The 57,671-nt window shown below is 46.0% G+C and carries 53 protein-coding genes, 1 tRNA gene and 3 pseudogenes (2 of these 57 cut by a window edge); 31 read left to right on the top strand and 26 right to left on the bottom strand.

The window, feature by feature from the left end; genetic code table 11:
• The 10 genes from argS to AC08OG_RS00525 form a co-directional block, all read left to right on the top strand.
• Positions 1-556, top strand: partial view of an arginine--tRNA ligase gene (gene argS / locus AC08OG_RS00570; RefSeq protein WP_482929860.1) — the 3' portion only. 1,208 nt of this gene lie to the left of the window's left edge; 556 of the gene's 1,764 nt are visible here — the last part of the coding sequence; its start codon lies off the left edge, out of view; its stop codon occupies positions 554-556.
• Between the two features lie 11 nt (positions 557-567).
• Entirely contained in the window at positions 568-1,164 is a 597-nt protein-coding gene (locus AC08OG_RS00565) for an SPOR domain-containing protein (protein ID WP_292748697.1), read from the top strand.
• 94 nt (positions 1,165-1,258) lie between these two features.
• Positions 1,259-2,533 (top strand): formylmethanofuran dehydrogenase subunit B, encoded by a 1,275-nt coding sequence (locus tag AC08OG_RS00560; protein ID WP_482929859.1) that lies wholly within the window; start codon positions 1,259-1,261, stop codon positions 2,531-2,533.
• A 12-nt stretch (positions 2,534-2,545) separates the two neighbouring features.
• Positions 2,546-4,213 carry a formylmethanofuran dehydrogenase subunit A gene (locus tag AC08OG_RS00555; protein ID WP_292402518.1) on the top strand — a complete coding sequence of 556 codons (1,668 nt, stop codon included), beginning with the start codon at positions 2,546-2,548 and terminating at the stop codon, positions 4,211-4,213.
• The gene (gene fhcD, locus AC08OG_RS00550; protein WP_292358588.1) at positions 4,210-5,112 is read left to right on the top strand and encodes a formylmethanofuran--tetrahydromethanopterin N-formyltransferase; all 903 of its coding nucleotides are present in this window, start codon (positions 4,210-4,212) and stop codon (positions 5,110-5,112) included. Before AC08OG_RS00555 ends, fhcD begins: the two co-directional genes overlap by 4 nt.
• Complete coding sequence (locus tag AC08OG_RS00545; protein WP_482929858.1) at positions 5,109-5,924, top strand: formylmethanofuran dehydrogenase subunit C; 816 nt, start codon at positions 5,109-5,111, stop codon at positions 5,922-5,924. The genes fhcD and AC08OG_RS00545 overlap by 4 nt, the downstream gene beginning before the upstream one ends.
• A gap of 159 nt (positions 5,925-6,083) precedes the next feature.
• The gene (locus AC08OG_RS00540; RefSeq protein WP_292358584.1) at positions 6,084-7,094 is read left to right on the top strand and encodes a class 1 fructose-bisphosphatase; all 1,011 of its coding nucleotides are present in this window, start codon (positions 6,084-6,086) and stop codon (positions 7,092-7,094) included.
• 79 nt (positions 7,095-7,173) lie between these two features.
• Positions 7,174-7,911 (top strand): dienelactone hydrolase family protein, encoded by a 738-nt coding sequence (locus AC08OG_RS00535; RefSeq protein WP_292358581.1) that lies wholly within the window; start codon positions 7,174-7,176, stop codon positions 7,909-7,911.
• Positions 7,912-7,958: 47 nt separating this feature from the next.
• Complete coding sequence (locus tag AC08OG_RS00530) at positions 7,959-8,768, top strand: HD-GYP domain-containing protein (RefSeq protein ID WP_292358580.1); 810 nt, start codon at positions 7,959-7,961, stop codon at positions 8,766-8,768.
• Between the two features lie 32 nt (positions 8,769-8,800).
• The gene (locus AC08OG_RS00525) at positions 8,801-9,196 is read left to right on the top strand and encodes an MAPEG family protein (RefSeq protein WP_292358578.1); all 396 of its coding nucleotides are present in this window, start codon (positions 8,801-8,803) and stop codon (positions 9,194-9,196) included.
• Positions 9,197-9,226: 30 nt separating this feature from the next.
• On the opposite strand, the gene AC08OG_RS00520 is transcribed toward AC08OG_RS00525, so the two are convergent.
• On the bottom strand, positions 9,227-9,484 hold the full coding sequence (locus AC08OG_RS00520; RefSeq protein WP_292358576.1) for a TIGR03643 family protein: 258 nt from the start codon (positions 9,482-9,484) through the stop codon (positions 9,227-9,229).
• Between the two features lie 48 nt (positions 9,485-9,532).
• Here AC08OG_RS00520 and AC08OG_RS00515 point away from each other — a divergent pair, with 48 nt between their 5' ends.
• The gene (locus AC08OG_RS00515; protein ID WP_292358574.1) at positions 9,533-10,063 is read left to right on the top strand and encodes a lipocalin family protein; all 531 of its coding nucleotides are present in this window, start codon (positions 9,533-9,535) and stop codon (positions 10,061-10,063) included.
• On the opposite strand, the gene AC08OG_RS00510 is transcribed toward AC08OG_RS00515, so the two are convergent.
• A complete protein-coding gene (locus AC08OG_RS00510) occupies positions 10,039-13,203 on the bottom strand; it encodes an efflux RND transporter permease subunit (RefSeq protein ID WP_292358572.1) in 3,165 nt (1,054 codons plus the stop codon). The genes AC08OG_RS00515 and AC08OG_RS00510 overlap by 25 nt on opposite strands.
• A 6-nt stretch (positions 13,204-13,209) precedes the next feature.
• Complete coding sequence (locus AC08OG_RS00505; RefSeq protein ID WP_292358570.1) at positions 13,210-14,289, bottom strand: efflux RND transporter periplasmic adaptor subunit; 1,080 nt, start codon at positions 14,287-14,289, stop codon at positions 13,210-13,212.
• A gap of 162 nt (positions 14,290-14,451) precedes the next feature.
• On the opposite strand from AC08OG_RS00505, the gene AC08OG_RS00500 reads away from it, so the two are divergent.
• The 5 genes from AC08OG_RS00500 to AC08OG_RS00480 all read left to right on the top strand — a co-directional run bounded on the left by AC08OG_RS00500 (position 14,452) and on the right by AC08OG_RS00480 (position 17,680).
• Positions 14,452-15,528 carry an AI-2E family transporter gene (locus tag AC08OG_RS00500; protein WP_292358568.1) on the top strand — a complete coding sequence of 359 codons (1,077 nt, stop codon included), beginning with the start codon at positions 14,452-14,454 and terminating at the stop codon, positions 15,526-15,528.
• Between the two features lie 117 nt (positions 15,529-15,645).
• A complete protein-coding gene (locus AC08OG_RS00495) occupies positions 15,646-16,071 on the top strand; it encodes an MgtC/SapB family protein (RefSeq protein ID WP_292358566.1) in 426 nt (141 codons plus the stop codon).
• A 223-nt stretch (positions 16,072-16,294) separates the two neighbouring features.
• Complete coding sequence (locus AC08OG_RS00490) at positions 16,295-16,720, top strand: plastocyanin/azurin family copper-binding protein (protein ID WP_292358565.1); 426 nt, start codon at positions 16,295-16,297, stop codon at positions 16,718-16,720.
• 159 nt (positions 16,721-16,879) lie between these two features.
• The gene (locus AC08OG_RS00485) at positions 16,880-17,260 is read left to right on the top strand and encodes a DUF6746 family protein (protein ID WP_292358564.1); all 381 of its coding nucleotides are present in this window, start codon (positions 16,880-16,882) and stop codon (positions 17,258-17,260) included.
• Between the two features lie 78 nt (positions 17,261-17,338).
• Positions 17,339-17,680 (top strand): hypothetical protein, encoded by a 342-nt coding sequence (locus tag AC08OG_RS00480; protein WP_292358563.1) that lies wholly within the window; start codon positions 17,339-17,341, stop codon positions 17,678-17,680.
• 180 nt (positions 17,681-17,860) lie between these two features.
• Here AC08OG_RS00480 and AC08OG_RS00475 read toward each other — a convergent pair whose 3' ends face one another.
• Positions 17,861-20,029: a TonB-dependent receptor family protein gene (locus tag AC08OG_RS00475; protein ID WP_292358561.1), complete on the bottom strand. Its 2,169-nt coding sequence runs from the start codon at positions 20,027-20,029 to the stop codon at positions 17,861-17,863.
• Positions 20,030-20,616: 587 nt separating this feature from the next.
• On the opposite strand from AC08OG_RS00475, the gene AC08OG_RS00470 reads away from it, so the two are divergent.
• Together AC08OG_RS00470 and AC08OG_RS00465 are read left to right on the top strand one after the other, a co-directional pair.
• Positions 20,617-21,354 carry a plastocyanin/azurin family copper-binding protein gene (locus tag AC08OG_RS00470; protein ID WP_482929857.1) on the top strand — a complete coding sequence of 246 codons (738 nt, stop codon included), beginning with the start codon at positions 20,617-20,619 and terminating at the stop codon, positions 21,352-21,354.
• Between the two features lie 323 nt (positions 21,355-21,677).
• Positions 21,678-21,754 (top strand) — tRNA-Asp (locus AC08OG_RS00465).
• A 437-nt stretch (positions 21,755-22,191) separates the two neighbouring features.
• On the opposite strand, the gene AC08OG_RS00460 is transcribed toward AC08OG_RS00465, so the two are convergent.
• From AC08OG_RS00460 to AC08OG_RS00390, 15 genes and pseudogenes are all read right to left on the bottom strand, one after another.
• Complete coding sequence (locus AC08OG_RS00460; RefSeq protein WP_292358556.1) at positions 22,192-22,956, bottom strand: HAD family hydrolase; 765 nt, start codon at positions 22,954-22,956, stop codon at positions 22,192-22,194.
• On the bottom strand, positions 22,956-23,132 hold the full coding sequence (locus tag AC08OG_RS00455) for a DUF3012 domain-containing protein (RefSeq protein ID WP_292358554.1): 177 nt from the start codon (positions 23,130-23,132) through the stop codon (positions 22,956-22,958). The genes AC08OG_RS00460 and AC08OG_RS00455 overlap by 1 nt, the downstream gene beginning before the upstream one ends.
• Positions 23,133-23,151: 19 nt before the next feature.
• The gene (locus AC08OG_RS00450; protein WP_292358553.1) at positions 23,152-24,435 is read right to left on the bottom strand and encodes a dihydroorotase; all 1,284 of its coding nucleotides are present in this window, start codon (positions 24,433-24,435) and stop codon (positions 23,152-23,154) included.
• Positions 24,432-25,405 (bottom strand): annotated as a pseudogene (locus AC08OG_RS00445) (aspartate carbamoyltransferase catalytic subunit). Before AC08OG_RS00445 ends, AC08OG_RS00450 begins: the two are co-directional and overlap by 4 nt.
• Complete coding sequence (gene pyrR, locus AC08OG_RS00440) at positions 25,395-25,925, bottom strand: bifunctional pyr operon transcriptional regulator/uracil phosphoribosyltransferase PyrR (RefSeq protein ID WP_292358550.1); 531 nt, start codon at positions 25,923-25,925, stop codon at positions 25,395-25,397. Before pyrR ends, AC08OG_RS00445 begins: the two are co-directional and overlap by 11 nt.
• A complete protein-coding gene (gene ruvX, locus AC08OG_RS00435) occupies positions 25,922-26,341 on the bottom strand; it encodes a Holliday junction resolvase RuvX (RefSeq protein WP_292358548.1) in 420 nt (139 codons plus the stop codon). Before ruvX ends, pyrR begins: the two co-directional genes overlap by 4 nt.
• Positions 26,338-26,895, bottom strand: coding sequence for a YqgE/AlgH family protein (locus tag AC08OG_RS00430; protein WP_292358546.1), 558 nt, complete (start codon positions 26,893-26,895; stop codon positions 26,338-26,340). The genes ruvX and AC08OG_RS00430 overlap by 4 nt, the downstream gene beginning before the upstream one ends.
• A 3-nt stretch (positions 26,896-26,898) precedes the next feature.
• Positions 26,899-28,271, bottom strand: a pseudogene (gene trkA, locus AC08OG_RS00425) (Trk system potassium transporter TrkA).
• 9 nt (positions 28,272-28,280) lie between these two features.
• Positions 28,281-29,555: a sigma-54-dependent transcriptional regulator gene (locus AC08OG_RS00420; RefSeq protein WP_292358542.1), complete on the bottom strand. Its 1,275-nt coding sequence runs from the start codon at positions 29,553-29,555 to the stop codon at positions 28,281-28,283.
• 2 nt (positions 29,556-29,557) lie between these two features.
• Entirely contained in the window at positions 29,558-31,717 is a 2,160-nt protein-coding gene (locus tag AC08OG_RS00415; RefSeq protein WP_292358540.1) for an ATP-binding protein, read from the bottom strand.
• The gene (locus tag AC08OG_RS00410) at positions 31,702-32,283 is read right to left on the bottom strand and encodes a DUF4390 domain-containing protein (protein ID WP_292358538.1); all 582 of its coding nucleotides are present in this window, start codon (positions 32,281-32,283) and stop codon (positions 31,702-31,704) included. Before AC08OG_RS00410 ends, AC08OG_RS00415 begins: the two co-directional genes overlap by 16 nt.
• Positions 32,261-33,568, bottom strand: a complete 1,308-nt coding sequence (gene rsmB / locus AC08OG_RS00405; RefSeq protein ID WP_292358537.1) for a 16S rRNA (cytosine(967)-C(5))-methyltransferase RsmB — start codon at positions 33,566-33,568, stop codon at positions 32,261-32,263. The genes AC08OG_RS00410 and rsmB overlap by 23 nt, the downstream gene beginning before the upstream one ends.
• Positions 33,561-34,493, bottom strand: coding sequence for a methionyl-tRNA formyltransferase (gene fmt, locus AC08OG_RS00400; RefSeq protein ID WP_292358536.1), 933 nt, complete (start codon positions 34,491-34,493; stop codon positions 33,561-33,563). Before fmt ends, rsmB begins: the two co-directional genes overlap by 8 nt.
• A gap of 8 nt (positions 34,494-34,501) precedes the next feature.
• Positions 34,502-35,005, bottom strand: a complete 504-nt coding sequence (gene def / locus AC08OG_RS00395; protein WP_292358535.1) for a peptide deformylase — start codon at positions 35,003-35,005, stop codon at positions 34,502-34,504.
• A gap of 37 nt (positions 35,006-35,042) precedes the next feature.
• On the bottom strand, positions 35,043-35,360 hold the full coding sequence (locus tag AC08OG_RS00390; RefSeq protein ID WP_292358533.1) for a c-type cytochrome: 318 nt from the start codon (positions 35,358-35,360) through the stop codon (positions 35,043-35,045).
• 187 nt (positions 35,361-35,547) lie between these two features.
• Here AC08OG_RS00390 and AC08OG_RS00385 point away from each other — a divergent pair, with 187 nt between their 5' ends.
• From AC08OG_RS00385 to topA, 5 genes and pseudogenes are all read left to right on the top strand, one after another.
• Positions 35,548-36,579, top strand: a complete 1,032-nt coding sequence (locus tag AC08OG_RS00385) for a LysM peptidoglycan-binding domain-containing protein (RefSeq protein ID WP_414673343.1) — start codon at positions 35,548-35,550, stop codon at positions 36,577-36,579.
• Positions 36,554-37,395, top strand: a pseudogene (gene dprA / locus AC08OG_RS00380) (DNA-processing protein DprA); the annotation flags it as partial. The gene AC08OG_RS00385 and the pseudogene dprA, both read left to right, overlap by 26 nt.
• 27 nt (positions 37,396-37,422) lie before the next feature.
• Entirely contained in the window at positions 37,423-37,710 is a 288-nt protein-coding gene (locus AC08OG_RS00375) for a DprA-like winged helix domain-containing protein (RefSeq protein ID WP_482930561.1), read from the top strand.
• A gap of 23 nt (positions 37,711-37,733) precedes the next feature.
• The gene (locus AC08OG_RS00370; protein ID WP_292358527.1) at positions 37,734-38,201 is read left to right on the top strand and encodes a Smg family protein; all 468 of its coding nucleotides are present in this window, start codon (positions 37,734-37,736) and stop codon (positions 38,199-38,201) included.
• An 84-nt stretch (positions 38,202-38,285) separates the two neighbouring features.
• Positions 38,286-40,568 carry a type I DNA topoisomerase gene (gene topA / locus AC08OG_RS00365; RefSeq protein WP_292358525.1) on the top strand — a complete coding sequence of 761 codons (2,283 nt, stop codon included), beginning with the start codon at positions 38,286-38,288 and terminating at the stop codon, positions 40,566-40,568.
• A 52-nt stretch (positions 40,569-40,620) separates the two neighbouring features.
• Here the strand turns inward: topA and AC08OG_RS00360 are convergent, their stop codons facing one another.
• The 3 genes from AC08OG_RS00360 to purE are packed head-to-tail and all read right to left on the bottom strand — an operon-like array spanning position 40,621 to position 42,535.
• Entirely contained in the window at positions 40,621-40,896 is a 276-nt protein-coding gene (locus AC08OG_RS00360; protein ID WP_292358523.1) for an Rdx family protein, read from the bottom strand.
• Positions 40,896-42,026 carry a 5-(carboxyamino)imidazole ribonucleotide synthase gene (locus AC08OG_RS00355; RefSeq protein ID WP_292358522.1) on the bottom strand — a complete coding sequence of 377 codons (1,131 nt, stop codon included), beginning with the start codon at positions 42,024-42,026 and terminating at the stop codon, positions 40,896-40,898. Before AC08OG_RS00355 ends, AC08OG_RS00360 begins: the two co-directional genes overlap by 1 nt.
• Before the next feature lie 14 nt (positions 42,027-42,040).
• Positions 42,041-42,535 carry a 5-(carboxyamino)imidazole ribonucleotide mutase gene (gene purE / locus AC08OG_RS00350; protein ID WP_292358520.1) on the bottom strand — a complete coding sequence of 165 codons (495 nt, stop codon included), beginning with the start codon at positions 42,533-42,535 and terminating at the stop codon, positions 42,041-42,043.
• A gap of 233 nt (positions 42,536-42,768) precedes the next feature.
• On the opposite strand from purE, the gene gltB reads away from it, so the two are divergent.
• The 3 genes from gltB (at position 42,769) to hemE (ending at position 49,887) form a co-directional block, all read left to right on the top strand.
• Positions 42,769-47,259, top strand: a complete 4,491-nt coding sequence (gene gltB / locus AC08OG_RS00345) for a glutamate synthase large subunit (protein WP_292358518.1) — start codon at positions 42,769-42,771, stop codon at positions 47,257-47,259.
• A gap of 23 nt (positions 47,260-47,282) precedes the next feature.
• Positions 47,283-48,689 carry an FAD-dependent oxidoreductase gene (locus tag AC08OG_RS00340; protein WP_292358517.1) on the top strand — a complete coding sequence of 469 codons (1,407 nt, stop codon included), beginning with the start codon at positions 47,283-47,285 and terminating at the stop codon, positions 48,687-48,689.
• A 133-nt stretch (positions 48,690-48,822) separates the two neighbouring features.
• Positions 48,823-49,887, top strand: coding sequence for a uroporphyrinogen decarboxylase (gene hemE / locus AC08OG_RS00335; RefSeq protein WP_292358515.1), 1,065 nt, complete (start codon positions 48,823-48,825; stop codon positions 49,885-49,887).
• Positions 49,888-49,956: 69 nt separating this feature from the next.
• Here hemE and AC08OG_RS00330 read toward each other — a convergent pair whose 3' ends face one another.
• From AC08OG_RS00330 to AC08OG_RS00320, 3 genes are all read right to left on the bottom strand, one after another.
• Positions 49,957-51,231: an ammonium transporter gene (locus AC08OG_RS00330; RefSeq protein WP_292358514.1), complete on the bottom strand. Its 1,275-nt coding sequence runs from the start codon at positions 51,229-51,231 to the stop codon at positions 49,957-49,959.
• An 18-nt stretch (positions 51,232-51,249) separates the two neighbouring features.
• Positions 51,250-51,588: a P-II family nitrogen regulator gene (locus tag AC08OG_RS00325; RefSeq protein ID WP_226075668.1), complete on the bottom strand. Its 339-nt coding sequence runs from the start codon at positions 51,586-51,588 to the stop codon at positions 51,250-51,252.
• Between the two features lie 63 nt (positions 51,589-51,651).
• Positions 51,652-52,383, bottom strand: coding sequence for a TorF family putative porin (locus AC08OG_RS00320; protein ID WP_292358510.1), 732 nt, complete (start codon positions 52,381-52,383; stop codon positions 51,652-51,654).
• A 286-nt stretch (positions 52,384-52,669) separates the two neighbouring features.
• Here AC08OG_RS00320 and lgt point away from each other — a divergent pair, with 286 nt between their 5' ends.
• Positions 52,670-53,443 (top strand): prolipoprotein diacylglyceryl transferase, encoded by a 774-nt coding sequence (gene lgt, locus AC08OG_RS00315; RefSeq protein WP_292358508.1) that lies wholly within the window; start codon positions 52,670-52,672, stop codon positions 53,441-53,443.
• Here lgt and AC08OG_RS00310 read toward each other — a convergent pair.
• Complete coding sequence (locus tag AC08OG_RS00310; RefSeq protein ID WP_292358505.1) at positions 53,440-53,799, bottom strand: diacylglycerol kinase; 360 nt, start codon at positions 53,797-53,799, stop codon at positions 53,440-53,442. The two genes, lgt and AC08OG_RS00310, sit on opposite strands and share 4 nt — an antisense overlap.
• Before the next feature lie 152 nt (positions 53,800-53,951).
• Here AC08OG_RS00310 and mnmG point away from each other — a divergent pair, with 152 nt between their 5' ends.
• The 4 genes in view from mnmG to AC08OG_RS00290 are tightly spaced (at most 18 nt apart) and all read left to right on the top strand, a layout consistent with a single transcriptional unit that may run on beyond the window.
• Complete coding sequence (gene mnmG, locus AC08OG_RS00305; protein WP_292358503.1) at positions 53,952-55,835, top strand: tRNA uridine-5-carboxymethylaminomethyl(34) synthesis enzyme MnmG; 1,884 nt, start codon at positions 53,952-53,954, stop codon at positions 55,833-55,835.
• A complete protein-coding gene (gene rsmG, locus AC08OG_RS00300; protein WP_292358502.1) occupies positions 55,835-56,461 on the top strand; it encodes a 16S rRNA (guanine(527)-N(7))-methyltransferase RsmG in 627 nt (208 codons plus the stop codon). The genes mnmG and rsmG overlap by 1 nt, the downstream gene beginning before the upstream one ends.
• A 5-nt stretch (positions 56,462-56,466) precedes the next feature.
• Entirely contained in the window at positions 56,467-57,249 is a 783-nt protein-coding gene (locus AC08OG_RS00295; RefSeq protein ID WP_014705464.1) for a ParA family protein, read from the top strand.
• An 18-nt stretch (positions 57,250-57,267) separates the two neighbouring features.
• On the top strand, positions 57,268-57,671 hold the 5' end (the start) of the coding sequence (locus AC08OG_RS00290; RefSeq protein WP_292358499.1) for a ParB/RepB/Spo0J family partition protein. The gene runs 460 nt beyond the window's last position; 404 of the gene's 864 nt are visible here — the first part of the coding sequence; it begins with the start codon at positions 57,268-57,270; its stop codon lies off the right edge, out of view.

Genomic DNA, 57,671 nt, shown 5'->3' with positions numbered 1-57,671 from the left:
GTACCGTGGTAAAGAAAAAGTCGGTATGTCGACCCGTAGTGGAGAGTTTGTCACATTACGCGAACTGCGGGACGAAGTTGGTAAAGATGCTGCCCGTTTCTTTTATGTGATGCGCGGTGCTGACCAGCATATGGATTTTGATCTTGAACTGGCAAAATCCCAAAGTAATGATAATCCGGTATATTACGTTCAATATGCTCATGCACGTGTCTGCAGTGTTTTCCGTCAACTGGCAGAAAGGCAGATGAATTGGGATGAACAGACAGGATTACAGAATCTGTCTTTACTGACCGAAGATCATGAACAGGTTTTGTTTACCATGTTGTCACGTTATCCCGAAGTGGTGGAACTGGCAGCGATAACGCATACCCCCCATTTGTTGGCGCATTTCCTAATGGATTTGGCACGTGATTTTCACACTTACTACAACGCTCACCAGTTTATGACAGATGATATTAACTTAAGTCAGGCACGACTGACGCTGATCACTGCCGTCAGGCAGGTGATTGCCAATGGCCTTGGTTTAATGGGCGTTTCAGCGCCACAATCAATGTAAGAGGTTTTTTTGTGGCAACCAGAAGAAATACTCGTAAACAGTCTTCAAAACAAGGTGGAAGTATGCCTTGGGGACCAATGTTAATCAGTTTTGCTGTGGGTGTTTTTGTGATGTTTTTATTGCACCTGAAAGAAAATGTTCCAGCAGATCAACAACAGGCAAAAACTACTCAGCAACAGCCAAAAAAATCGAGTGTGGAGCCCACGTTTGATTTTTATACGTTATTACCCGAAACCGAGGTGGTGGTAGAAAAGCCTAAAACGATTGCCAATCAACCACAGAAACCAATCGTTTCCTCTCCACCTGAAGAAATTTCGGCAGCGCCCGAGCAAACCCAGCAGGCCGCAGCTGAACCACCTGCAGATGCCGTAAGCTATATGATTCAGGTGGGGTCGTTCAAAAAACTTGAAGATGCAGATGGTTTTCGGGCCAGATTAGCCTTTTTAGGTATTGAATCAAAAGTACAAACCGTCACAATTGATAATACCGATACTTGGCATCGGGTGCAGGTTGGGCCAGTGGTAGGGCGAAGTAAGGCCGATGCATTACAGAAACAACTACGAGACAATAATATTGATTCACTCCTGCTAAGGGCAAAGCATGGATAACCCAGTGCACATTTTCAGCTGAACGTCTGGCTGGACTTGAAGCAGGTTAAAATGGCCCCAGTGTATTTAATTGAGAACTATCGAGGACAGCGATATGACAGAAAACAGTACGGCCACCGTTTGGCATGAAGTTGCCAGTCCATTTTGTGGAATAGCCTCCGATGATCTGACGATAGAGGTCAACGGCAATACTGTTAAAGTGCTGGAAAATGGCGATGCTGTCACCCGACCCGGTTTTGAAACTCCAATCACCGATACACAGCCACGAATTAACGGTAAAGAGGTCACGCTGGATCAAGCCGTTTCGCATATTGCTGATTTACTGATTAACAGCAAACAACCGTTAATTGCCGGTCTCGGAACAGACTTGAATGGTGCACGCGCAGCAATGGCGCTTGCCGATAAAAGTGGCGCCACCATTGACAGTTATTATTCTCCAGCCGCATTTCGCAATATTCTGGTATTACAGGATACGGGCTATATGACCACCACACTGACAGAAGTCAGAAACCGGGTGGATTTATTAGTGCTTGTCGGTACTGATATTGAATCTACTTTTCCACGTTTTTACGAACGCATGGTGTGGAACAAGGAAAGTATGTTCGGTCAGGATATTGAGTCTCGTGAAGTTATTTATTTAGGTAAAACACCTAGTGGTGACGCTTCCACTTCACCAAATGGTAAAAAAGCCCAGGTTATAGCCTGTGATAATGCCGATTTACCGGAAGTCGTATCTGTTTTACGTGCTTTAGTAAAAGGTAAACAGATTCAAGCTGAAACCGTCGCGGGCGTTGCCGTGAGTGATTTATCCGCGCTGGCAGACAAGTTAAATGCCGCTAAATATTCAGTAGTGACATGGTCAGCCGGACAGTTAGATATTGATCATGCTGAAGCGACCATCCAAAACGTTTGTGAAATGATCAAAGAGATCAATGCAACGACACGCAGTAACGGTCTGCCGATAGGCGGAAAAGAAGGCGATACCACGGTAAATGCAGTGGCTTCCTGGCAAAGCGGATATCCAATGCGTACTACGTTTAATCGTCGTTTTCCGGATTACGATCCTTTTTTGAACGACAGTAGACGTATTCTGGCGAATGATGAAAGTGATCTTTTGATCTGGGTATCCAGTTTCAATACAGCGGTGACCCCACCTCAATCATCGGCAAATACCATTGTGCTTGGACGCAGTGGTATGCAGTTTGAAACGGAACCGGAAGTCTATATTCCCGTGGGTGTTCCTGGTATTGATCACGAAGGGCGAACCTTCCGCAGCGACAGTGTGGTTTCAGTGCCACTCAGAAAATTACGCGACAGCGGCTTACCCAGCGTGTTTGAAGTTCTCAGTGCGGTCGAACAGGCCCTGTAAACGGAGAGAAAGATGCTTTTAAAATTAACCGGCGGACGTATTTTTGACCCGGCACACGATGTAAATGATGTAGTGCGGGATATTTATATCCGAGATGGACGAATTGTCGAAAAACCGACCGATGGTCGGGTCGATGAAGAAATAGATGTTAGTGGCAAAGTCATTATGGCGGGTGCCATTGATATGCATACCCATATCGGCGGCGGTAAAGTCAATATTGCCCGTACCATGTTACCGGAAGACCATGCTGAAGCAGTTTATGAACGCACCGAACTGTTACGTTCCGGCACTGGCCATGCTGCTCCAAGTACTTTGACGACAGGTTATCGTTACGCAGAGATGGGGTATACCGCAGGCTTTGAACCCGCCGTATTACCGATTAATGCCCGCCAAGCCCATATGGAAATGCATGACACACCTATCATTGATAAAGGTGGCTATGTGATGCTCGGCAGTGATGACTTTCTGCTGCGGATGATGGCGGCCAATTCTGATCAGGAAGCGATTAATAACTATGTCGCCTGGACAATTAACCACGCGCAGGCAGTAGGCCTCAAAGTGGTTAACCCGGGCGGTATCAGCGCCTTTAAATTTAATCAGCGTAAGCTGGATTTAGACGAAAAAAATGATTTTTATGGCGTCACACCCCGCGATATTCTGCATAGATTGTCTCGAGCTGTGCAGGAAATCGGCGTGCCACATCCATTGCATGTACATGGCTGTAATCTGGGTGTACCGGGCAATATGCAAACCACGTTGGATACCATTCAGGGTGCTGAAGGCGTGCCGATGCATCTGACGCATATTCAGTTTCACAGTTACGGTACTGAAGGGGATTTCAAATTCTCCTCCGGTGCGGCTGAAATTGCTGAGGCGATTAATAAACATAAAAACATTACCGTGGATGTCGGGCAGATACTGTTCGGCCAGACAGTAACCGCTTCTGGCGACAATATGCGTCAGTTCGCCGGTGCACCACATGCACATCCGAATAAATGGGTGTGTATGGATATCGAATGTGAAGCGGGTTGTGGTGTTGTACCGTTCAAGTACAAAGACCAAAGTTATGTGAATGCATTGCAATGGATGATAGGTCTGGAAACCTTCTTGATGGTCGATGATCCATGGCGTATTTTCCTGACCACCGATCATCCAAATGGTGCACCGTTTACCAGTTATCCACATCTGATTAAGTTGTTGATGGATAAATCTTTCCGTAACGATATGCTGTCTACCTTGCATCCGGAAGCACAGAAAGCCACCCATCTGGCTTCATTGGATCGCGAATACTCATTATATGAAATTGCTATTATGACCCGGGCTGGTGCGGCTAAACTGGTTGGTCTGGCGGATCGTGGACATCTGGGAATTGGTGCAGCGGCGGATATTACCGTCTACACCGACAACAGCGATCGCGAAAAGATGTTTGAAAAACCGGATTATGTCTTTAAAGACGGTGAAATGGTGGTGCGGCAGGGTCAGGTCATCAAAATTACCTGGGGTACCACCCATGTGGTGAAACCGGAATATGACGTCAGCATTGAAAAACCGCTGCAACAATATTTTGATAAATTCCATACCCTGAAAATGAGCAACTTCAAAATCAGTAACGACGAAATCGTCGATGATGGTCGTGGTAGCTTAACGATACAGCCGCTGCATAAGGGAGGCAGACTATGATCATCAATGGCGTCAGCATTGATAAAACTTTTGCTGAAGCGTTTCCGATGAAAGGAACGCGAATTATCATTACCGCTCAGAATCTGGAATGGGCGATGCATTCAGCTACTGCCTTCACCGGTTTTGCTACATCGGTTATTGCCTGCGGTTGTGAGGCCTCCATTGAACGAACATTAGAGCCTTCTGAAACCCCTGATGGCCGTCCCGGTGTTGCTTGTCTGATTTTTGCCATGGGCGGTAAAGGACTGGCGAAACAGGTTGAAACCCGCGCTGGACAGTGTGTTTTAACTTCGCCGACATCTGCTTTATTTTCAGGGATTGAAGGTGAAGATGGTAAAGAAATTGCGTTGGGTAAAAACCTGCGTTTCTTTGGTGATGGTTATCAGATATCAAAAATGATTGATGGTAAACGTTACTGGCGTATTCCGGTGATGGATGGAGAATTTCTGACCCAGGAAAATACCGGCGTGGTTTCCTCTGTTGGTGGTGGTAATTTTCTGATTCTTGCCGAGTCCCAGCCCCAGGCACTGGCAGCGTGTGAAGCAGCTGTTAAGGCCATGAAACAACTGCCAAATATCATTATGCCGTTTCCGGGCGGTGTGGTCCGCAGTGGTTCAAAAGTGGGTTCCAAATATAAAGCGTTAAACGCCTCAACCAATGATGCATTTTGTCCGACCTTGAAAGGTCAGACAAAATCCGAATGTTCACCAGAAGTCGAATCCGTTATGGAAATCGTTATTGATGGATTGAGCAAAGAAGATATTGATAAAGCCATGCGTGTCGGCATTCAGGCGGCATGTGATTTAGGTGCTGAAAACGGTATTCGCCGAATCAGTGCAGGTAACTATGGTGGCAAACTAGGTCCATTCCACTTTCATCTGCAGGAGATCATGGCATGAAAGCACTGACTCTTAAACTCAAAACGGATTTGGCACAACGTGTTGATTGCTCTCCTTTAACACCGGATAAGCTGGCAGGGAAAGATGTTGCAGATATTGCTGCGATTGAAGTGGTGAGTGGTCGTTTAACGCTGCCAGTTGAGGAACTGTTTGATATCAGTGGTGATGATGTAAATGATATCCGCTTTGAAAACAGCTCAGCCAAACTGGATCATATCGGTCATGCCATGAGTCAGGGGCGGATTACCATCGAAGGTGATGCCGGTGCTTATCTCGGGCAGTTTATGACCGGTGGAAATATTGAAATCACCGGAAACACTTTTATTTATACCGGCTGTGAAATGAAAGGCGGTCAAATAAAGATTAACGGTAATGCCGGAGATTTTGTCGGCGCGGCTCGTAGCGGATATAAAAACGGTATGACTGGCGGCATTATTATTGTGACGGGTAATACCGGAGCACGCACCGGCGATCATATGCGTCGTGGCATGATACTGATAGAAGGTAATGCGGGAGAATACTGCGGTTCACGGATGATTTCCGGCACCATCGCGGTATTGGGGGATGTCGGTAAACATTTGGGGTATGCCATGAAACGCGGCACGATATTGCTACCTAAAATGCCGCAGCATGGCATCACTGCCAACTTTAATGATTGTGGTTCACATACCTTGGCATTTTTACCATTGATGTTTGCTTCATTTAAAAAACTGGATAGCAAGTTTGCCAATGTTGAAGGATTTTCCCGGGTACAACGATACGCTGGCGATGTCGGTGGCATTGGCATGGGCGAGATTCTCGTTAAGATTTAAGGCTATTTGCTAGGGGGTTAGCCTGTCTAATCCCCGCCGTTTTTGAAACCCCATTGAACTGCTCTTGGCATTTTCACTGCCACTGGTTTACTCTCTTATTAACAGCTGCGAATCATCAGCTCAACTCCCAGAAAATAAATAGTCAAAGAGAGAAACGCCATGTCTGATATCGGCAAATCGGTTAATCAATTTATCGTTGAAGAACAAAGATCTCACCCCGATTCAACTGGTGATTTGACGGGATTATTAAGTGATGTAGTTAGTGCCTGCAAAAAAATCTCTCACTTGGTCAGCCGCAGCAATATTATTGGTCTTGGCGGTTATGCTGACAGTGAAAATGTGCAGGGTGAAACGCAGAAAAAACTCGATATCATTACCAATGAAGTAATGGTTGATCATCTGAAGTGGACAGGCCATCTGGCAGCTATGGCATCTGAAGAAATCGAAGAAATTATTCAGATCCCCAGCAAATTTCCCAAAGGCAAATATCTGATCTGCTTTGATCCTCTGGATGGTTCCTCAAATATTGATATTAATCTGTCGGTAGGTACTATTTTCTCCATTTTGCGTTGCCCTAATGATTGCAAAAATCCGACATTAAAAGACTTTATGCAGAAAGGCACTGAGCAGGTTTGTGCCGGCTTTACCGTTTATGGTCCGGCCACCATGTTGATTCTGACTACTGGTAATGGTGTCAATGGTTTTACGCTGGATAGTGATGTCGGTGAGTTTATTCTGACCCATCCCAATATGCGTATTCCCAAAGATACCGCCGAGTTTGCCATTAATATGTCCAATCAGCGTTTTTGGGAAGCTCCGATTCAAAAATATGTTGATGAATGCATTAAAGGTACTGAGGGTGAGCGCGAGAAAAATTTCAATATGCGCTGGGTTGCGTCAATGGTTGCTGAGGTTTATCGCGTGCTGACCCGAGGCGGCATATTTATGTATCCGATAGATTCCAAAATAGCCAAGCAGGGTGGCAAATTACGCTTGATGTACGAAGCCAATCCGATGAGTTTTATTGTTGAACAGGCAGGCGGGTTAAGCTCAACCGGTACCGAACGGATTCTGGATATACAACCCGAAAGCATTCACCAACGGGTACCAGTGATTATGGGATCCAGAAACGAGGTCGACAGAGTGGTGCGTTACCACAAGGATCACTAAAACGTTTGGCGATTCTCGCCAACTCTTTGCCAGCATTTTGGTCACATTAACCTACTTCTGTGTTTGGTAAGGAGAAATCATGTCGTTGAAAAGATGTTTATTACTGGGACTGATGGGAGCCTCAATGACTGCTGTTGCAGAAAATATTGATTACCAGATCAATGGGGAAACCTATCAAGGCTTTTATACCAGTGCTGCAGATAATGCCCCTCTAGTACTATTGATACACGACTGGGACGGTTTGACGGATTACGAAATCAAACGTGCCAATATGCTGGCAGAAGAGGGATATGCAGTATTTGCGGCGGACTTATTTGGTAAAGGTATTCGGCCCACAGAGGATAAAGATAAAAAGCAGCATACCGGTGAGCTGTACCAGGATCGGCAGAAGATGCGTCAACTGATAAAGGGCGCTTTAGATAAAGCTGCTGAATTAGGCGCCAATCGACAGCAAACCGTTGTTATAGGTTATTGTTTTGGTGGTGCTGCTGCACTGGAAATGGCACGTGCTGGAGAAGATCTGCAAGGTGTTGTCAGTTTTCATGGTGGTTTAAAAACACCTCCAGGTCAGGATTATGCTGATTCTTCAACTGAAATCCTGATTTTGCATGGTGCCGCAGATAAGGCTATTAGCATGCAAGAGTTTGCGGAGCTCAGCAACCAGCTTGAAGCTTTTAACGTACCTAACGAAATGATTGCTTATGGTGGAGCTGATCATGCTTTTACCGTATTTGGCATAGATCGGTATCATGCTGAGGCCGACGAAAAATCCTGGCATCGTCTTTTACAGTTTCTGGATGAAAAACGCTCAGAATAAACCTGTATGTATCGATAAGATTGTTCACAAGTTAAAAGAGTAAACGTTTGAAATTACCTCCCCATTATCGAGTTGTGCTGGCCTATTTACTGGTTGGCATTGCCTGGATCTTTTTATCAGATATCACCGTAGAATATTTGTTTTCCGGCGAACGCGGCATTACCCGGATACAACACTTTAAAGGCTGGTTATTCATAATCGTCACGACAGTTCTTTTGTTTGTATTGATTCGTCATGACTTTAATAAAATTGAGTTGGCCAACAAAAAAATCCTCGACAGCATTGAACAAGCGGTGACCGGTTGGATCCATGTTATGGATGTAAGGCATAAGGAAACCAGAGATCATTCTGAACGAGTGACTCGAATGACCTTAGAATTAGCCAAACTATCAGGCATTGCTGATGAAAAACAGCTTGAATCGATTCGCTACGGTGCAATCCTGCACGATATCGGTAAAATTGGAATTCCGGATGCCATACTGACCAAACCCGGCAAACTAACCGATGCAGAATGGCAAATCATGAAAATGCATCCACAAATTGCGTATGATATTTTGTCTAAAAACGATTTTCTGTGTCAGTATCTGATGATTCCACATGAACATCATGAACGATGGGATGGTTTGGGATATCCACAGGGCCTGCAAGGTAAGCAGATCCATTTTGATGCCAGATTGTTTTCGATAGTGGATGTCTGGGATGCGATTTATCATCGTCGAGTTTATAAAGATGCCTGGCCGGAAGATGAAGTACTTAAATATATATCTGATCAATCCGGGAAAGCGTTCGACCCGGAGATCTGTAGTCTTTTTGTAAAGAATTACAACCAACTGAAAATTGCAGCAGATTTCAGTTAAATACCCCTAACTTTTGCTGCCTGGAGTCATACATGCCTGCGTTGTTCATTGTGTTATTTATCGTCACGTTTTTTCCGATGATATTAGCCTTTATCGGGGGATACTTGCGTTACAAGCATGTTGATAAATTTGACAATCGGCATCCCAGAGAACAACAGGCAGAACTGACCGGTGTTGCCGCTCGCATATTGGCAGCACAAAAAAACGCCTGGGAAGCGTTAATATTTTATTCAGCTGTTACCTTGCTGGCATTTTATTCCAGTGTAAATTTACGGGAATTGAGTGGTGCCGCTATTCTGTTCTTGGCTTGCCGCGTTTTGCATCCAATCTTCTACGCGTTAGATTTGGCTCTTTTCCGTAGTCTGATTTTTATTGTGGGCTGGTTAAGTTGTGTCTATATTGCCGTAAGAGCTTTTTTAGCAGTCTAAACAATTAAAAAAATCCCGTTGTGGCAGGATCTAACGGGGTTTGTATTGCGTGGGGCAATAAGCTCGAGAGATATTAGGATTTCGTAAGGCGTGATGTTTGGTTTTACGACCTGAAACACGAGCACGCCATAAACGGAACGATCCCGGTTTCATTTCACGGCGCATTAATTTAATAACCTGTTGTTCTGGTAACCCGTAAAGCTGCAAAATTGCCTCAAAAGGGGTGCGATCTTCCCAGGCCATTTCAATGATCCTGGAAATATCAACTGAATTCAGAGTCTGATGCATACAACTTCTTTTAAATAAAATCTCAAGATAACCAGGGTTATGTGAAATATGCGTCTATTTAAAACCTTATTGCTGTCTCTAATGTTAACGGCTTGTACCGGAATACCGGAAGGCGTCGAACCGGTCACCGGTTTTGAACTGGATCGTTATCTGGGTAAATGGTATGAGATAGCGCGTCTGGATCATTCGTTTGAAGAGGGGTTAACCTCGGTGACAGCGGAATACAGTCTGCATGAAGATGGTCATGTTCAAGTGATTAATCGTGGGTTTAATGCTGCAGAAAACCAGTGGGAGGAAGCAGAGGGAAAAGCCAAATTTGTTCAATCCAGTGATATCGGCCAGCTTAAAGTTTCGTTCTTCGGCCCATTTTATGGCAGTTATATAGTGTTTGGACTGGATAAACTGGACTATCAATATGCGTTTGTTTCAGGACCGAATCATGGCTATTTATGGTTATTGGCTCGCACCCCACAAGTCAGCGATGAGGTTATCGCCGACTTTATCAATGAGGCCTCACAACGTGGTTTTGAAACAGATAAACTGATTTTTGTTGATCAGGATTCTGTCTCAGCTGAATGAGCTTGTACCGGATGTTGTCTCTGTTTCCATGATAATACTGTGACCAGTAAACTGGGTAGGAAAGTGAGTGTAATCAGGGTAGAAACAGCAATCCCAACCAATACAACTATACCGACACCTCGATAAAGCTCGGTACCGGCACCAGGAATAAAAACCAGTGGTGCCAGGCCAAAAATAGTGGTTAGCGTTGACATTAATATTGGTCGTAACCGCGTTGCTACTGCCTGATTAACCGCTGTATGTATTGATATTGCCTTATCGGCCAGATTGCGTCTGGCCTGTTCAACTATCAGGATGGGGTTATTGACTACCGTACCCAATAGAATGACAAACCCCAACATGGTAATCATATCAAACGGCTGAATAATGGCCGGTAATCCCATCGCATTTAATAAACTGCCCGAAGCATTCACTCCCACCAGACCAACGATGCCGCCCGCGATCCCCAATGGCACCGTAGTTAAAATAATCAATGGATAACCCCAATGCGAGAAAATAGCCACCAGCACCAGATAAATCAGAATGACGGCCACCAGCAGATTTTCAGATAAAGATTCCCGGGTAGCATCCAATTGATCTGACGCACCGGAAATTGACAGATTAACCCCTTTGGCAACTTCACCATCAGTTTGCATTGCTGGGATCATTTCACTGCGAACCTTATTCACAGCGGTTTCTAATGCTACGTCACGAGGCGGTATAATCAATAAGGTGACTGTACGACGACTATCAACCCGACGAAGTGTGGCACTATCAACTGTTTCTTCCAGATCAGCCAATGCATTTAACGGTATAACATCCCCATTGGGGGTTAGGATCGGTAAACCGGCAAGCCCGGATAGATTCTGCTGCTGGCCAGCGGTACTGAATAAAAACATATCCACTTTGTCGTCATCGATAAAAAACTCATCAACAAATGCACCATCACTTAGTGCGGCCACCGCATAACCAAAATCATCAGCAGTAAAACCTGTTTCAGTTAACCGTGACCAGCGTGGACGAATTTCAATTAACGGTTGATCCAGCGATAACGATCCTGGAATGGAGTCAATCTGAGGGTTTTCAAACAATCTCTCGGCCCGCTTCAGAGCAAACTCAGCCGTACTGTAGAGACTTTCCATATCCGGTCCGGCAATATCCAGACTGACGGCACGGGTTCCGCCCTGATCGCTGGAGATAATTGAGCCACGACCAGAAAACGCCCGCATACCCGGATAACTCTCAAATAAATCAGTTAAGGCATTCATCATCGGAATGATATCTTGAGTTCTGGTGGGCTCACTCAGTACCCGTAATCCGGTTGGAGAGGTTCGGATGAAATAATAGGCGAGCGAGGGGATAGGGGCCTCACCCTGATCAAACAGGGCCGGATCGGCGCCTTTGGCATCAGCCAGAATTTCAATGACTTCTTCACTGATGCGTAACATTTCAGAAAGATTATAGCCGGGCGGTGGAATCATGCTGGTAAAGGCTTTCGGTTCCTCTCCCTCCGGTAAATATTCTGCAGGGGGCATCAGGTGCCACGCGGCTACCAAAGTGGCACACACCGTAACAGCCATCGTTGTTAAACGTCTGACGGGGCCTTTGGTTAACCAGTTAACGCCATGCAGTATAATCCCCCGACGATGCAGATCTTCATGCGTACCTGTACTTTTTCCAAGACCAAAACGAGCGCAGGCAGCCGGAACAACGCCTACAGCAAATAACATTGAGGCAAGAATCGCTACGGAAATAGCAATCGCGATATCGGAATATAATTGTCCGGCTTCTTCCTGCACAAACAACACTGGTGCAAACACCAGGATAGTGGTCATACTGGAAGCCAGTACGGCCGTCCAGACTTCCCGAACTCCCACAATTGCTGCTTCAATTCGGTCCAGCCCCCGCCGCCTGGCCTGTTCAATGCTTTCCAGCACTACGATGGTGTTATCAACTGTCATACCGATGGCGAAGGCAATACCTGCCAGGGAAATAACGTTGATCGTCCGATCAAATACCAAAAGCCCTAAAAAGGCGGCAATGATACAAACAGGCATTCCCATCAACCCAATTAACGTACCGCGCAGGCTACGCAGGAATAAAAAAAGGATAAAGGTGGCCAGCAAAGCCCCTAACAGCAGGTTTTGTGAAACATTCTGAATTGATGACTCTACATAGCGGACATCATCTCCGATTAGTACCAGATCTAACCCGTTCGGGTTTAATAGATCACGCCGCATCTCTTCGACCACTTCCATCATGGCGTATTTGATATCAATTACATTTGAGCCTGGTTCGCGCTTAACGGCCATGGTCAAGGCCTGTTCATCATTCACTACAGCAACTTGGCGGACTTCATAGTGATCGAGTTTGATGGTAGCAATATCTTTTAACAGAATATCCGTACCATTGCGGTGTGCCAGGATGAGGTTTTCCAATTCCTGTTTATCTTCAAAGCGTCCAATGGTTCTGAGCAAATAACGTTTTTTGCCATCATCCAAATCACCGGCAGAGGTGTCGCTATTGCGGGCTCGTATCGCATCACGAACATCGGTCAGACTTAAACCGCGTTGGGCCAGTTTGGCGGAATCAATAAAGATCTGCATTTGCCGTTCAGCCCCGCCACGCAGCTGTACCTCGGAAACCCCTGGCACGCGTTCCATCTGCGTGCGAACATTGTCATCGATAAAGTCCGTAATCATGTCGATGTTGAGATTCAGCGGGTTCCCAGGCAAGGGTGATACCGCAAAATACATGAATGCATTTTCCGAAAAAGAGCTGCTGCGAATACTCGGCTGATCGACATTTTCCGGGTAGCTGGGCACCTGGCTTAATGCATTGGAGACTTCGATTAACGTTTCGTTGATACCCACCCCAAATGGAAAATCCAGCTCTATAACAGCTTCACCGGTTTCAGCAAATGCTTCCATACGGCGGAGATTGGGAATATTCCGCAGGTACCTTTCCTGTTCGATAAGTATTTCTTTTTCGATATCCTGCGGGGTGGCACCAGGCCATTGAGTGACTACGCTGATAGTGCGGACATCCAGATCCGGAATCATCTGGACGGGTATTAAACGTGCGGCGGCAATACCTAATACACAAACAATAAGCACAATGACGGTCAGTAGTTTGCCATTGCGAATAGGCGCTTCTAACATGCGGGATTAATTCCTTTTATTATCGTCGCGAACAATTTCTACTTCATCATTTTCCTGAAGCACCTCATTGCCCCGGACCACCACTAAATCATCTGCGGTTAAGCCATCGGTAATAATTATTCCATCCGAATCTTCTCTGCCGACTTTCACATTACGGCGATGTGCCTGGTTGTTTTCATCGACAATAAATACACTTCGTCCGCCGTCCGGATGGCGTAACACCGCATCACGGGGAACCCGATAACCTTTCCTCTCATCGCTTCCCAGATAAAGCACTGCACTGGCGGACGTACCTGGTAGCAGTGTCGCATCAGCGGAATCGATAACAATACGCACTAAAAAAGAGCGTGCCTGAGCATTACTAACGGGTACCAGAGCAGTTATTTTTCCAGAAAGTTTTTGTGAGGGCAGTGCATCAGGCAGAATTTCTACCCGTGTTTTGAGGGTGATATCGGAAAATTTTTCCTGAGGAACATTTACATCCAGTCTGACCGGTTCCAATGCAACCAATTCCAACACCTGATCACCACGGTTTACCCACTCGCCTGCTTCGGTCATTTTGCTACTGATAACTCCACTGAAGGGAGCAGGCAGTTCGTGACGTTGAAATTGCTCTTCAGCCATATTCTGCATGGCCCGAGCCGCAGCAAGTGCAGCTTGGTTCAACGCAAAATTGGATTCGCGATTCGCCAGTTCAGTGGCAGAAATGTAGTTTTCCCCGCGCAGACGTTGGGCTTCATCCACCAAACGCTGGGCTTCATCAACACTGGCTTGAGCTTCATTTGTTACAGCTTTTGCCTGCTCAAGCTGCTGTCGTGCAATCGCGGCATCCTGACGCATTAATATATCGCCTTGTTTAACCCTAGAGCCGGCGTCGACTAATACTTCTTTGACCAGGCCATCTACCCGAGGGGAAAGTAGCGCCCTACGTTCAGCCGTTAACGAACCTGATAAGGTAAGTTTTTCAGTAGATTCAGAAATTATCGGTTTACTGATGCTGACGGGCGTTGCTGCGAAACTGGAATAACTAATCAGTAAAAAATATAAACCGCACAGCAATTTGCTGGAAAAAAATGAGTTCAGCATAGTGGTTCGCATGGTTGGTGGATGCAAATAATGAACATAACCGGGTTGGATAGTTCCTGAAAAATGAGTGTTAGACTGTTTTTAATTGGTAACAAGTCTTATTGCGGTATGCCAGAATAGTAACAGACATTGATTAAGACGCTGAACAGGACCAAAACAGATATGACCTTGCGCGCAGTTTTCAAAGATTGGACGGAAAGATATTTTTCTGACGAAGAAGCCGTCATTTTACTGATAGTCCTGATTTTAGGGTTTGCTGCAATCATCTGGTTCGGCAGCATGCTGGCACCTTTTTTTACCGCTCTGATCATCGCCTTTCTGCTTCAAGGTGTTGTAAATATGCTGGTCAGGCAGCATATTCCGGAAACGATAGCCGTAGCGATAGTCTTTTTGGGATTTGTCAGTGTGATGTTGGCCCTGGCTTTTTTGCTGATGCCACTGTTATGGAATCAGCTGGTCAATCTGGTGCTGGAAACTCCCAGAATGCTCTCCAGTGGGCAAACATGGCTGGATGAACTTCAGTCAAAGTATCCAACACTGATAACACCGGATGAAATACAAAACTGGATTTCAATGGTTGCGCGCGAACTGAGTGTTTATGGCCAACGAGCGCTCACATTATCGTTGGCTTCACTGGGCAATGTCATTGGTTTGATTGTTTATCTGGTGCTGGTGCCGATTCTGGTTTTTTTCATGCTTAAAGATCGTGAGAAACTGGTTAAGTTTATTTTATCGATGATGCCAGAAAAACGTGGTTTGATGAGTCGGATCTGGAATGAGATGGATGGTCAGATCGCTAATTATGTGCGTGGAAAGGTGGTTGAAATCATCATTGTCGGGACCGTCGCATTTGTTACCTTTGCCTGGTTTGGGTTGCCTTATTCGGCGTTATTGGCTGTTTTAGTTGGTTTCTCTGTACTCATTCCTTTTATCGGTGCCGCCGTTGCAACAATACCCGTTGCAGCTGTAGCGGGTTTTCACTTTGGGCTTACAGATGAGTTTGCTTACGTGTTAGTGGCATATGGCATTATTCAGGCTCTGGATGGTAATGTACTGGTTCCCATTCTTTTTTCTGAAGCAGTCAACCTGCATCCTGTCTCTATTATATTAGCGGTTCTGTTCTTTGGTGGGATTTGGGGATTTTGGGGTATTTTCTTTGCAATACCTTTGGCGACGCTACTGAAATCGCTGGTTACTGCCTGGCCGAGAGGCTTGAAGTCACAGATTAAAGCGGAATAACAACACCGGTTCAGTCATCATATCTCCATATTCTGTAAATGAATCTTTTCCGAGAAGAGCACTCTAGGTCAGCAGAAAACTCTTTTGCAATCTTGAAACAGCATCAGGAGATTTTGTATGGAACTTAACTTGGCACTCATCTGGTATCACTCATATCAACTGGGAATCGCTTTTCTGTTAGCGTTGCCAATAGCCTTGAACAGGGAATATAAAGCCCGAGGGGCTGGTATGCGTACCTATCCATTAGTCAGTATTGCCTGCTGCGCCTTCATGTTGGTCGCCAGAGATGTCTATGAAGGCGACGCCGCTGAAGCCAGGGTGATGTACGGCATTATCACTGGTATGGGGTTTATTGGTGGTGGTGCTATTATGAAAAATAATAGCGGGGTGAGTGGTACGGCAAGTGCAGCTGGAATCTGGTTAACAGGGGCAATTGGTCTATCCGTCGCCTATGCCCGTTATGAGATTGCCATTGTTTTAACATTAATGGGATTTCTGATCTTTCAGGTTGTTAGTTTTTTTAAACATGGAGATAAAACATAAAGCCGGGAAGGCTTCCTTGGGGGAGGGTTAACCACTAAGATAACAACCACAGTGATTAACTCAAGTTAATGCGTCATTTATCACCACCATCCAACATAAAAATCATGGGTCTTTTGCTGGAACTATAGCAAATTGATCCCTGTCAGCATATTAATGTTAGGGATGTTTTCCCTAAGCAATTTCGTTGCTCTATATTTGATTCGATGTCTGAACAGGAGGCACTATGCCTAATATGAAATTTGCATTACAGACCATTCCCGTCCTTTTCCTATTTCTATGCCAGTCTGCATTTGCAGAGAAGCATGTGGTCACAGCTATTGGCATGAAGTATGAGCCCATGGTAGTGAAAATTGCCCCAGGTGATACGGTTTATTGGGAAAATATGCCTACCCATAATGTGGAAACCATAGAAGGCCTTGTACCGGAAGGAACAGAAAAAATAAACACCCCTTTGGGCGAAAACTACCAGCATACTTTTGAAAAAGAAGGCATCTATGTGTATATCTGTACTCCTCATATTGGGGCTGGTATGGGCGGTGCAGTCATTGTTGGAGAGCCAACAAACCTGGAGGAAATAAAGGCTGCGGATGTTACCGGTGGTCTTGGCAGAGTTGTCAGAAAAACTATCTCCGAAGCCGAATCAATGTAAACGCTTCAATCAGCGTCCTACATAAAACCTCTCGTTGTTGGTAACGAGAGGTTTTTTTATGCCCCTTGATATTGAAATATTTACCCCTATCTACTGTTGATAACGTTTATCGTTATTATTTGTTAACCATTCTTAATTATTTGATAGAGGCCTGCCTATATGAAAGTGATGAATTATCTTGCCGCTGCGGCGCTCAGTTTTGGTGTTGCTACAATGGCGAAAGCGGAAACAGTTGAGCATTTCGAAGGGAAAAACGCAGAATCACTGGAGGAGGCTGTAACAAATTTTAAACTTTATAATCAACGGCTTGAGAGTTTACTCAAAAAAGACTCAATGTCAGCTGATGATGTGACCAAAGTCCATGAACTGACCTATACCCTGGAAAATGCTTTGGCGAAAATTAACGATGAGCTGGGCAAGTTAGCGGTAACACTTGAAGAAGTCCATCTGGCCTCGGAAAAATATGATGCTGATGCGGTTCGGGATCACGGTGATGCTTATATGGAGGTTATTAATACCATCAGTAAAATGGGTCAATAAGAATCGGCAAATAGGAACCGAGCTTCATAAGAGCAGTCTGAACAATTATCTTTAATTTTGATGTTCAGAGAAGACGATATGAAAGCCCATTACGCCGCTATATGTAGCTTGTTGTTATCAGGAAATGTTATTGCTGAGCATGAGAATTATCAGCAATGTATATTTGATGAATCACTGAAGGCTGAACTTGAAGTTTCTGGTCAACCGATAACAAGCTATTGCACTATGCGGTTTTTTGATACTGCGCCAACGGCATTTCAGGCGCTGGTGCTACTTGATAATCTTGAAGATATGAAACAACGCGATCCCAAGTTTAAAGCCTTTTATGACACGGTTCGCAACAGTGGCTCAAACGATATCTATACGGATAGGCAAATCGTGTTGATGTATATCGATAAACGCGAAGTTCAAAAAGACTGATTCAAAACAGCAAATCAATCAAAGCCCACTTCAACGTGGGTTTTTTTTGTAAAAAAAAGCCCGCCTAAGGCGGGCTTGTCGGTAATGGTCATACAGAAACAGCAAATCTGGGAGAAATGGCTGTTTTATTACATATTTAAAACATGTTCTGCATACCTTCTCCGTCAACGTTGAAGCCGATTAAAAGTTGTAGGTAATACCACCGTAGTAAAGACGCTCACGACCCACTAACTTACCTTCGTTACGGCTGGCCAAGTACTCTTTATCAAACAGGTTTTCAACACCGGTAAATAACGTTACACCCGTATTAGGCACGCGGTAATTTACCGTAGCGTTCCAAACGGTAAAGCTTGGAATAGTTCCTTGAAGACCGCTAACATCTTCGACGCGAGTATTCCCATCATCAACAAATTGTTTGCTGACATGCTGTACTCCGATTCTCGCATTCACACCGCTTTGATGTTCATAGCCAAGATCAATGTTTAACAGGTGTTCAGGTGCATATTGCATTCTGTTACCGTTAATTGTTGGATCTGGACCATCTTCATATTCGGCTGTCCAAAGATTGGTATACGCACCTGACAAATAGATATTATTCGTCCAGCCATAAATGTCACCGAAATCAACACGACCCGCTACTTCAATACCGGTTTGTTTGCTGTCACCGCTGTTGTCAAAGGTGTCACCAAAATCAATCAAGGTATTTTGGATATCATTGTGGAACAATGCTGTTTTAAAGCTTATTCCCTTGAAATACGTGCTACGTACACCAACCTCATACAAGGTACTTTCTTCTGGTTCTGCCCGGCCGCCATCTTCGCTAAATTCACGATCTGCTCGTGCCGGTGCGATACCTTTATGAACACCTGCAAAGACAGTTGTGTTAGCAATACCATTCCAGGCTACGCCAAAGCTGGGGAGGAACTCTGTATAGGAGAGGCTTTCACGACTTTCTTGAACGCCACCTTCAAAGAACTTTTCGCTGGTGCGAACATCTTCTACTCGGAAACCAGGAGTGAAAGACCAATTACCAACATAGGTGGTATTTTGCATGTAATAAGACAAGGCATTGGTTTTGATAAAGGCTTCTTCAACATCACCTGGGTTATTCGCTAGCGCCAAATCATAGTCTTCACGCTCAGCAACACTTTGTGACAGGATTTCCTGACGATGGACATTTTCTTCGTGATAACGCACACCAAAGATGGTGTCATGGTCAAGGCCAAACAGACTGAATGACAAATCACCTCGAGTTTCTAATCCTCGAGTGTAATACTGGCGTGGTGCATGGCGACCGGCGCATTGACTAGCATCTACGTCACCAGCCAGGACACCTTCCCCACCTTGACCCGGACAATTTCTGAATACGGAAGTAATATTGCCGTTACTATTTAGATCTCCGTCTTCATTCTCTTCAGTACTACGCAGACCATTGCGGAAGGTATCGGTGTAATAAGCTTGAGAAGTTAGCTTAAAACTATCATTCACTTCGAAAATATGTTGTAACTGAACGACATCGCGATCTTGCTCCCATTCATCATTTTCAATAGATGGGTGAGAATAAGGGTCTTGATCGTATTCAAAGGGGGTTAAATAGGCCTCAGTTGAATTGCGACGGTCACGAGTGTGAACTAACTTTAAAGCAAGGGTTTGACGGTCGGTAATATCCAGCTCGCCTTTAAAACGGTAGTCTTTAACATCAAACTCAGCATCGTCATAAACTCCGTCACCTTTGTTCTGATTGAAATCGAACATCACTCCGCCGATTTCATTCCCAAAACCAACGCTGCCATTTAACATACGATAACCTTGATTACCAAAAGCAGAAGTGACACTTCCTTCGACTTCACCATTACGAGGAACCGGGTTAGTCACAAAGTTCACCGCACCACCTAAAGTCTGAGGTCCATAAAGAATTTGACCGGCTCCTTTAATTACCTCAATACGATTAACTGCTTGAGAGGGGGTGGTGTAGTGCACAACCGGATCAGCATAGGGTGCCAGTTGTAAATGCATACCATCTTCCATAATCATTGCTTTGGCGCTACGACGCGGATTCTGCCCACGGATACCAATGTTTGTATCAAACCCCATGCTTCCGTCAGCAACAACATTGATGCCTGGTATTGTTCTCATTCTTTCCAGATTAGATATTGGGCGACGTTCTTCCAGATATTCTTCATCGATTATATCGAATGATCCGGGAACAGCTTCTAGACGATCCGGCAAGATTCCTGTAACAGTCATTTTGCCCGTATCAACAGTATCTTCCTCAGCCAGAACGGCATAAGGCATCAGCATCAGCGATGACATTATCGCGGTGCTAATAATTTTTGGTTTTAATTTCATTTCTCTCTCCTGAACGTAAAAAGCCCGTGCAGGCTAGCTCTACGCTGATGGGCTTGATATAGGAAAAACTCCCAAAACATGTTCGAGGAAAGGTTCTAACAAGGTGTTTTAAGTCGTAGCAAAGACAGCGACTCTGCAGGTGGTTTAAATCAACCACTTTTGCTGGAAAATAGTTTTAGCGATTGTTTAGTTTTATCATGAGAAAAATCGCAGTCATTTAAGGGTGTGGTTGTAATGGTTCATCCATATGGCTGTATACAAGCATTTCTAAAAGTTCTTGTTTAAAACGATTGAATTCGAAAAAAATGTTGTTTAAATACAACTAAACAGGGTTTTTTGTTCGTTTTAGTAAACAGGTTTAGGGAGTTTGCGCACGAATTTTTAGGAGAAATGCCTTTTTCTTGCCTTCTACTACACGTTCTTAACCAATCTAAAGATCGAAATGTATGGCAGCCTTTAGACATAAACCCAAATCAGCCTGGTTACTGAATAAAAATTGTCTTAGGTCAAATAACAGCACATATTTGCTTATAAATAGCGTTGTGGTGATGGTATGATCGAAATAAATTTATCAATTGGAGAGTCCAATGCGTCATTCCCGTTCAATTATTACTGCCGCCATTATCATTGCCATAGCGGTTTTTGTGGTGGCAATCGTTTCATCCTTTATTTCCGGAACCAGTGAGCATTACGATCGCCCAAGCTCTCCAAAAGAAGTACTGGAAAAAATGTCTGAAGCCGTAGAGGCCACGGATGAAACTGCTCAAATTGAAGAACCTGCCCAGACCAGTGAAGAAGTTTCTCAGGTAGCTCAACAAGAAGCGGATGCTTTGGAAAGCAATACTCAGGAAGCGGTGCTTGAAGATACAAATGAAGTGGTTGAGTCGGCCATTGAAACGGCTAAGGAAACCAGTCAGAGTGTAAGTGACCGTGCCAATCAAGCGATTGCTGCGGCAGAAAACACGGCAGCTGAGGGACGGGCTGAGGCAGAAGCAATACTGGCTGAAGTTGAAAAAGAAGCGGGTATTGCCGAAGAGCCTGCAGAGGTTGAACCTGCAACAGCGGAATCTAAAAATCATACCGTCACAGCCCAGGGATTAATTTATAACCCGCTGGTGGTGACAATTGCGCCGGGCGACAGCGTTTCCTGGACTAATATGAGCACACATGACACTCAAGCAATTGAAGGGCTGGTTCCTGAGGGCACTGAACTTTGGCACTCACCGATGAGTGAAAATTACACTCGTACTTTTACTCAGGAAGGTATCTATGTCTATAAATGCACACCGCATTTTGGTGCAGGTATGGGGGGGCAATTATCGTAGGTGAACCCGTCAATCTGGAACAGATTAAAAATGCTGGCGCCAAGGGTGCAGCAAAACGTCTGGTCAATAAAGCGGTACAAGCTGCTGAAGCTATGTAAATAGGATTCCCCCGCGAGCTGATGATAGAAGCTCCCGGGGGATTTTTTTGTCTGTTATTTATCGCCAGCGCTGAATTTGTTCAATCATTAAAATCGTTTAATGGCCATTAATTCAGATAGTTAGTGAGGAATGCTGGTTTTTTTCTGTTGAAGACTAACACCTTTTGAATTTTTACTGTATTCTTGCACGCTTCCTGACCGGTTGTATGTAAACCATCAGGTCGCGGAGCGGTAGTTCAGTTGGTTAGAATGCTGGCCTGTCACGCCGGAGGTCGCGGGTTCGAGTCCCGTCCGCTCCGCCATTTTTTTGGTAGACCTTTCCCTCATAGTTAGTGCTGCCTGGTTATCAAGTTTGTTTCAATTAATAAAGCGAAACAGGTGATACCAGGATAACCAGTGAAACTTACCATCCGACGCTCGTTTCCACGCTATAACTATCATTACCAATATAAATCTGCTCAAACTTCAGAAAAATTGTTTGTAGTAGAAATCCCCCCCCATCAAACTAGCTGGCCACTATTATTGGCCGGAATCAGTATATCCACAGATCAACCTACCCCGGGTATGTATGAGCAAATTTCTATCTGATGATATAACGCGTTATCGATGTGATAGATGGATGGCTGACAGCATTTTATTAGGCTAATGGCTCAAATGAATTACACACGGATGCCTTTTAAGTGGCCTCAAGCAATGTCAGTTATTTGCGTCACTATAATGGATGACAATACGTTTTATATCAGCAGTATTTCAAGTCAGACAAAGAGGGTGTTTCCAAGGTGTTTATTCGTGGATGCTGCCGGGCAGCTTGCATGTCATGAGTGGTGTTATACCCCCAGTTAGCCAAATATAACTGGATAGTGGATAGCGATGGAGTGTGGATAACATCCAATAGGGTAGGCAGACGATCTTCAATAAATAAAATGGTTGTTTGAGGGTGTGATTGTTGCAAGTCGTTGAGGATTTGCGGTTTTTTCAATTTACGATCTAATCCGTAAATATGCGTCGGGATAATGTCTACCTGGTTTGCCTGAAGAATGGCCCGAACGAAACGTTCCTGCTTGGTAGTAATAATAAAAAGCTGGGACAATGGAATCTGCTGCAGCAGTTTGTCGATACCCGTATAAAGCGGGTTCATTTTTATCCAACCCGAAAAATCATTTTCAATCCAGTTATCCCTGTACTCGCCGAAGCGTTTTTTCAATTCTGTGGTATCAAGCTGATCTCGAGATAAAATAGCGTCTATTTGTCTGGAAAAGTCTGACATTAAAAGGTCGGGGTTTAATCCTTCAAATAACAGCCGACAAATTAAGATGGCTTCAAAACCGGTTTCCATAACCGGTCGGACATAGCGAAAATCAATCATGATTTGCTCAGGCAAATCTTTAGGCATGTCGTGCCAGAGTTGCGTTGCGACTTGCCAGCCAGTTATACCGGTTTCAATCGCGCTATCACAAATTACCCCGTCAAAATCCAGAGCATATAATTTATTTTCTGTCACCATCAAAGAAGACAATGCTCCGCATAGGCACCGGCTTCATTTGCGGTCCAGTCGCCTTTGGGTTTCTCTTTCATATGTACACACCACTCATCCGAGCCGACCTCGGGAGTACAGGCTGAGAGGGCTATGGTTAATGCCATCAGGCCAAGAAATCGGAAACAATAACGGATAATAGTCATTTTGAAGACTCCGGGAGGGTTAGTTAGGCTCGCGTTGATAAACGACTTTACCCTGAAACAGGGTATGGCTGACCTGATGTTGGAACAACCAGCCGCCAAACGGACTGTTTTTGCCTGCACTGATAAAAGCTGATGGCAGGCAGTCATATTGCACATCCGGGTCAATAATACAGATATCTGCACTGGCACCGGCTTTGAGCTGTCCAGCGTCAATACCCAGAATAGCTGCGGGTTGGCAGGTCAGACTGGCGATAGCCTGATGCAGGCTGATTTCATCATCTTCCACTAATTTAAGGGTAAGAGGTAGCAGGGTTTCCAGCGCTGAAAGCCCTGGCGTCGTTTCTGCAAATGGACCCAGTTTGGCATCCGCATCCAACGGTTGATGATGAGAAGAGACTGCCTGGATAACACCATCGCGCAGGCCTTGTTTTAGCTGTTCCCGATCCCGTACACCTCGTAAAGGTGGCATCACATGACTGAAACTATCGTAATTACCCAGGTCATGTTCACAAAGATGTAAGTGGTGGGCGCTGACATCGGCAGTGACAGGTAGCCCCCGATCCTGTGCTTCACGAATCAGTTTAACCGCTTTACCTGTAGATAAACTATGAAAGTGAGCGCGTACTCCGGTTTGTTCGATTAGAATCAAATCACGGCTCACGGCGATGGTTTCTGCACTTTCCGGAATACCGGATAACCCCAGCCGGGCACTGACAGTACCTTCATGTACACACCCCTGTTTCTGCAACCAGGCATCAGCTGCATTGATAAACACCGTTAAATCCAGCGTGGCGGCATATTCAAGTGCACGCCTCCAGACTACGGTATTTTTAATCTCGGTTACGCCGTTGCTGACACCGACACAGCCAGCCGCTTTTAAAGCAGCCATCTCAGCCAGTAGTTCACCATTAAGTTTTTGGGTCAATGCGCCCACCGTCAACACCATGGTACGGCCGGCTTTCTTGGCACGATCTTCTATCAATTCCACCACTGCCGGATTATCTATAACCGGATCTGTGTCAGGGGGAACGGCGAGTGTGGTGATGCCACCAGCTACCGCAGCACGTGTTTCACTTTCAATTGTTGCCGTGTGTTCCTGGCCGGGTTCACGTAGCCGTGCACTTAGATCCACAAGGCCTGGACAGACAATTTTGTTATACGCATCAATTTCAATATCGGCATCAAACCCTGCCAAATCTTCTGCTATGGCAACAATTTTTCCGTCTTCAATATAGATATTGTGATCAATATCCAGCTGGCTGGCAGGGTCAATGACGCGACCATTTAGAATACAAATCTTCATTCTTCGATCTCTGCCTGTTCTGATTGACTGGCCAGCGCCATCGACATTACCGCCATACGGATAGCTATGCCGTGGGTTACCTGCTCCAGGATGACGGATTGCGGCCCATCAGCAACCGATGATGCTATTTCTACGCCTCGATTAATGGGGCCGGGATGCATAACAATGGCATCCGGTTTGGCATATTTGAGTTTTTCTTCCGTTAGTCCGTAACAGCGGAAATATTCTCGTGCGCTGGGTAATAACGCTCCTTGCATACGTTCCAGTTGCAGGCGCAGGGTTATCACCACATCGACCCCTTCAAGGCCACTTTCCATATCGTGATAAACATGTACGCCAAGGGTCTGACTTTCTCTTGGCAATAAAGTCTGTGGACCAATAACGCGGATTTCACCAACCCCAAGTGTTGCTAAAGCCTGAATCTGCGAACGTGCCACACGCGAATGCAGAATATCGCCAATTATCGCCACGCGTAAATTGGCAAAATCCTGTTTGTGGCGGCGGATGGTAAACATATCCAGCATGGCTTGGGTGGGGTGAGCATGGCAACCGTCGCCAGCATTAATTACGCTGACATGTGGCGCCACATGCTGTGCAATAAACTCGGCCGCACCACTTTGATTATGGCGAACCACAAACATATCAGTGTGCATGGCTTCAAGATTATGCAGGGTGTCAAGCAGGCTTTCGCCTTTGGAGGTGGCTGATGTGTTGATATTAAAATTCATCACATCGGCTGAAAGTCTTTTGGCGGCCAGTTCGAAAGTAGAACGGGTACGTGTACTGTTTTCAAAAAACAGATTGATAATGGTTTTGCCGCGTAACAGTGGTACTTTTTTACCTGGCGGTGGCTGATTCCGGAGAACTGTTCAGCCCGATCCATAATTTCGGTTAATAAAGGGCGTTTCAGACCTTCAATGGTCAGAAAATGTCTTAGCTGGCCGCTCTCTGTCAGTTGGTTACTCGGCATTAAGTGCTCCAGCTGCACGGATCTCCAGTTGTAAGCCATCTTTATTGCGCAATTTCAGATGTTGATTACGCGGCAAAATGACGGAGGCGCCAACAATATCCGGGCGAATCGGTAATTCGCGGCCATTTCGCTCGATCAGCACCGCTAATGTGACACTCGCAGGGCGGCCATAATCAAAAATTTCATTCAGCGCCGCGCGGGTAGTGCGGCCACTGTAAAAAATATCATCCACCAGAACCAGATGACGATTATCGACTTCAAAAGGCAGATCGGATGGAGACACTTGGGGGTGCATGCCAATACGTGTGAAATCATCACGATAATAGGCAATATTCAATGTACCCAGCGGGGCATCAAAAAAGTCTTCTCCTAGAATGTTCTGCAATGCTTTTGCTACCCAGACCCCGCCGGTATGAATCCCCACCAGCAACGGGTCTTTATCCGCAAGTTCTTCGCGTATGGTTTCAGCCATCTCTTCGAGCAGGTTCTGAATTTCTGCTGATGTTTTGGGCATTGTCATTGTTGGTCCAGCCATGATTGAAGAATAATTTGAGCCGAGAGTTTATCGACATCACTACGTTTGTCGGTCTGCATTTTACTGCGTATTCCCATTTGGTCGAGCGCTTCGAATGTGGTTAAACGCTCATCCTGCCAGACCACTGGGATATTAAAACGATTGTTCATCCGATTGCCAAATTTTCTGGCAGCAGCAGTCATTAATTGTTCGGTGCCATCCATATTCAGCGGTAAGCCCACAACGATAAGTCCGGGCTGCCATTCAGCCACTATTTTAGCGATATCATCCCAATCTGGAATCCCGTCCCGAGCCGATAAAGCAGCGATGCCTCTGGCGGTATGGGTTAAATGATGTCCAACCGCGACACCTATACTCTTCATACCAAAGTCAAAGCCGAGAATATTTTTCTCGGTACTCATGCATGACCTGTTGTATTAGACATCAGATTAATATCAATGCCCAGTAATTTTGCTGCCGCCTGCCAGCGCTCTTCAGCAGGTGTTTCATAAAGCAGTTCCGGGGTTGCCTGAACAGTAAGCCAGCTGTTATCGGCTATTTCCTGTTCCAGTTGACCGGCTTCCCAGGCAGCATATCCCAGCGTCACAATCGAATGAGGTGGGCCATTCTCGGTGCCTAATGATTCCAGGATATCGCTGGAAGTGGTTAAAAATGTTTCATCAGTAATCTTCAGCGTGTTTTTCCACTTTTCACCACCATCATGCACTACCATGCCCTGATCTTTCTGTACTGGCCCGCCAAACAAAACGGCTGTTTTAATCGCCCATTCAGAATTGTTGGTAATCTGCAGATGATTAAGCAGTTCCTGCATCATGATTCGGGTTGGACGATTAATAATCAGCCCCATCGCGCCTTCTTCGTCGTGTTCACACAAATAAATTACCGAATGATAGAAAAAACTGTCTATCAGCGTGGGCATGGCGATGAGAAAATGATGTTTAAGTGAGTAAGACATAAATTAAAAGAAAGTGAATCCTACCTGGAATAAACGCTCTACCTCTTTGATATAACGTTTATTGGTTAAAAACAGAATCACATGATCTTCTGCTTCAACCAAGGTATTGCGATGCGCAATAATCACTTCCTCCCCACGAACAATTGCCCCGATAGAAGTGCCTGGTGGCAAGTCAATTTCATCAATGCGTCGTCCCACCACCATCGATGAGCTTTTATCGCCATGAGCAATGGCCTCCAAAGCTTCAGCAGCCCCACGACGCAATGAATGCACCGCCACAATATCACCACGACGAATATGCGCCAGCAAACTGCCGATAGTGGCTTGTTGGGGGGACAGGGCGATATCGATGGTACCGCTTTCTACCAGATCCACATAAGCAGCACGATTAATCAGCGACAGCACTTTGCGAGCCCCCAGACGCTTGGCCAGCATGGCTGAAAGGATATTCGCCTCGTCATCATTGGTCAGGGCACAGAACAAATCCACATTGTCGATTTCTTCTTCGCGGAGCAATTCTTCATTGGCCACATCGCCAAGCAGAACGATACTTTTTGATAACTCTTCTGATAAATAATCGGCTCGGGCACTATTGGCTTCGATGATTTTGATTTGATAATCATGCTCCAGCGCTCGGGCCAATCTTATTCCGATATTGCCACCGCCGGCCAACATAATCCTTTTATAAGGTTTTTCCAGCCGCCGCAATTCAGCCATCACCGAGCGGATATCTTTGCTGGCTGCGATAAAAAAACTTCATCATCTGCTTCGATAACCGTTTCAGCTTCCGGCAGAATAGCTTTACCATTACGAAAAATAGCGGCGACCCGGGTTTCGGTTTTGGGAATATGTTTACGTAATTCGCGTAGGGGATTACCCACTAATGGCCCGCCATGGAAAGCTCTCACCGCTACCAGCTGAACCAGTCCATCGGCAAAATCCAGCACCTGTAAGGCATTCGGGTGGCTGATTAATCTTTCAATATAATCAGTCACCAGTTGTTCAGGGCTGATTAATACATCAATGGCAATGGCTTCGTTACTGAATAATTCAGGTTTGGTGAGGTATTCCGGCGTACGGATCCGGGCAATTTTGGTGGGTGTGTTATACAGCGTATGACAAATCTGGCAGGCCACCATATTGGTTTCGTCACTATTAGTGACTGCCAGCACCAAATCGGCATCTGCTGCACCAGCCCGTTCCAGCACATCAGGATGTGAGGCAAGTCCCTGTACCGTTCGAATATCGTAATGATCCTGAAGTTTATGAAGGCTATTGGCATCGGTATCGACCAGGGTAATGTCGTCATCTTCCCGAGCAAGGGTGGCAGCAACTGAAGCGCCAACCTGTCCGGCACCGAGGATCAGAATCTTCATTACAAACCCTTATACTTGTTTACTATCAATGCCTAGTGCTCGAAGTTTTCGGTAAAGATGGGTGCGTTCCATGCCAGCTAATTTAGCGGCTTTTCCCACATTGCCATCGGTTTCCTGCAGTTTTTGCAGCAGATATATTCGTTCAAACTGTTCGCGTGCTTCGCGTAAAGGCTGGTCAAAATTGATACCGGTGACATCATCCGCTTGAGGTGGCTGCTCTGACTGCAGTGCGGTTTCCACATCATCGACGTCAATATCATCGGAATCACCCAAAACCAGCAATCGCTGGATAACGTTTTTCAGTTCGAGCACATTGCCCGGCCAGGCATAATTGCGGAGACGATTTTGTGCGGCGACAGTAAAACGACGATAAGGCAGATCGGCCTGGGTGGTTTGCTGATCGACAAAAAAGTGTACCAGTTCGGGAATGTCCTCAACGTGATCACGTAAAGCAGGTAGTTGCAAAGTGATGGTATTGAGCTGATAAAACAAACCTTCACTGAAGTCGCCGCGGGCGATGAATTTATCAAGGCCCAACTGGGTAGCACAGATCAACTGACACTCTTTTAATCTGCCGCTTTCCAGTAAATGCTGCAGCAAGGCCTGAGCTTCATCACTGAGTAAGGCGACATCATTGATATACAGCGTATTGTTTTTGGCCAGTGAAATTAGTTTGTGACTGTCTGGTGGAAAACTTTCCGGACTAACCTCAATAAATTTGCCATTGTTGTACAGGCCCAGTCTATGCAGATAATAAGCAAAACAGTGTTTACCAGTACCGCCTTCGCCAATCAGCAGAATAGGCATTTCGTGTCCGGCAATGCGTTCAGCCTGTTCACGAAGCTGAGTCATTTTGGCACTTTTACCGACGGGTTCTAATGCAAACTCATGACGCTGGGCGGCCTGTTTTGCTCGATTTTCAATGGCTAATTCAACCGCACGAAGCAGTTTGGCCATGGATAATGGTTTTTCAATAAAATCGCTGGCACCTGAGCGGGTGGCTTCGACAGCGGTTTCAATGGTGCCATGGCCGGACATCATCACAATAGTGACGCCAGTGTTCTGTTGTTTGAATTCCTTAAGCAGTGTAATTCCGTCAACATCGGGCATCCAGATATCCAGCAAGACCAGTTGAGGCTGTTTCTGGGTAAAGACAAGACGCGCTTCTTCACCATTGCTTGCGGTGATTACCCGGTAGGCTTCGTCTTCAAGAATATCTTTAATGAGTTCACGAATATCGGGCTCATCATCGACAACTAAAATCAGTGGTTTTTCGTTGCTCACGCCTAGTCTTCCTCCAGTGGTAGCCGGATTATTATACCTGCTCCTTCGGGGTTAAGGTTTTCTGCCCAGACATCCCCGCCATGTTCTTCAATGATTTTTTTGACAATCGCCAGTCCCAGCCCGGTTCCTTTGGTTTTGGTGGTTGCATAAGGCTCAAACAATTTGTCCACCATGTTTTGTGGAAGCCCCGGTCCCTGATCATTGAAAGTGATTTCCAGCCATGGCATATGCTGCTGCACAATAATGTGGTAACTAATGGCTATATCTACAGGTTTACCGGCTTCTTCACTGGCTTCAATGGCATTTTTTAACAGATTATGAAATACCTGCCGCATGCGGTTTTTATCAAGTTTTATACGAATGTCTGTTGGACTGTTCAATAAAATAAATTGATGGTTGGAATGACTCTGGTAAAGGGTTAGTACTTCCCTTAGCAATTCACCAATTGACACCGTTTCAAACTGTAAACCCGGGCTGCGGGCATAGTCGGAAAATTCATTGACCATATCTTTCATGGCCTCAACCTGCTGCACGATAGTATCAGTGAGCTTCTGTAATGTCTCGGTTTGATCCGGTGGCACCAATGACGCGTATTTATGTTGTAAACGTTCAGCAGATAACTGAATGGGAGTAAGTGGATTTTTAATTTCATGTGCCAGGCGTCTGGCAACTTCGCCCCAGGCGGCATTTCGCTGTGCCTGTAACAGGGCTGTGATGTCATCAAATACAATCACCCAGCCGGTTTGACCGGGCAGGGGGGTACCATGACACATTAAGGTTTGACGACCTTTGGTTTGCTGCAGCTCTATCTGTTGTTGCCAGGCGACGGACTTGAAGGTGTAATTTTGAATCAGTAAGGCAAAGCTATGCAGATTGTCATTAAGCTTGGCCAGAGCATCTAAAGAGCTTTCCAGTCTTTGCTGTAAATTGACGCCCAGGATCTGACTGCTGGCCAAATTGGCGGTGCGTAGGTACAGATCATTATCAATGGTAATAACCCCGCTTGATAGGCTGCCCAATACAGTGGTCAGATAACTGGTCTGTTGTTCCAGTAAGCGATGGCTTCTGTCTGAGGCATTTCTGGCTTGTGTCAGGCGTTGGGTCATCTGGTTGAAAGAGCGTACCAGAAAACCGATTTCATCATGACCTGAGGCGGTAAGTTGCATATTGTAATTCCCTGAGGCAACAGCCTGAGTCCCTTCTGCCAGTTCCTGCAAGGGTTGAACCATACGTCGAGAGATCCATACCGCAAACCAGATTGAGGCGAGCATGGTCAGGAAAACTATCAGGCTCAACGTCAAGGTAAATATGGTCACTAACGGTTTGCGTAAATAGCTCAGCTCTTTATAGTCGGTATAGGCATCCTGAACATTTTTGCCCAATGAACTCAAATGGTCATTGACCGGAAAAGCCACATGTAAATAGCGTTCTTCGGCGAGAATGGATTTTCGTGGCAACATTACCGCTGCACGTAATTGCAGTTCATCATTAGCTGCCGGATCCAGACCTATATAGTCTTCACCTTGTTGCAGACGACGTACGATAGATTCATCAGGCGCATTGGGGATAATAATGGCCGGATTTTCAATGCTGGAGACTACCAGTCGACCTTGCATATTCCAGATACTGATTTCCAGTGCACCACTTAGTTGCACCAGTTCTCGCAGGCTATTGGTGAGTCGTGCGTCCGGTAGTTCTGATAATACACCGGCCATCATTCGTGTCTGACGGAGTAAGGTACGCATACGAATACCAAATGCGCTACGACTCAGTTCCAGTGAGTCCTCCAAAGCCTGTTCGACTTTTACATCAAACCAGCTATTGATGCCACGTTGCAGAAAATGTACGGAGAACCCGTAAACAATACTGGTAGACCCAACGATCAGCAGCACAAACAAGCTGACCAGTTTCAGTGTGAGGCGGGAGCCAGGCGCTTTGCGTTTGAAGTCACGGTAAAGTCGATATAACCCCCGGGCCAGGATCCCGGCCAGTAACAGCAGGCAGACTAGCCCCAGGCCAAAAATATAAAGAAATAAATCACTGAGACGAGAGGTGTCCTGGGTAGCCGCACTGAGCATGTAGGCCAATATTAATAATAATAAAGCCAGTGAAAAATACGGTGCAGTTCCCGAGCTGAGACCTCTTATTAATTGGAAGGCCATGCCACCTCATACCAATCGCTGGCTAAATCCCATTTATTTGACAGAAACGCTCCAGGCCGCATAGGCGAAGGCAGCGCGTTTAAATCAATCTGACTGCGAACTCTTAGAGTCAGGTCACTGGTATCTAGCGTATGTTGTGGTGGCAGACTGAAATCTTTAATCTCTCCCATGGCGCTTAATGCACTTTCCATGGTCGTAAAATTGCGATGCGTTTTGGTGTCCATGGAATGTAAGAGATATTGCTGAGACAAGTCGTGATAACGCAATACATAGCGTATTTCATTGGACCAGATATTACTCTGCCATTGCCACCATTCTCCCAGTACCGGATAACTTCTGATTAGCTGGATTTCCTGTACAAAGGTAATTGGCACTCCATTATAGAGGGCTTCTTTAACCCGGGCATTTAACGGGTAGCTGATAGAAGCATTCAATAGATAACCGTTGCCTGCCGGAGAGGTGCGTGCCTGTTCTATGTAAAATGTCTCAGCCTGTACGGTTTGCACAGAGACAAACAGCAACAAAAAAAACGCCAGAAGACGTTTAACGGTGACGTAGGCAGGCATAATAGAAACCATCCAGATGGTTATCTCCCGGTAGCAATTGATAGCCGAAGCTTACTCTTCGAGCTGGAGCCCGGGATGGAAGCTGCTCCATTGCCTCGGGCTGGCGTTGCAAAAATGCTTCTATCTGTAGTTCATTTTCCTGCTTCAAAGCAGAACAAGTGGTGTAAATTAACAAGCCATCCGGTTTCAGTAATGGCCATAAATTATCCAGCAATGCTTGCTGCTGTCTGACCAACTGTTCGATATCTTCTGCTTTTCGAAGCAGTTTTATATCCGGATGCCGTCTGATAACACCACTGCCAGTACATGGCGCATCAATCAATATACGGTCAAATTGTTCACCATTCCACCAGTTTTGTGGATTGCTGGCATCCGCTGCGAGACAATTTGCCGATAAATTCAATCGTGACAGATTTTCCTCAACCTGCTTGAGCCGCTCCTGACTGATATCCACAGCGATAACTTCATTATTTGGAAATCTTTCCAGAATATGACAGGTTTTTCCACCCGGTGCCGAACAGGCATCGAGAATGCGCTGGTTTGGTTGTAAATCAAGTAAATCAACTACTTGTTGCGCGGCACCATCCTGCACAGAAACCGCACCTTCTACAAAACCTGGCAAAGCAAATACATCACAGGCTTGTTGCAGCAAGATCCCTTGAGGACAGTTTTCAATCGCGATGCCAGGAATGGTGGCTTTTTCTAATAACTCCAGATATTCCGACTGGGAATATTCCCGGCTGTTAACCCGAAGCATCATCGGCGGTTGCTGATTGTTGGCCGACAAAATGTCTTGCCACAAATCTGGCCAGTCAGCCTGATATTTTTCAATCAGCCAGGCTGGATGAGCATATTCCGTCACTGTTTGTTCAGCCAGGGTTTCTTCCAATGTTTTCTGCTGGCGCTGATAATTTCGCAGACAGGCATTGATTAATCCGCTTGCCCATTGTTTGTTCAAGCGTTTACTGGCGTTAACCGTTTCTGACAGGGCGGCATGATCAGGTATGCGTAACGAGCGAAGCTGATATATACCCACCAGAAGCAAAGCCTGAACATCAGCATCTTTCGTTTTTAACGGTTTGGAAAGTAATTGCTGAAGGATGCTTTCAAGAGCAAAAAACCAACGGATTACACCATAGGTTAATTGCTGAAACAGGGGGCGTTGAGTTTCATCCAGTCGTTTACTGATATCTACAAAAGCGGTGTTTAATGATTGGCCTTGTATTACCCTCTGTATGACTAAAGCGGCGGCACTGCGTGGGCATAATAAATTACTTTTAGCCAAAATAGTCGCCTGCTTTTAAGGGATGCGCATTCAGAAAGTCATTGGTTGGCACGGCCTTTTTACCAGGTGCCTGGAGCGATAATAAGCGAATGACGCCATCCCCGGTTGCAACATCAATTCCCTGACGGTCTGCCTGGATAATGGTACCTGGTTTCATAGCATGGTTTTGTGAATCAACAACGGATGCCTGCCAGATCCGCAGCATTTTGTTTTGCCAGAGGGTTTGGGCAACCGGCCAGGAATTAAACGCGCGGATTTGCCTATCAATTTGCTGTGCTGATTGTGACCAGTCAATATTAGCTTCAGCTTTCAAGAGTTTAGAGGCATAGCAGCTTTCTCTGTCGTCTTGTGGAATAGCCTGAGATTGTAATTCCTCAAAGTTATTCAATGTTTCCAGCAGGGTGTTGGCACCCAGCAATGCCAGTTTGTCATGCAGTTGTTCGCCAGTATCATTTGCTTCTACGGCTATTTCTGCACGTTTGATAACCGGTCCGGTATCCAGTCCGGCTTCCATTTGCATAATACAAACACCGGTTTGTTTATCCCCAGCCAGGATGGCACGTTGAATCGGAGCGGCACCACGCCAGCGTGGTAACAGGGAGGCATGAACATTAATGCAGCCCAGTCGGGGAGTGTCCAAAACACTTTGTGGTAACAATAACCCATAGGCTACTACAATCATTAAGTCTGCCTGATAACTGGCAAGGGTAGCTCGATCGGCTTCAGCTTTGAAATTGAGTGGTTGTTCAACCGGGATATGGTGTTGTAAAGCAAGTTGCTTAACCGGGCTGGCAGTCAGTTTCCGACCTCTGCCAGCCGGACGATCCGGTTGTGAATAGACGGCGCAAATTTCATGTTCCGTTGTCAGTAGAGCCGCCAGCGTGGTTGCTGCAAAGTCCGGAGTGCCGGCAAAAATGATGCGCATGGATGTCCTTATAATTTTTGTTTCTGGTGTTTCTCCAGCCGTTTTTTGATGCGTTGACGTTTGAGATTACTAAGATAATCAACAAACAGTTTGCCTTCCAGATGATCGATTTCATGCTGAATACAGGTTGCCAGAATACCATCGGCATCCATTTCAAACGGTTCGCCTTGCAGATTCAATGCACGGACGCGGATCGTGTCAGCGCGGGTAACTGTTTCATAAGCTTCCGGTACCGAAAGACAGCCCTCTTCAAATTCACGTTCGCCTTCGGTTTCAATTAACTCGGGGTTAATCAAAAACAGCGGGCTGGTTTTATCTTCAGAAACATCGATAACAATTAACCGTTTCTGTTGATTAACCTGAGTGGCAGCAAGGCCAATGCCCGGAGCATCGTACATGGTTTCCAGCATATCATTTGCCAGCTGGCGGATTTCATCCGTTACCTTTTCAATAGGCTTCGCTTTCAGACGTAGCCTGGGATCGGGGAAGTGCAATATATTCAGTTGAGCCATTTCAGTACCTGCTATAAATCATTTCACCAGCAGTCAGTTATTTCAAACTTGAGTAATATGCTGCGAGGTTGGCGATATCTTCGTCTGACAAGTTATTCGCCTGCATCTGCATGATAGCGGCCATACCACCCTGGCGTTGCTTATCACGATAAGCTTTAAGCGCTGACACTAAATACTCAGCATTCTGTCCAGCGAGATTCGGATAAACTGGCATAATTGCGATGCCTTCAGCACCATGACAGGTTGAACAGACGGCGGACTTTGCCTTTCCGGCAGCAATATCGCCTTCAGCAATAGCCAGGGAATTCATCATAACGGCAGCAATGCCGATAATAAAACACAACGTTAATTTCATGCTGTTCTCCGTCAAGTAAGTTGGTATTGCCAGACTGAAAAAGTTTAACCAGTCGAGATATCGACACATTATAAACCAAGTTTGTTGCTGGATTACTTGATTAGTGTAATCGCTTATTAGACACTATGAGCCGTTGCTGTCTGTCCAGGGATAATGGCTGCCCTGTAGCGTCCATGAGGATTTTATGATGATACGTCACATCTGTTTAGGTTTCTTCGCCCTGTTGATGAGTGCTTCAGTGCTTGCAAATGAGGTGGCCCTTAATCCTGATCATCCGGATCGTTATGTGGTCGTTAAAGGCGATACACTTTGGGATATATCAGCCAAATTTCTGCAATACCCCTGGCACTGGCCTGAAATCTGGCAGGTAAATCCTCAGGTTGAAAACCCTCATCTTATCTATCCTGGCGATGAATTAACGCTGGTATATCGTGATGGTCGGCCAGTACTCAAGCTAAGCCGTGGACAGCAGACTTACAAACTTTCACCAGAAATGCGTGAAATTCGAATGGATGAAGCCATCCATACCATTCCTTTATCAATTATCCGACCTTTTCTGACGAAACCTCGAGTAGTCGGTGCTGAAGTTCTTGACGCTGCCCCCTATGTTGTTGCCACTTCTGATGAAAGATTATTGTCTGGAGCCGGCGATATTGTTTATGCCAAAGGTATTATTGATCCTGAGCAAAATGAATTTAATGTGTTCCGTGGCGGTAAGATTTATTTTGATCCCAATACCGGCGAAGAGCTCGGCGTTGAAGCTATATATACAGGCGATGCTGTGGTGAAAGAGCCCGGAGAGGTTTCCACGCTGGGGTTAACCTATACCAATCGTGAAGTGATGGTGGGAGATAGGTTGTTGCCTGTGGAAGAAGAGGATTTTGAACTTAACTTCATTCCCCGTGCGCCATCACAACCAATGGATGGCATGATTATTTCGGTATTTGACGGTGTATCGCAGGTGGGTCAGTATCAGATCATTGTGCTAAATCTCGGTACACTTGATGGTCTGGAAAGTGGCCATGTTCTTTCCGTATATAAAGCGGGTAAAACCATACGTGATGCCGTCAGCGAAGATCGTAAAGCGATGGTGACACTGCCTGATGTGCACGCCGGGGAGGCTTTGGTATTCAAGCTTTATGAAAAGGTAAGTTATGCGATTGTGATGAAAGCAACTACCTCCATGCACCTTTTTGACAAGGTGCGTTCTGCAGAATAAAGGAAACAGTTTGCATAGATTTTCTGCTTCGCAACTGTCTCTGGCATGTCAGCTGGCTCTGCAACGTATTCCCGGTGTAGGGCCAGCCACTTTTAACAAACTGCTACAGCAAGTTCATCAACCAGCTGATATTTTTCAAGCGCCAAGCTTATTAAAAGATGTTGATCCAAAAATTGTCTCGGCGCTACAAACGCCAGATTGGGAGCAGGTTGAGCGAGATTTGGAATGGCTATCAGCTGATAATCGCCATGTCATCGATCAACAACATCATCTTTATCCAGAGTTGCTTCAACAAATACCTGATCCTCCGGCTTTATTGTATGTTCAGGGGGATATCAATCTGCTTAACAACTGGCAGTTGGCGATTGTGGGTAGTCGTAACCCGACCGCTTCAGGCAGCGACACAGCATTTGAATTCGCGCGATACCTGGCTCAGGGCGATATTGTCATTACCAGTGGTTTGGCCACGGGTATTGATGCTGCCGCTCATAAAGGCGCTCTGGCAGCATCTGGCAAAACAATCGCGGTGATTGGTACCGGTTTGGATCGAGTGTATCCAGCATCACACAGAAATTTGGCACATCACATCGCCGAAGGGGGGCGATTGTTTCTGAATTTCCATTAGGCACTTCACCCAAAGCGGAAAACTTTCCTCGCCGTAACCGTATTATAAGTGGTTTGAGCCTTGGCACTTTGGTCGTGGAGGCGGCAGTGAAAAGTGGCTCATTGATTACGGCCAGAATGGCTATGGAACAGAGTCGTGAAGTGTTTGCTATTCCTGGATCAATTCATAATCCATTATCCCGGGGCTGTCATCAGTTGATACGTGAGGGAGCAAAGCTGGTGGAAACGGCAAATGACATTATTGAAGAACTGGGGGCCATTGCCGGGGTTGTTCCGCAAGCTTTGGAGAAACCGACCTCATTAGAGCAAGCATCGGTGCAAGCAGAATTGGATAATGATTACCAGTTATTGTTTGAGTTTTTGGGTTATGACCCGATCCATATCGATATACTTATTGACAAAAGCGGATTGACGGCTGATGCCGTTTCATCCATGCTGTTATTACTGGAGCTGCAAGGTCAGGTTGCTTCACTGCCTGGAGGACGTTACGTTCGAAACGGAACCTGATCACGCCCACAACAGAGAAGCCGATGAAAGAAAATGTAATTGATGTGTTGCTCTATCTGTTCGAAAACTATATCGATACAGAAAATAGCAGTCAGCCTGATAAAGATGTCCTGGAGCTTGAATTAGAACAGGTCGGCTTTCAGGAAATGGAAATACACAAAGCACTTGATTGGCTAGACAATATGACGGTAGTGGCTCCGCAGACAGACAATCCCAATACACATATTCGTGTTTTCAGTGAGAGTGAAATAGAGCGTCTCGATATTCATTGTCGAGGCTATTTACTGTTTTTGGAACAGGTCGGTGTTTTGGATGTCGAAACTCGCGAAGTTGTTATTGAACGTGTATTGGCATTAGACAGCGAAGAAATTGATTTGGAACAGCTCAAGTGGGTCGTACTCATGGTGCTGTTTTATCAACCGGGCCGAGAAGTTGCTTATGCCTGGATGGAAGATCTGGTGTTTGAAGATTTGGAGGCGGTTATTCACTAAATCTGACCGCTCTTATTCTCCTTAATACTGCCCGTTTTACACGGGCAGTGTTATTTAGAGCGTCTATTTTTGGTACAGGATTATATGGGAAAAAAACTCGTTATTGTTGAGTCTCCGGCCAAGGCCAAGACCATCAAAAAGTATCTGGGCAAAGATGTAGAAGTCTTGGCATCTTATGGTCATGTGAGAGATTTACAGCCCAAAGAAGGAGCCGTCGATCCGTCAAATGATTTTGCGATGAAATATCAAGTGATTGATCGCAACAGCAAACATGTCGAGGCGATTGCCAAGGCCATGAAAAAAGCTGACACGCTCTATCTGGCAACGGATCCGGATCGTGAAGGAGAAGCAATCTCCTGGCATCTGTATGAGTTATTGAAAAAGAAGGGTGTGTTAAAAGATAAAGAAACCTTCCGTGTTGTTTTCCATGAGATCACCAAACAGGCCGTTAATGATGCGGTAGCCAATCCACGCGAATTGTCGATGGATCTGGTTAACGCTCAGCAGGCACGCCGTGCGCTAGACTATCTGGTCGGCTTCACCCTTTCCCCGTTATTATGGAAGAAAGTACGTCGCGGCTTATCTGCTGGCCGGGTACAAAGTCCTGCGTTACGGATGATTGTCGAGCGTGAGCTGGAAATTGAAGCTTTCAAAGCTCAGGAATACTGGACCATTGAAGCAGATGCCACCGCTGAGAAAACCCCGTTTCAGGCGAAGTTAACCCACTATAAAAATGAGAAGCTGAGCCAGTTCAGCATCGGTCATACCGAGCAAGCTGAGGATGTCGTTTCGACATTAACAAAAGCGGCTGAAGGTAAACTGCTAGTTACCCACGTTGAGAAAAAACAACGCAAGCGTAATCCTGCAGCACCATTTACTACCTCTACCTTGCAACAGGAAGCCTCCCGTAAGCTGGGGTTTGGCGCTCAGCGCACGATGAGTGTGGCACAGCAATTATACGAGGGTGTTGATACCGGTGAGGGTGCAGAAGGTTTAATCACCTACATGCGTACTGACTCGGTGTCGCTGGCGGCAGAAGCGATTGAAGAAATTCGCATGTTTATCGGTCAGCGCTATGGGGCGAAATCGGTACCAGGCAAACCGCAGGAATACAAAACCAAATCCAAAAATGCCCAGGAAGCGCATGAGGCAATAAGACCAACCTCAGTTTTACGCACGCCGGATGAAATGAAAGCATATTTATCCGTCGATCAACACAAACTTTATAACCTGATATGGCAGCGTACATTAGCCAGTCAGATGATCCACGCGACTTTGAATACCGTTGCCGTGGATCTGGGCTGTGGTAAGGGCAATACCTTCCGCGCCAATGGTTCTACCGTGGTAAACCCGGGTTTCATGAGTGTTTATCTGGAAGGGAAGGATGATACCAAGGGTGACAAAGATGAAAACATCCTGCCGCCGATGGAAGTCGGAGAGGTTGTTGATCTAGTCGCCATTCGCCCTGAACAGCACTTTACCGAGCCACCACCAAGATACAGTGAGGCCAGTCTGGTCAGAAGTCTGGAAGAACATGATATTGGTCGTCCTTCGACCTATGCCAGCATCATCTCTACATTATTGCAGCGTGAATATGTTGAGTTGATTAACAAACGTTTTCACCCCACCGATGTGGGACGTGTTGTCGGCAAGTTTCTGGTTCAGCATTTTACCCGTTATGTGGACTATGACTTTACTGCCAAATTGGAAGATGATCTGGATGCGGTGTCGCGGGGTGAAGCCGAGTGGATTCCTTTATTGCGCAATTTCTGGGGACCATTTAAAGAGCAGGTCGAAACCAAGGATAAAGAAGTCCAGCGTAGCGATGTCACTCAGGAACTGCTGGATGAAGATTGTCCTAAATGTGGTAAAAAACTATCCAGCAGGTTAGGCCGCAGTGGCCGGTTTATCGGCTGTACCGGTTATCCGGAATGCGATTACACCCGCAATATTGATGGTGAAGAAACCACCGCGAGTGAGCCGGAAGTGGTTGAAGGGCGTAAATGCCCGAAATGTGAATCGGATTTGTGGGTACGTACAGGTAAATACGGTAAATTTATCGGCTGTAGCAGTTACCCGAAATGCAAACACATTGAATCACTGGAGCAGCCTGAAAATACTGGCGTTGAATGCCCCAAATGTAATAAGGGCGAAATCCTGACGCGCAAGTCACGCCGAGGCAAAGTGTTTTATTCTTGCTCGGAATATCCGACCTGCGACTATGCATTATGGAACGAACCGATCAAAGAAGCCTGTCCAAATTGTCAGTGGCCGATATTGACCATTAAGACAACCAAGAGCAAAGGCACCGAAAAAGTCTGTCCGCAGAAGGATTGTGGCTTTAGTGAGAAAGTGGAAAGCGCTTAACAATAAAAAGGGACGCGAAAACGTCCCTTTTTTAATTCACCAAAGTGGAATTTTACTTTTTCCGATCCGAATGACCTAAATCCTGCTCAGGGGCAATTATGTCGCGGACCCGCTGCTTTAACTCAGTAATTTCCGGGAAACGGCCTTCCTGTTTTCTAGACCAGGCCAACTGATTGTCTGCTGTAACCTCAAAAGTACCGCCGGTACTCGGTTTAAGTGTTAATTCTGCAATCTCTCCATCAAAGGTGCTGAGCAACTCCTGCGCCATCCAGGCCGCACGGAGCATCCATCGACATTGGGTACAGTAAACAATGGTAACGCTATGCATTAGTCTGCTTTAATGTCGTCAAACACCGTATTGGCGGATTGCATTGCCAATTCAGGAGTGTCTGCCAGAACATTAAAGTGGCCCATCTTGCGTCCAGCACGGGCTTCTCTCTTGCCATACAAATGCAGTTTAATATCTGGTTTATTGAGTAGCTTATCCCAGCCAGGTTGACTGTTTCCCCATACATCACCCAGTAGATTAATCATCACCACAGGGGATATTAATTTGGAACTTCCAGCGGGTAAACCGCATAACATGCGTACCTGTTGTTCAAATTGCGATGTTCTGCAGGCATCCAGTGTGTAATGACCCGAATTATGCGGACGAGGGGCAATTTCATTGGCAATGATTTCGCCTTGCTTGGAAACGAAAAACTCAACCGCCATAGTGCCAACGTAATCAAGTCCATCAGCAATTTTACTGGCCATTTCAATAGCAGCAAGTTGCTGTGTTTCAGCGGCAGCGCTAGGCACAGTGGTTGAATGTAAAATTCCGTTGATGTGGACATTTTCTGCGACCGGGAAAGCGGTGATCTGACTATCTTCGCCACGCGCCAGAACAACCGAAATCTCGCGCTCCAAATCGATTCGCTGTTCCAGTACACATTCTTTTTGGCCTAAAGCTTCAAATGCTTCATAAGCAGCCTGTAAATCCTCACAAACAATCTGACCTTTTCCGTCATAGCCGAAGGTGGCAACTTTAAGAATGGCCGGGAATTTAATCTGAGTGCTGATATCAGCAAAATCATCCCGATGGGTTATGCGGACAAACGGCACGGTGGCAATGCCTTGCGCACGAATGAAGTTTTTCTCTATGTTACGGTTTTGCGTGCTGGCCAGAGCAGATGAGGAGGGATGCACAACGGTACGTTTTTCGAGAAAGGCCAGGGTGCTGGCGGGAATATTCTCAAACTCGGTAGTGATTGCTGCACAATGCTGAGCCAGCTCGGTCAAGGCTGCTTCATCTGTGTAAGCGGCACAGATATGCTGATCAGCGATAATTCCGGCAGGACTGTTTTTGTCTGGATCCAGCACAATAACCTTGTAGCCCATCGTCTGGGCCGCGGTGGTAAACATGCGGCCCAACTGACCGCCGCCAAGCATTCCTAATGTGGCACCTGGTAAAATCATCTACATCCTCAGTTCTAAGCTAATGGGGGAAGTGTCATATCCAGCACGGCCTGATGCTGATTTTTGCGGAACTGTTCCAGTTTTGCTGCCAGTTTTGTGTCATGAATTGCCAGTTGGGCAATAGCAAACAAAGCAGCATTTGCAGCGCCAGCTTCACCAATGGCAAAGGTAGCAACCGGAATACCTTTAGGCATTTGTACAATGGATAAAAGAGAGTCCTGGCCTTTGAGGTAACGCGAAGGAACCGGAACACCGAGTACCGGGACTAATGTGTTCGCCGCGAGCATACCTGGCAAATGGGCGGCCCCACCAGCTCCCGCGATGATACAGCTTAACCCTTTACTTTTAGCCGTTTTAGCGTATTCGGTAAGTAGATCCGGGGTTCGGTGAGCAGATACAACCTGAGTTTCGTAGGCAACGCCAAAAGCTTCAAGTTGTTCAACGGCTTTTTGCATGACTGGCCAGTCACTATTACTGCCCATCACTACGCCTACCAGTGGTTTGTCCATTGTTAGTCCGATTGTTTGTCAGAAAAGCAGTGCATTTTAGCTATTTTATTGAAAATAGGAAAATTTACTGCTGTTGGTTGTTGTCAAAAAAATGCAGCTAGAATTGAATGGTACCGGATCAATCGTTATACTAGGTGATCCTTTCTGCCGTGTTTTTGTGCGACGCTCCTCAGTTTAGACATAGCTGTGCCGGTTTAACTACCGGAGTGGAGCTGCGACGGCGCTAACAAACGATGAAGGTATGTGACGTGAGTCAGCCAACAGAACTAACACAAGGTCTTTACAGACCTGAATTTGAGCGCGATAACTGCGGATTCGGACTTATTGCTCAGATGGATGGTAAACCCAGTCACTGGCTTGTTAAGACAGCCATTGAAGCACTGGGTAACCTGACCCATCGTGGTGCAATCGGTGCGGATGGCAAAACCGGCGACGGTTGTGGTTTATTGCTAAAAAAACCTGACAGCTTTTTTAAAGCTATTGCCGAAGAGCTTGGCTTTTCGCTGGCACAGCGCTATGCAGTGGGTATGGTATTTCTGTCACAGGACGACACTAAAGCACAGTTAGCGCAGGACGCAGTTACCGCAAAGCTCATCGAACAAGGCCTGCAAATCGCTGGCTGGCGTGAAGTACCCGTTGAGCCTGAAGCAGCATGTGGTCAGGAAGCCTTGCGGCTGCTACCGAAGATGCGCCATGTATTTGTTAATGCTGGCGAGTCTATGGATGATGCGGCATTTGAACGCAATCTCTATATCGCGCGCCGTAAAGCTGAAAAAGCCATTACAGACGATAAAGATTTCTACATTCCAAGCCTGTCATCACAAGTGGTGTCTTATAAAGGCCTGGTAATGCCTTCATATTTGCCAGTGTTTTATAAAGATCTCAGTGATGAACGCATGGAAACTGCGATTTGTGTGTTCCATCAGCGTTTCTCTACCAACACCTGGCCGCAATGGCGTCTGGCTCAGCCATTCCGTTATCTCGCACACAATGGCGAAATCAATACTGTTCAAGGCAACCGGAACTGGGCCTTGGCGCGTGGTGCAAAATTTGCCACCTCGTTAATCGAGAATATGGAAGATATCCGCCCATTAGTTGGCACCAGCGGTTCTGACTCATCCAGTATGGATAATATGCTGGAAGCCTTGTTGGCTGGTGGCGTAAGCATGTTCCGTGCAATGCGTTTACTGATCCCACCTGCTTGGCAGAACGATCCCACTATGGATGCTGACCTCAAGGCATTCTATGATTTTAATTCCATGCATATGGAACCATGGGATGGTCCAGCGGGTGTAGTTATCACTGATGGTCGTTATGCGGCATGTACCTTGGATCGTAATGGTTTGCGTCCAGCCCGTTATGTCATTACCAAAGACCGTCATATTACGTTGGCTTCTGAAGTAGGCGTGTACAACTATCAGCCGGAAGATGTGGTTGAAAAGGGACGACTGAAACCTGGTCAGATGCTGGCGGTAGATACCCAGACCGGTGAATTGTTGATGCCTGAAGATATCAACAATATGCTCAAAAAAGCACAGCCATATCGCGAGTGGCTGGATAATAATCTGCAGCGTCTTCACGACACAGAGAAAGATGACGAGCATACATTGCCTTCAATTCAGGGCGATGAGCTGGATATCTATGAAAAAATGTTCGGCGTCAGTTTTGAAGAACGTGATCAGGTCATTCGTGTATTAGGTGAGCTTGGTCAGGAAGCAACTGGATCAATGGGCGATGATAGCCCGTTTGCGGTGATGTCTGAGAAAGTGCGTTCATTGTATGACTATTTCCGTCAACAGTTTGCCCAGGTCACCAATCCACCTATCGATCCATTACGTGAAAACATAGTCATGTCTCTGGAGACGTGTATTGGTGAAGAGCGTAACCTGTTTGAAGAAGGTGAAGACCATGCCCAGCGTGTGGTACTTGATTCGCCTGTATTAACTGAAAAACTGTTTAAGCAGATCCTCAAGCTCGGCGATAACGATCCTGAATACAAATCTTACCGTATCTCTCTGAATTATCAGCCTGAAATAGGTTTGGAAAAAGCGATTGATAACATTTGTGCTGATGCAGAAAATGCCGTGCGTGATGGTAATGTCGTATTAGTGCTAAGCGATCGTGATATTTCCAAAGACACATTGCCGGTGCATGCTTTACTGGCAACTGGTGCGGTGCATCAGCATCTGATTAAAGCTGGTTTACGCTGTGATGCGAATATTATCGTTGAAACCGCGACAGCTCGTGATCCACATCACTTCGGTGTATTGCTGGGCTATGGTGCGACGGCAATTTATCCTTATCTTGCCTATGCTTGCCTGCAGGATCTGCGTGCCACCAATGAAATTAGAGATGTCGAACATGCCGAGTTATGTCGTCATTATCGTAAGGGCATCAATAAAGGTTTATTCAAAATCACCTCGAAAATGGGCATCTCGACAATTGCCAGCTATCGTGGGGCACAATTGTTTGAAATCGTTGGCCTGAATGATGCTGTTGTCGACAAGTGTTTTACTGCGACAACCAGTCGAGTGAATGGCGCTGATTTTGATGCGTTACATAACGATCAGTTACAGCTGAATAAACTGGCTTGGAATCAACGTAAAAAACGCGATCAAGGTGGTTTGCTGAAATTCATCCATGGCGGTGAGTACCATGCTTATAACCCGGATGTAATTGGCACCTTACAGAAAGCGGTTCAGGGCGGTAGTTATGATGACTATAAGGCCTATGCCGCTTTGGTGAACGAGCGTCCTGCAATGGTGTTGCGTGACTTGCTGGAAGTCAAACTGGCCGAAACGCCGTTGGATATTGAAGAAATTGAAGATACTGGCGCTATCCTGCAACGCTTTGACAGCGCTGGCATGTCTTTAGGAGCGTTATCGCCCGAAGCGCATGAAGCGCTGGCGATTGCGATGAACCGCTTAGGTGGTCGTTCAAACTCTGGTGAAGGTGGTGAAGATCCGGATCGTTTTGGTAACGAGCGTGTCTCCAAAATCAAACAGATTGCCTCAGGACGCTTTGGTGTAACGCCACATTATCTTGTGAATGCTGAAGTGTTGCAGATCAAAATTGCCCAAGGTGCGAAACCGGGTGAAGGTGGTCAGTTACCTGGTGGCAAAGTTAATCAGATGATAGCTACGCTTCGCCATTCCGTGCCTGGCGTAACCTTGATTTCACCGCCACCACATCATGATATCTATTCGATTGAAGATTTAGCGCAGCTGATCTTTGATCTGAAACAGGTGAATCCTGATGCATTGGTATCAGTAAAACTGGTCTCGCAAGCAGGTGTCGGAACCGTTGCTGCAGGTGTTGCAAAAGCCTATGCCGACTTGATAACCATCTCTGGTTATGACGGTGGTACTGGTGCAAGCCCACTGACTTCAGTCAAATATGCCGGTGGTCCATGGGAGCTTGGTTTGAGTGAAGCCCATCAGACTCTGCGTGCCAATGATTTACGTGACAAAGTACGTCTGCAAACAGACGGTGGCTTGAAAACCGGTCTGGATGTTATCAAGGCAGCTATTTTAGGTGCTGAAAGCTTTGGTTTTGGTACCGGGCCCATGGTTGCGTTGGGTTGTAAATATCTGCGGATTTGTCATTTGAATAACTGTGCAACCGGTGTTGCAACACAAAATGAAAAACTGCGGACGCAGCACTTTATTGGCTTGCCGCAGATGGTGATGAACTACTTCCAGTTTGTTGCACGTGAAACGCGTGAATGGTTGGCAAAACTGGGTGTGCGTAGTTTGCAAGATTTGATCGGCCGTACTGATTTGCTCGAAATCCTTCCAGGGACGACGGATAAACAGCGTGGGCTGAACCTGCAACCATTGTTGTCGAATGCCGGTGTTCCTGCTGACAAACCGCAATTCTGCCTCGAGCCGAAAAATGAACCCTATGATAAGGGTGAGCTGGCTGAGCAAATGGTAGTGGATATTAAAGAAACCATCGTCAATAAAACCGGCGGTGAATTCAGTTACCAAATTCGTAACATCAACCGTTCAATCGGTGCCCGTTTGTCTGGTGAGATCGCCAAGGTTCATGGCAATTACGGCATGATTGATAAACCTATTCGTCTGAACCTCAAAGGTTCTGGCGGACAAAGTTTTGGTGTATTCAATGCCGGTGGTCTGGAGATGCGTCTTGAAGGCGATGCCAATGACTATGTTGGTAAAGGCATGGCAGCAGGTAAGCTGACCATCTACCCATCACCGGAAAGTGATTTTGAAACGCAAAATGCCAGCATTATCGGTAACACCTGTTTATATGGTGCTACAGGTGGTGAACTGTATGCTGCAGGTAAAGCAGGTGAACGCTTTGCGGTTCGTAATTCCGGAGCAGTTGCGGTTGTTGAAGGCGTTGGTGATCACGGTTGTGAGTATATGACCGGCGGTGTTGTTACTGTGCTGGGTGAAACGGGACTCAACTTCGGTGCTGGCATGACCGGTGGTCTTGCTTATGTGCTGGATCTGGATAACACCTTTGCGGAACGTTATAACGAAGAGCTGGTTGAATTGGTGCGGATTGACAGCGACGAAATGTCCGAAGCTGCTCTGCATCTAAAAGGCCTTATTGAAGACCACGTGCGTGAAACAGGTAGTGTCTGGGCGCACCAGATTCTGGACCGCTTTGAACAGGCGATTAAAGAATTCTGGCTGGTCAAACCCAAAGCAGCGTCATTGGATGGTTTATTAAAAATCGCCACCAAAGCGGCCTGATACAACTGGTAAAACTAATAACGATGAAAAAAAATACGTTTCAATTTTTAGATGTAGGTCGTGTCGACCCAAAAAAGCTGGATGCAAACGTTCGTAAACAGCAATTTGGTGAAATCTATGGGGAATTTGATGCATCTCAGGCAGCTGAGCAGTCAGACCGCTGCCTGGAATGTGGTAACCCTTATTGTGAGTGGAAGTGTCCAGTACATAACTATATTCCGAATTGGCTGAAACTGATTAGTGAAGGCAATCTGGAACAAGCTGCTGAACTGGCACACCAAACCAATACATTGCCTGAAATCTGTGGCCGGGTATGTCCTCAGGATCGTCTATGTGAGGGTGCCTGTACCCTAAATGATGGTTTTGGTGCAGTCACCATTGGCTCAGTAGAAAAATACATTACGGATACTGCCCTGACCCAGGGCTGGCGTCCGGATTTATCCAACGTTGTCGATACCGGTAAACGGGTTGCTGTGATTGGTGCTGGTCCGGCAGGCTTAGGTGCTGCTGACGTATTGGTTCGCAATGGCGTTAAGCCTGTTGTGTTTGATCGCTATCCGGAAATTGGTGGTCTGCTGACATTCGGTATTCCAGAATTCAAACTGGAGAAAGAGGTTGTTAAACGCCGTCGTGAAGTCATGGAAGGTATGGGAATTGAATTCCGCCTAAATACTGACGTGGGCAAAGACGTTGAATTTGATGCTTTGCTTGAAGAGTACGATGCTGTTTTCCTGGGAATGGGTACATACACCTATATGAAAGGCGGCTTCCCTGGTGAAGAATTGCCTGGCGTGTATGAAGCATTGCCTTATCTGGTGGCCAACAACAAAAAACTGCTGGATCTTCCTTCAGAAAACTATGTTTCACTGGAAGGTAAGCGTGTAGTCGTTCTCGGTGGTGGTGATACCGCTATGGATTGCAACCGTACGGCGATTCGCCAGGGGGCAACCAATGTTATCTGTGCCTATCGCCGTGATGAAGAAAACATGCCTGGTTCACGCCGTGAAGTGAATAATGCGCGTGAAGAAGGCGTTGAATTTATGTGGAATCGTCAGCCGATTGAAATCGTTGGTGATGGCAATAAAGTCACCGGTGTCAAAGTTGTGACCACTGCAATGGGCGAACCCGATGAGCGTGGACGTCGTCGTCCCGAGCCGGTCGCTGGCAGTGAAGAAATCATTTCAGCAGATGCGGTTGTTATTGCGTTTGGTTTCCGTCCAAGCCCAGCGCCATGGTTTGAAAAGTTTAATGTCAGCATTGATGATGGTGGCCGTGTGGTTGCCCCAGCTGAAGGTAATTGTGCCTATCAAACCACTAATCCGAAAATCTTTGCCGGCGGTGATATGGTCCGTGGATCTGATTTAGTGGTGACCGCTGTTTGGGAAGGTCGACAGGCAGCTGAAGGCATTCTTGATTATCTGGAAGTTTAAACTTCAGTACATATCTGAAAAATAGTGGCAATTTTATCGCACTGGGTTGGTCCTACTCGCTTGAGTAGACCTCTCAGTGCGATTTTGTTTCTGAGCTAGGAAATTTTGCCATCAACAATAAAAAGGTGCTCCGGTGTCCGAATTAAAAAATGATCGTTATCTGCGTGCTTTATTAAAGCAGCCTGTCGACAAAACACCCATATGGATTATGCGTCAGGCCGGACGATATTTACCAGAATATCGTCAGGTGCGCGAAAAAGCCGGTGATTTTATGACTTTGTGCACCACGCCGGAGCTGGCCTGTGAAGTCACTTTACAGCCACTGCGACGTTATGATCTTGATGCTTCGATTATCTTTTCTGATATTTTGACCATTCCTGATGCAATGGGACTTGGGTTACATTTTGTTACCGGAGAAGGACCAAAATTTCACAAAACAGTCCGCAGTGCAGCCGATGTAGCCAATCTCAGCGTACCGGATATGGAAGATAGTCTGGGGTATGTGATGGATGCTATCCGCCTGACACGTAGAGAAATTGATGGCAAAGTGCCTTTAATTGGCTTTAGTGGCAGTCCCTGGACTTTGGCGTGTTATATGGTTGAAGGCAGTTCCAGCAAGGATTTCGCCAAAATCAAAGCCATGATGTTTGATACACCTGATGTCATGCATGATTTGTTATCCGTACTTGCCAAGTCAGTCACTGCTTACCTGAATGCACAAATTGCTGCTGGTGCCCAGGCGTTAATGTTATTTGATACCTGGGGCGGAGCATTAAGTGGACCAAATTACAGAGAATTCTCCCTTGCTTATATGCAGCAAATTATCAGCGGTTTAACCAAAGAAAATGATGGCAGACGTGTGCCGGTAACCATGTTTACCAAAGGTGGGGGCCAGTGGTTAAGCCATATGGCTGAAGTCGGAGCTGATGCGTTAGGACTGGACTGGACCACTGATCTTTCACTGGCACGTTATCAGATAGGCGATAAAGTCGCTTTACAGGGCAATATGGATCCTTGTGTTTTATATGCTCAGCCCGAACGGATAAAAACAGAAGTAAAAGAAATCCTCAAAGCCTATGGTCACGGTAGTGGACATGTGTTTAATCTGGGGCATGGCATCCATCCGACTATAAATCCTGAACATGTCGCAGCATTGGTTGATGCTGTGCATGCTGAGAGTGTTCAGTATCATCAATAAAATCTTGTAAATTTCAGGCATAAAAAAGGGCAGGTAAAACCTGCCCTTTCCGTTTCAGTAAAGAATAACTTAGTTAGAGCTAGTGAACTCTGGGTATGCTTCCATACCACATTCCACCAAATCCACACCTTCGTATTCTTCTTCTTCGGTCACACGCAGACCCATAATCATTTTCAGTACTGCCCAGACAATGAAGCTGGAAACAAATACCCAAACGAAGATGGTAGCTGCACCGATGATTTGTGCTGAGAAACTGGCATCAGAGTTTGTCAAAGGCACTGCAAGCAGACCCCAAAGACCAACCACACCATGCACAGAGATAGCACCGACAGGATCGTCGATTTTAACTTTGTCCATAAAGACGATTGAGAACACCACAATTACACCACCGACAGCACCGATAATGGTAGCCATTAATGGAGTTGGCGTGTCTGGACCAGCAGTAATCGCTACCAGACCAGCTAAAGCACCGTTCAAAATCATGGTTAAGTCAGCTTTACCAAACAGTAATTTGGCGACAACCAAAGCAGCGATAACACCACCAGCAGCCGCTGCATTTGTGTTCAGGAACACCATCGCAACAGCGTTAGCGCTAGCCATATCGCCTAATTTCAATACAGAACCGCCGTTAAAGCCGAACCAACCCATCCACAGGATGAATGTACCTAAAGTTGCTAATGGCAGGTTTGCACCTGGTATCGGACGAACTTCACCGTTAGGGCCATATTTGCCTTTACGAGCACCCAGTAGGATAACACCGGCTAATGCTGCAGCAGCCCCTGCCATATGAACGATACCGGAACCAGCAAAGTCAAGGAAGCCAAGGTCACCCAGGTTATACATGCCAAATACATCAGCACCGCCCCAAGTCCATGAACCTTCTAATGGATAGATAAACGCAGTCATCACAACAGCAAATGCAGCGAATGCCCACAATTTCATACGTTCAGCAACAGCACCAGAAACGATAGACATTGCCGTAGCAACAAACACTACCTGGAAGAAAAAGTCAGATGCGGCAGAGTAAACTGCACCACCTTCAAAACCCTCTTCAGCAGATGCTGCCAATGCATCAGCAACCAGTGTTTCACCGCCATCAATTCCAGCCAGGAATAAACCGCCGCCGTACATGATGTCATAACCCACTACCAAATAAGAGGTACAGGCAATGGCAAACAACATAACGTTTTTGGTCAGAATTTCAGTGGTATTTTTCGCACGAACCAGACCTGCTTCAAGCATCGAGAAGCCAGCCGCCATCCACATAACCAGAGCACCACATACTAAAAAGTAAAAGGTGTCCATGGCGTACTGGAGTTGGAAGATTTGATTTCCTAATTCCATGTTAATGTCTCCTCAAGCTTACAGAGCATCAGGGCCGGTTTCGCCAGTGCGAATCCGAACCACTTGCTCAAGTGGGTAAACGAAGATCTTGCCATCACCGATTTTGCCAGTGTTAGCACCCTTGATAATAGCTTCGATAACTTGTTCTACGATGCCGTCATCAATTGCGATTTCCAGTTTCAATTTAGGCAGGAAATCCACAACGTACTCCGCCCCACGGTATAACTCCGTGTGACCCTTTTGACGTCCAAATCCTTTTACTTCAGAAACCGTTAAACCTTGTACGCCGATTTCAGAGAGTGATTCGCGGACATCATCAAGCTTGAAGGGCTTGATAATAGCTACAACTTGTTTCATAAGCGTATTCCTTCTTTAGAAAAGATGGCTCTGTTTACCAGAGCCATCTGCTTGGGGTGTGTTTTAGAATGATGAACTCACGCTTACTAAGAAACGATCATCTGCATTACTATCAACCACGGCAAAATCTTCACCATCGCTATCTGTTCCGTAATAGCCAACAGACCAATCCAGACCAGCAAAGCCTTTCGTTACACCAATGCCGTAATCGCTGTAGCTATCGCTTTTAGCAGGATCCCCATCATTACGATCTGAGTCGGTGTAACCATAATGTGCTGATAACGCTAAACCATATGGAAGATCATAATCAAAGCCGAGTTTATAGTAGATTTCGTCTTCGCCTGTATTGACCCAGTCACTAGTATAAAACACGGTAGCACTGAAGTAGCTGTATGAAAGGCCGCCATAATATTCGTTATAGTCCAGCTCTTCGTCATTTTCAGTACCTGGATACATATAACGAACCACGCCTAAATCATAGCCGATGCCACTTTCGCCAAACTCATTGGCAAAACCGGCATACACATCAATTTCAATATTCGTTTCATCGTCGATAGAAAGGTTAGAAGCCCATGTGCCAGCATAAAGACCAGATGCATGTGCGTAGTCAAAACCACCTTGAATAGCAGGTTTATCATCGGTAAAAGAAATACCTCTGAATAAGTAGTCGCTGAACAGGCCAACATTAGCACTGGTTGAATGCGCACCATCTTCGCTTTCCCATGCCATTGCTGATGAAGCGGCGAAAACTGATGTAGCAGCAAGACATATTGCTGAGAGCGTTTTGAATTTCATTTATATCTCCTCGTTTGAATTGTTTTAGTCTTGTTGAATCCGATGCGTTGATTTTTTACAACACCGTGTATTCAGACTGCCACAACTAACGCAGTTTATATGCCACATTTGAAAACACTTTTAATTACAATGAGATGGGATAATTTCGGGTTGGTTTTAGCTTAATAAAAGGCTTATTTTGGTGCGCCGTAGAAATTGTCGCGCCCAATAATGGTGCAAAATTCTGTAATGAAGATTCATAGCGAGCTTGATATGATGCCTGCACCATAGTAAACGAGAACAAAAAATGACTTACCCACAGATTGATCCTGTCGCCTTGGAGCTTGGTCCCTTAGCCATTCATTGGTATGGATTAATGTATCTGTTTGGTTTTGTTGCGGCCTGGATGCTGGCCAGATCGAGAGCCAATGATCATGGTTGGGAAAAATCTCAGGTAGAAGACCTGCTTTTCTATGGTGCGATTGGTGTAATCATCGGTGGAAGAATTGGCTATGCACTTTTTTATGATTTGCCAAATGTCATAAATAACCCATTGAATCTGTTTAAGGTCTGGCAGGGAGGCATGTCATTTCATGGCGGATTGCTTGGTGTGTTATTGGCAATCTGGTTATTTGGTCGCAAGACAAACCGATCCTTTTTTGAAATCAGTGATTTCGTCGCACCATTAGTCCCATTAGGTTTGTTTTTTGGTCGAATAGGCAATTTTATCAATGGCGAGTTATGGGGTAGAGTCTCTGATGTGCCCTGGGCGATGGTGTTTCCAACAGGTGGTCCGTTAGCGCGTCATCCATCCCAGCTTTACCAGGCGATGATGGAAGGCTTGTTACTATTTATTATTCTCTGGTGGTTCTCGGCAAAAAACCGCCCACGGGCAGCGGTTTCAGGACTGTTTTTACTGGGCTATGGGTGTTTCCGCTTTATCGCCGAATTTTTCAGGGTTCCCGATCCGCAATATGGTTATCTGGCATTTAATTGGTTCACCATGGGGCAGTTGTTATGTGTACCGATGATCATTGCAGGTTTGATTATCATAATTTGGGCTTATCAAAGAAAAACTTAATCCAGCAAAATCATCAGCCAGGTCGCTGCACTAAGCAATAAGGTCATTAATACCGCCAGAGAGCCGTAATCTTTGGCTCGGCCAGAGAGCTTATGTACATCAGTGCTGACGCGATCCACCACACACTCGATGGCCGAGTTAAGTGCTTCAACAATTAAAACAGCTACTAGAGAGGCGATCATCAAAAGCCTTTCGGCTGGAGTGACATCCAGAAAAAAGCTTACAAACCCCAGTAATAACAACAAGATAAACTCCTGCCGAAAAGCAGATTCATAACGGATTCCAGCATACAGGCCTTGTAACGAATAAACTAAAGCAAACAGCAATCGCTTAATACCAGTATTTTTCTCAATCATGTCACTCCGTCCAATTGTTGTATTGAGGTTTATTTACATATCATCAGCTCGATTTGTCCAAACTGATTATAAATGATTGAAATATTAGGCAAAGATTGTGACTGGCATGTTAAAATTCGCAATCTTTTACAAGTTTTTATCGCGGGTGAGTTATGCAGTTTCAAGATCAATATGACGTGATTGTCGTTGGCGGCGGCCATGCCGGCACCGAAGCCGCGTTAGCGGCTGCTCGCCAGGGCGTAAAAACACTGTTGCTTACACAGAATATTGAAACGTTAGGTCAGATGAGCTGTAACCCGGCCATTGGTGGTATCGGTAAAGGCCATCTGGTTAAGGAAATTGATGCGCTGGGTGGCATCATGGCAAAAGCTGCTGACCGTGCAGGTATTCAGTTCAGAATCCTTAATGCCAGCAAAGGACCTGCGGTCAGGGCAACCCGTGCTCAGGCTGATCGGATTCGTTATAAAGCGGCTATTCGTGAAGTACTGGAATCACAGCCCAATCTCTATTTATTCCAGCAAGCCGTTGATGATCTGATTGTAGAAAATGATCGTGTTGCCGGCGTAGTCACCCAGTCAGGTTTACGCTTTGGTGCTAAAACGGTGGTGCTCACAGTGGGCACTTTCCTTGGTGGTGTCATCCATATCGGTTTGCAACGTCATCAAGGTGGTCGGGCAGGAGACCCTGCCTCTGTGGCGCTAGCAGAACGTTTACGTGCTTTACCGTTCCGGGTTGATCGATTAAAAACCGGCACACCACCGCGTATTGCGACCAGCAGTATTGATTTTTCCCAGTTAGCCGAACAACCGGGTGACAACCCAACACCGGTCTTTTCTTTTCTGGGTAAGCGGAAAGATCATCCAACCCAGATATCCTGCTATATCACCCACACCAATGAAAAAACTCATCAGGTGATCCGTAATAATCTGGATCGATCGCCGATGTACAGTGGTGAAATTGAAGGCATTGGTCCACGTTACTGCCCTTCAATTGAAGATAAAGTGGTGCGTTTTGCTGATCGGAATTCACACCAGATATTCCTTGAACCGGAAGGTCTGAACTGCAACGAAGTCTACCCCAACGGTATTTCCACCAGCCTGCCATTTGATGTGCAATATGAAATTGTGCGTTCAATGAAAGGTTTGGAAAATGCCCATATCACCCGTCCGGGCTATGCCATTGAATATGACTTTTTTGATCCAAGGGATTTAACGCCTTGGCTGGAAACCAAACATATGCCGGGTCTGTTCTTTGCCGGACAGATCAATGGTACAACGGGTTATGAAGAAGCCGCCGCACAGGGGTTAATCGCTGGACTTAATGCCGGCTTGCAGGCTCGAGAGCTCGAGCCTTGGTATCCACGTCGTGATGAAGCCTATATTGGAGTATTAATTGATGACTTGATCACCTCCGGCACCAAAGAGCCTTATCGCATGTTCACCAGTCGTGCGGAATATCGTCTGATGTTACGTGAGGATAATGCTGATTCCCGACTGACACCTATTGGCCGTCAGTTAGGCATTGTCGATGATGAGCGCTGGAGCGTATTCAGTGAAAAACTGGAAGCCATTGATAAAGAAAATACCCGCTTGAATACCATGCGCGTGTCACCGGAAAAAATAGATCAACAACGTGCGACGTCTGTGCTGGGTGAGCCTCTGGCCAAAAGCAGTACGGCAATCGAGTTATTACGTCGTCCAAGTGTGGATTATCAAGGCTTGATGACATTACTGGACGAAGAGCAAATCGTTGCTGATGATGTGGCTGAGCAGGTAATGATTCAGGTGAAGTACGCTGGCTATATCAATCGCCAGCAAAATGAAGTCAACCGTTTACAGCGCAATGAAAATACATCTCTGCCGGATGATTTGGATTATAAAAATGTGCGTGGCCTATCTAATGAAGTACGTGAAAAATTACAAAATGCCAAACCACAGAGTTTAGGGCAGGCTGCGCGGATTTCCGGCGTGACACCGGCTGCCGTTTCATTATTGCTGGTTCATCTGAAACGTTCAGGCTGGAGCGAAGCCAGCTGATGGCGGTTGATTTAAAGGCACAGCTCGACAAGGGCTGTGCTGAACTGCAATTACAACTTTCCGACCAGCAAAAAATCCAACTACTGGATTATCTTGCGCTACTGCAAAAATGGAATAAGGTTTATAACCTGACCTCAGTGCGTGATCCACAAGGCATGTTGACGCGACATATCCTTGATAGTCTGTCGCTTATTCCTTATTTACAGTGCAACAGTTTGCTGGACGTTGGAAGTGGTGCTGGCCTTCCAGGTATTCCAGTGGCGATCTGTTTTCCGCAAATGGCGGTGACTCTGCTTGATAGCAATATCAAAAAAACACGTTTTTTACAGCAAGTGAAGGCCGAGCTTAAATTGAATAATGTCACGGTAATACATGGCCGAGTTGAGCAACTTACCCTGCCAAAATTTGAGGTAATAACCGCCCGCGCTTTCGCTACAATTGCCGAGATTATTGATTTAGCCGCGAGACACTGCGATGATGCGGGCAGCCTGATTTTAATGAAAGGCGTATACCCGGAACAGGAACTAGCTAGTGTTGGCGGCGGTTTTACATTGAAAGATGTGATTGCTCTGAATGTCCCGGGAGATCAGGCTGAAAGGCATCTGGTAAGACTGATTAAGGATTAATGTCAGTGGGAAATATATTTGCGGTTACTAACCAGAAAGGCGGTGTCGGTAAAACGACTACCACGGTAAATCTGGCAGCGTCGCTTGCCGATTCAGGCAAGAAAGTGCTGATGATTGATTTGGATCCGCAGGGTAATGCCACCACCGGGTGCGGTATTGATAAAGACGCCATCGAAACCAGCAGTTATGACGTCATTATGGCGGAAGCCAAAGCCAGTGATGCCATCATTCGTCCGGAAGGATTGGGCTTTGATGTAATGCCAACCAATACCGACCTGACTGCCGCCGAAGTCCAGCTGTTGGAAATCAAATTACGTGAACATCGCCTGCGACTGGCGTTGGAGTCCAGCAAGGAAAAATACGACTTTATCCTGATCGACTGTCCTCCCTCCCTGAGCATGCTTACGGTAAATGCTCTGGTGGCTTCCAAAGGTGTATTGATCCCGATTCAGTGTGAATATTATGCCCTTGAAGGACTGACTTCTCTGCTGCGTACCATTGAACGGGTTAAACAGCGAGCCAATCCCGCTTTAGAAGTGACTGGCATGGTGCGTACCATGTTTGATGCACGTAATAATCTTGCCAATCAGGTATCACGACAGTTGATAAGTCATTTCCAAGGCAAAGTCTTTCATTCAATCATCCCGCGGAATGTTCGTTTGGCTGAAGCCCCCAGTCATGGTCTGCCTGTGTTAAATTATGACCGGGCTTCGCGTGGATCAATTGCCTATATGGCGCTGGCAAGTGAATTGATGCGACGTGATAAAAAAGCAACAGCGGCAAGCTAACACACAGGTATTCCCAGCATGGTAAGTAAAAAAAGAGGATTAGGCAGAGGACTTGATGCACTGTTAGGTGACGTCAATCAGGATGAAAATAACCTGAACGACAGCTTGCAACATTTTCCGCTGGACATGATTCAACCTGGTAAATACCAGCCGCGCATGGATATGTCTCAGGAATCTCTTGAAGAACTTGCCGATTCCATTCGCTCTCAAGGTCTGGTTCAGCCGATTGTGGTCAGACCGATTGACGGTGGGCATTACGAAATCATTGCCGGTGAGCGCCGCTGGAGGGCTTCCAAGCTGGCTGGGCTGGAAAGTGTTCCGGTATTAATCAAGGATGTTTCGGATCGCAATGCGATTGCGATGGCCTTGATTGAAAATATCCAACGTGAAAATCTGAACCCGATGGAAGAGGCCAATGCTTT

The sequence above is a fragment of the Methylophaga sp. F7 genome (assembly GCF_056863975.1).
The sequence above is the reverse complement of the archived record's forward strand: the minus strand, read 5'-3'. Positions and strand labels throughout refer to the sequence as shown.

Coding starts and splice junctions, on each gene's coding strand:
- AC08OG_RS00560 (WP_482929859.1), top strand. CDS start 1,259: ATGACAGAAAACAGTACGGCCACCGTTTGGCATGAAGTTGCCAGTCCA.
- AC08OG_RS00555 (WP_292402518.1), top strand. CDS start 2,546: ATGCTTTTAAAATTAACCGGCGGACGTATTTTTGACCCGGCACACGAT.
- fhcD (WP_292358588.1), top strand. CDS start 4,210: ATGATCATCAATGGCGTCAGCATTGATAAAACTTTTGCTGAAGCGTTT.
- AC08OG_RS00545 (WP_482929858.1), top strand. CDS start 5,109: ATGAAAGCACTGACTCTTAAACTCAAAACGGATTTGGCACAACGTGTT.
- AC08OG_RS00540 (WP_292358584.1), top strand. CDS start 6,084: ATGTCTGATATCGGCAAATCGGTTAATCAATTTATCGTTGAAGAACAA.
- AC08OG_RS00535 (WP_292358581.1), top strand. CDS start 7,174: ATGTCGTTGAAAAGATGTTTATTACTGGGACTGATGGGAGCCTCAATG.
- AC08OG_RS00525 (WP_292358578.1), top strand. CDS start 8,801: ATGCCTGCGTTGTTCATTGTGTTATTTATCGTCACGTTTTTTCCGATG.
- AC08OG_RS00520 (WP_292358576.1), bottom strand. CDS start 9,484: ATGCATCAGACTCTGAATTCAGTTGATATTTCCAGGATCATTGAAATG.
- AC08OG_RS00515 (WP_292358574.1), top strand. CDS start 9,533: ATGCGTCTATTTAAAACCTTATTGCTGTCTCTAATGTTAACGGCTTGT.
- AC08OG_RS00510 (WP_292358572.1), bottom strand. CDS start 13,203: ATGTTAGAAGCGCCTATTCGCAATGGCAAACTACTGACCGTCATTGTG.
- AC08OG_RS00505 (WP_292358570.1), bottom strand. CDS start 14,289: ATGCTGAACTCATTTTTTTCCAGCAAATTGCTGTGCGGTTTATATTTT.
- AC08OG_RS00500 (WP_292358568.1), top strand. CDS start 14,452: ATGACCTTGCGCGCAGTTTTCAAAGATTGGACGGAAAGATATTTTTCT.
- AC08OG_RS00495 (WP_292358566.1), top strand. CDS start 15,646: ATGGAACTTAACTTGGCACTCATCTGGTATCACTCATATCAACTGGGA.
- AC08OG_RS00490 (WP_292358565.1), top strand. CDS start 16,295: ATGCCTAATATGAAATTTGCATTACAGACCATTCCCGTCCTTTTCCTA.
- AC08OG_RS00485 (WP_292358564.1), top strand. CDS start 16,880: ATGAAAGTGATGAATTATCTTGCCGCTGCGGCGCTCAGTTTTGGTGTT.
- AC08OG_RS00480 (WP_292358563.1), top strand. CDS start 17,339: ATGAAAGCCCATTACGCCGCTATATGTAGCTTGTTGTTATCAGGAAAT.
- AC08OG_RS00475 (WP_292358561.1), bottom strand. CDS start 20,029: ATGAAATTAAAACCAAAAATTATTAGCACCGCGATAATGTCATCGCTG.
- AC08OG_RS00470 (WP_482929857.1), top strand. CDS start 20,617: ATGCGTCATTCCCGTTCAATTATTACTGCCGCCATTATCATTGCCATA.
- AC08OG_RS00460 (WP_292358556.1), bottom strand. CDS start 22,956: ATGGTGACAGAAAATAAATTATATGCTCTGGATTTTGACGGGGTAATT.
- AC08OG_RS00455 (WP_292358554.1), bottom strand. CDS start 23,132: ATGACTATTATCCGTTATTGTTTCCGATTTCTTGGCCTGATGGCATTA.
- AC08OG_RS00450 (WP_292358553.1), bottom strand. CDS start 24,435: ATGAAGATTTGTATTCTAAATGGTCGCGTCATTGACCCTGCCAGCCAG.
- pyrR (WP_292358550.1), bottom strand. CDS start 25,925: ATGACAATGCCCAAAACATCAGCAGAAATTCAGAACCTGCTCGAAGAG.
- ruvX (WP_292358548.1), bottom strand. CDS start 26,341: ATGAGTACCGAGAAAAATATTCTCGGCTTTGACTTTGGTATGAAGAGT.
- AC08OG_RS00430 (WP_292358546.1), bottom strand. CDS start 26,895: ATGTCTTACTCACTTAAACATCATTTTCTCATCGCCATGCCCACGCTG.
- AC08OG_RS00415 (WP_292358540.1), bottom strand. CDS start 31,717: ATGGCCTTCCAATTAATAAGAGGTCTCAGCTCGGGAACTGCACCGTAT.
- AC08OG_RS00410 (WP_292358538.1), bottom strand. CDS start 32,283: ATGCCTGCCTACGTCACCGTTAAACGTCTTCTGGCGTTTTTTTTGTTG.
- fmt (WP_292358536.1), bottom strand. CDS start 34,493: ATGCGCATCATTTTTGCCGGCACTCCGGACTTTGCAGCAACCACGCTG.
- def (WP_292358535.1), bottom strand. CDS start 35,005: ATGGCTCAACTGAATATATTGCACTTCCCCGATCCCAGGCTACGTCTG.
- AC08OG_RS00390 (WP_292358533.1), bottom strand. CDS start 35,360: ATGAAATTAACGTTGTGTTTTATTATCGGCATTGCTGCCGTTATGATG.
- AC08OG_RS00385 (WP_414673343.1), top strand. CDS start 35,548: ATGATACGTCACATCTGTTTAGGTTTCTTCGCCCTGTTGATGAGTGCT.
- AC08OG_RS00370 (WP_292358527.1), top strand. CDS start 37,734: ATGAAAGAAAATGTAATTGATGTGTTGCTCTATCTGTTCGAAAACTAT.
- topA (WP_292358525.1), top strand. CDS start 38,286: ATGGGAAAAAAACTCGTTATTGTTGAGTCTCCGGCCAAGGCCAAGACC.
- AC08OG_RS00360 (WP_292358523.1), bottom strand. CDS start 40,896: ATGCATAGCGTTACCATTGTTTACTGTACCCAATGTCGATGGATGCTC.
- AC08OG_RS00355 (WP_292358522.1), bottom strand. CDS start 42,026: ATGATTTTACCAGGTGCCACATTAGGAATGCTTGGCGGCGGTCAGTTG.
- purE (WP_292358520.1), bottom strand. CDS start 42,535: ATGGACAAACCACTGGTAGGCGTAGTGATGGGCAGTAATAGTGACTGG.
- gltB (WP_292358518.1), top strand. CDS start 42,769: ATGAAGGTATGTGACGTGAGTCAGCCAACAGAACTAACACAAGGTCTT.
- AC08OG_RS00340 (WP_292358517.1), top strand. CDS start 47,283: ATGAAAAAAAATACGTTTCAATTTTTAGATGTAGGTCGTGTCGACCCA.
- AC08OG_RS00330 (WP_292358514.1), bottom strand. CDS start 51,231: ATGGAATTAGGAAATCAAATCTTCCAACTCCAGTACGCCATGGACACC.
- AC08OG_RS00325 (WP_226075668.1), bottom strand. CDS start 51,588: ATGAAACAAGTTGTAGCTATTATCAAGCCCTTCAAGCTTGATGATGTC.
- AC08OG_RS00320 (WP_292358510.1), bottom strand. CDS start 52,383: ATGAAATTCAAAACGCTCTCAGCAATATGTCTTGCTGCTACATCAGTT.
- lgt (WP_292358508.1), top strand. CDS start 52,670: ATGACTTACCCACAGATTGATCCTGTCGCCTTGGAGCTTGGTCCCTTA.
- AC08OG_RS00310 (WP_292358505.1), bottom strand. CDS start 53,799: ATGATTGAGAAAAATACTGGTATTAAGCGATTGCTGTTTGCTTTAGTT.
- mnmG (WP_292358503.1), top strand. CDS start 53,952: ATGCAGTTTCAAGATCAATATGACGTGATTGTCGTTGGCGGCGGCCAT.
- rsmG (WP_292358502.1), top strand. CDS start 55,835: ATGGCGGTTGATTTAAAGGCACAGCTCGACAAGGGCTGTGCTGAACTG.